This is a genomic window from Streptomyces sp. NPDC050842 (assembly GCF_044456565.1).
GTDB lineage: Bacteria > Actinomycetota > Actinomycetes > Streptomycetales > Streptomycetaceae > Streptomyces.
The window spans coordinates 504,322-561,413 of the sequence record NZ_JBITGA010000001.1 but is presented as its reverse complement, the minus strand read 5'-3'; the positions used below and the strand labels follow the sequence as shown (position 1 = coordinate 561,413).

General features: G+C 72.2%; 50 protein-coding genes (2 of these 50 only partly in view). 25 read left to right on the top strand and 25 right to left on the bottom strand.

Translation table 11 applies throughout. The features are described 5' to 3' along the window. The 3 genes from ACIBG6_RS02575 to ACIBG6_RS02565 form a co-directional block, all read right to left on the bottom strand. Positions 1–1,806, bottom strand: the beginning of a protein-coding gene (locus ACIBG6_RS02575; RefSeq protein ID WP_399220634.1) for an amino acid adenylation domain-containing protein. It extends 12,567 nt beyond the left edge of the window; 1,806 of the gene's 14,373 nt are visible here — the first part of the coding sequence; its start codon is at positions 1,804–1,806; its stop codon lies off the left edge, out of view. A gap of 180 nt (positions 1,807–1,986) precedes the next feature. Beyond that, complete coding sequence (locus ACIBG6_RS02570; RefSeq protein ID WP_399220633.1) at positions 1,987–3,048, bottom strand: iron-siderophore ABC transporter substrate-binding protein; 1,062 nt, start codon at positions 3,046–3,048, stop codon at positions 1,987–1,989. 134 nt (positions 3,049–3,182) lie between these two features. Beyond that, positions 3,183–4,577, bottom strand: coding sequence for a lysine N(6)-hydroxylase/L-ornithine N(5)-oxygenase family protein (locus ACIBG6_RS02565; protein WP_399220631.1), 1,395 nt, complete (start codon positions 4,575–4,577; stop codon positions 3,183–3,185). A 248-nt stretch (positions 4,578–4,825) separates the two neighbouring features. On the opposite strand from ACIBG6_RS02565, the gene ACIBG6_RS02560 reads away from it, so the two are divergent. From ACIBG6_RS02560 to ACIBG6_RS02550, 3 genes are all read left to right on the top strand, one after another. Further along, positions 4,826–5,773: a methionyl-tRNA formyltransferase gene (locus ACIBG6_RS02560; protein ID WP_399220630.1), complete on the top strand. Its 948-nt coding sequence runs from the start codon at positions 4,826–4,828 to the stop codon at positions 5,771–5,773. Then, complete coding sequence (gene ddaH / locus ACIBG6_RS02555) at positions 5,770–6,606, top strand: dimethylargininase (RefSeq protein ID WP_399221164.1); 837 nt, start codon at positions 5,770–5,772, stop codon at positions 6,604–6,606. Before ACIBG6_RS02560 ends, ddaH begins: the two co-directional genes overlap by 4 nt. A 75-nt stretch (positions 6,607–6,681) precedes the next feature. Then, the gene (locus ACIBG6_RS02550) at positions 6,682–7,782 is read left to right on the top strand and encodes a winged helix DNA-binding protein (RefSeq protein WP_399220628.1); all 1,101 of its coding nucleotides are present in this window, start codon (positions 6,682–6,684) and stop codon (positions 7,780–7,782) included. Here ACIBG6_RS02550 and ACIBG6_RS02545 read toward each other — a convergent pair. After that, on the bottom strand, positions 7,748–8,632 hold the full coding sequence (locus ACIBG6_RS02545; protein ID WP_399220627.1) for an NAD(P)-dependent oxidoreductase: 885 nt from the start codon (positions 8,630–8,632) through the stop codon (positions 7,748–7,750). The two genes, ACIBG6_RS02550 and ACIBG6_RS02545, sit on opposite strands and share 35 nt — an antisense overlap. A gap of 69 nt (positions 8,633–8,701) precedes the next feature. Between ACIBG6_RS02545 and ACIBG6_RS02540 the strand changes: the two genes are divergently transcribed. Together ACIBG6_RS02540 and ACIBG6_RS02535 are read left to right on the top strand one after the other, a co-directional pair. Further along, the gene (locus ACIBG6_RS02540) at positions 8,702–9,052 is read left to right on the top strand and encodes a winged helix-turn-helix transcriptional regulator (RefSeq protein WP_399220626.1); all 351 of its coding nucleotides are present in this window, start codon (positions 8,702–8,704) and stop codon (positions 9,050–9,052) included. A 252-nt stretch (positions 9,053–9,304) separates the two neighbouring features. Further along, positions 9,305–10,252 (top strand): RICIN domain-containing protein, encoded by a 948-nt coding sequence (locus ACIBG6_RS02535; RefSeq protein WP_399220625.1) that lies wholly within the window; start codon positions 9,305–9,307, stop codon positions 10,250–10,252. Between the two features lie 24 nt (positions 10,253–10,276). Here the strand turns inward: ACIBG6_RS02535 and ACIBG6_RS02530 are convergent, their stop codons facing one another. Further along, entirely contained in the window at positions 10,277–11,713 is a 1,437-nt protein-coding gene (locus ACIBG6_RS02530) for a family 43 glycosylhydrolase (protein WP_399220624.1), read from the bottom strand. A gap of 455 nt (positions 11,714–12,168) precedes the next feature. Here ACIBG6_RS02530 and ACIBG6_RS02525 point away from each other — a divergent pair, with 455 nt between their 5' ends. Both ACIBG6_RS02525 and ACIBG6_RS02520 read left to right on the top strand, forming a co-directional pair. Further along, positions 12,169–13,104 (top strand): hypothetical protein, encoded by a 936-nt coding sequence (locus ACIBG6_RS02525; RefSeq protein ID WP_399220623.1) that lies wholly within the window; start codon positions 12,169–12,171, stop codon positions 13,102–13,104. A gap of 105 nt (positions 13,105–13,209) precedes the next feature. Beyond that, positions 13,210–13,680 (top strand): hypothetical protein, encoded by a 471-nt coding sequence (locus ACIBG6_RS02520; protein ID WP_399220622.1) that lies wholly within the window; start codon positions 13,210–13,212, stop codon positions 13,678–13,680. Positions 13,681–13,732: 52 nt separating this feature from the next. Here the strand turns inward: ACIBG6_RS02520 and mtnC are convergent, their stop codons facing one another. The 3 genes from mtnC to ACIBG6_RS02505 form a co-directional block, all read right to left on the bottom strand. After that, positions 13,733–14,446, bottom strand: a complete 714-nt coding sequence (mtnC, locus tag ACIBG6_RS02515) for an acireductone synthase (protein ID WP_399220621.1) — start codon at positions 14,444–14,446, stop codon at positions 13,733–13,735. A 63-nt stretch (positions 14,447–14,509) separates the two neighbouring features. Then, complete coding sequence (locus tag ACIBG6_RS02510) at positions 14,510–14,818, bottom strand: AzlD domain-containing protein (protein WP_399220620.1); 309 nt, start codon at positions 14,816–14,818, stop codon at positions 14,510–14,512. Then, positions 14,815–15,579 carry an AzlC family ABC transporter permease gene (locus ACIBG6_RS02505; RefSeq protein WP_399220619.1) on the bottom strand — a complete coding sequence of 255 codons (765 nt, stop codon included), beginning with the start codon at positions 15,577–15,579 and terminating at the stop codon, positions 14,815–14,817. Before ACIBG6_RS02505 ends, ACIBG6_RS02510 begins: the two co-directional genes overlap by 4 nt. Positions 15,580–15,635: 56 nt before the next feature. Between ACIBG6_RS02505 and ACIBG6_RS02500 the strand changes: the two genes are divergently transcribed. The 9 genes from ACIBG6_RS02500 (at position 15,636) to ACIBG6_RS02460 (ending at position 24,392) form a co-directional block, all read left to right on the top strand. After that, positions 15,636–16,295: a CGNR zinc finger domain-containing protein gene (locus ACIBG6_RS02500; protein ID WP_399220618.1), complete on the top strand. Its 660-nt coding sequence runs from the start codon at positions 15,636–15,638 to the stop codon at positions 16,293–16,295. Positions 16,296–16,358: 63 nt separating this feature from the next. Next, positions 16,359–17,060 carry a DNA alkylation repair protein gene (locus ACIBG6_RS02495; protein WP_399220617.1) on the top strand — a complete coding sequence of 234 codons (702 nt, stop codon included), beginning with the start codon at positions 16,359–16,361 and terminating at the stop codon, positions 17,058–17,060. Positions 17,061–17,209: 149 nt separating this feature from the next. Then, a complete protein-coding gene (locus tag ACIBG6_RS02490) occupies positions 17,210–17,746 on the top strand; it encodes a hypothetical protein (protein WP_399220616.1) in 537 nt (178 codons plus the stop codon). Between the two features lie 68 nt (positions 17,747–17,814). Next, positions 17,815–18,651 carry a DUF4097 family beta strand repeat-containing protein gene (locus ACIBG6_RS02485; RefSeq protein ID WP_399220615.1) on the top strand — a complete coding sequence of 279 codons (837 nt, stop codon included), beginning with the start codon at positions 17,815–17,817 and terminating at the stop codon, positions 18,649–18,651. Positions 18,652–18,765: 114 nt separating this feature from the next. Further along, a complete protein-coding gene (locus ACIBG6_RS02480; protein ID WP_399220614.1) occupies positions 18,766–19,743 on the top strand; it encodes an ATP-binding cassette domain-containing protein in 978 nt (325 codons plus the stop codon). After that, a complete protein-coding gene (locus ACIBG6_RS02475; RefSeq protein WP_399220613.1) occupies positions 19,740–20,531 on the top strand; it encodes an ABC transporter permease in 792 nt (263 codons plus the stop codon). Before ACIBG6_RS02480 ends, ACIBG6_RS02475 begins: the two co-directional genes overlap by 4 nt. 39 nt (positions 20,532–20,570) lie before the next feature. Next, positions 20,571–21,815 carry a cytochrome P450 gene (locus ACIBG6_RS02470; protein WP_399220612.1) on the top strand — a complete coding sequence of 415 codons (1,245 nt, stop codon included), beginning with the start codon at positions 20,571–20,573 and terminating at the stop codon, positions 21,813–21,815. Between the two features lie 4 nt (positions 21,816–21,819). Beyond that, positions 21,820–22,035, top strand: a complete 216-nt coding sequence (locus ACIBG6_RS02465) for a ferredoxin (RefSeq protein WP_399220611.1) — start codon at positions 21,820–21,822, stop codon at positions 22,033–22,035. A 116-nt stretch (positions 22,036–22,151) separates the two neighbouring features. Continuing rightward, complete coding sequence (locus ACIBG6_RS02460) at positions 22,152–24,392, top strand: MMPL family transporter (protein WP_399220610.1); 2,241 nt, start codon at positions 22,152–22,154, stop codon at positions 24,390–24,392. A gap of 88 nt (positions 24,393–24,480) precedes the next feature. On the opposite strand, the gene ACIBG6_RS02455 is transcribed toward ACIBG6_RS02460, so the two are convergent. The 4 genes from ACIBG6_RS02455 to ACIBG6_RS02440 form a co-directional block, all read right to left on the bottom strand. Further along, positions 24,481–25,893, bottom strand: a complete 1,413-nt coding sequence (locus ACIBG6_RS02455; protein WP_399220609.1) for a GH1 family beta-glucosidase — start codon at positions 25,891–25,893, stop codon at positions 24,481–24,483. 93 nt (positions 25,894–25,986) lie between these two features. Then, on the bottom strand, positions 25,987–27,078 hold the full coding sequence (locus ACIBG6_RS02450; RefSeq protein ID WP_399220607.1) for a DUF1996 domain-containing protein: 1,092 nt from the start codon (positions 27,076–27,078) through the stop codon (positions 25,987–25,989). A gap of 142 nt (positions 27,079–27,220) precedes the next feature. After that, complete coding sequence (locus ACIBG6_RS02445) at positions 27,221–29,347, bottom strand: discoidin domain-containing protein (RefSeq protein WP_399220606.1); 2,127 nt, start codon at positions 29,345–29,347, stop codon at positions 27,221–27,223. Between the two features lie 247 nt (positions 29,348–29,594). Then, on the bottom strand, positions 29,595–31,790 hold the full coding sequence (locus ACIBG6_RS02440) for a discoidin domain-containing protein (RefSeq protein WP_399220605.1): 2,196 nt from the start codon (positions 31,788–31,790) through the stop codon (positions 29,595–29,597). 213 nt (positions 31,791–32,003) lie between these two features. On the opposite strand from ACIBG6_RS02440, the gene ACIBG6_RS02435 reads away from it, so the two are divergent. After that, positions 32,004–33,044 (top strand): LacI family DNA-binding transcriptional regulator, encoded by a 1,041-nt coding sequence (locus ACIBG6_RS02435; RefSeq protein ID WP_399221163.1) that lies wholly within the window; start codon positions 32,004–32,006, stop codon positions 33,042–33,044. An 18-nt stretch (positions 33,045–33,062) separates the two neighbouring features. On the opposite strand, the gene ACIBG6_RS02430 is transcribed toward ACIBG6_RS02435, so the two are convergent. The 5 genes from ACIBG6_RS02430 to ACIBG6_RS02410 all read right to left on the bottom strand — a co-directional run bounded on the left by ACIBG6_RS02430 (position 33,063) and on the right by ACIBG6_RS02410 (position 38,943). Then, positions 33,063–34,109, bottom strand: coding sequence for a phosphotransferase (locus ACIBG6_RS02430; RefSeq protein ID WP_399220604.1), 1,047 nt, complete (start codon positions 34,107–34,109; stop codon positions 33,063–33,065). Between the two features lie 149 nt (positions 34,110–34,258). Beyond that, complete coding sequence (locus ACIBG6_RS02425; RefSeq protein ID WP_399221162.1) at positions 34,259–35,650, bottom strand: GH1 family beta-glucosidase; 1,392 nt, start codon at positions 35,648–35,650, stop codon at positions 34,259–34,261. 89 nt (positions 35,651–35,739) lie between these two features. Then, the gene (locus ACIBG6_RS02420; RefSeq protein WP_399221161.1) at positions 35,740–36,579 is read right to left on the bottom strand and encodes a carbohydrate ABC transporter permease; all 840 of its coding nucleotides are present in this window, start codon (positions 36,577–36,579) and stop codon (positions 35,740–35,742) included. 55 nt (positions 36,580–36,634) lie between these two features. Then, positions 36,635–37,627 (bottom strand): carbohydrate ABC transporter permease, encoded by a 993-nt coding sequence (locus ACIBG6_RS02415; RefSeq protein ID WP_376319723.1) that lies wholly within the window; start codon positions 37,625–37,627, stop codon positions 36,635–36,637. A gap of 11 nt (positions 37,628–37,638) precedes the next feature. Beyond that, a complete protein-coding gene (locus ACIBG6_RS02410; RefSeq protein WP_399220603.1) occupies positions 37,639–38,943 on the bottom strand; it encodes an ABC transporter substrate-binding protein in 1,305 nt (434 codons plus the stop codon). A 173-nt stretch (positions 38,944–39,116) separates the two neighbouring features. Between ACIBG6_RS02410 and ACIBG6_RS02405 the strand changes: the two genes are divergently transcribed. The 7 genes from ACIBG6_RS02405 (at position 39,117) to ACIBG6_RS02375 (ending at position 47,131) form a co-directional block, all read left to right on the top strand. Further along, entirely contained in the window at positions 39,117–40,421 is a 1,305-nt protein-coding gene (locus ACIBG6_RS02405; protein WP_399220602.1) for an ROK family protein, read from the top strand. Positions 40,422–40,502: 81 nt separating this feature from the next. Beyond that, positions 40,503–41,171, top strand: coding sequence for a HEAT repeat domain-containing protein (locus tag ACIBG6_RS02400; RefSeq protein WP_399220601.1), 669 nt, complete (start codon positions 40,503–40,505; stop codon positions 41,169–41,171). Positions 41,172–41,201: 30 nt separating this feature from the next. Then, positions 41,202–42,209, top strand: coding sequence for a HEAT repeat domain-containing protein (locus tag ACIBG6_RS02395; RefSeq protein ID WP_399220600.1), 1,008 nt, complete (start codon positions 41,202–41,204; stop codon positions 42,207–42,209). A 141-nt stretch (positions 42,210–42,350) separates the two neighbouring features. After that, a complete protein-coding gene (locus ACIBG6_RS02390) occupies positions 42,351–43,016 on the top strand; it encodes an SDR family NAD(P)-dependent oxidoreductase (RefSeq protein WP_399220599.1) in 666 nt (221 codons plus the stop codon). Positions 43,017–43,460: 444 nt separating this feature from the next. After that, complete coding sequence (locus tag ACIBG6_RS02385) at positions 43,461–44,453, top strand: helix-turn-helix domain-containing protein (RefSeq protein ID WP_399220598.1); 993 nt, start codon at positions 43,461–43,463, stop codon at positions 44,451–44,453. A 235-nt stretch (positions 44,454–44,688) separates the two neighbouring features. Next, entirely contained in the window at positions 44,689–46,224 is a 1,536-nt protein-coding gene (locus ACIBG6_RS02380; RefSeq protein ID WP_399220597.1) for an FAD/NAD(P)-binding protein, read from the top strand. 94 nt (positions 46,225–46,318) lie between these two features. Further along, a complete protein-coding gene (locus tag ACIBG6_RS02375) occupies positions 46,319–47,131 on the top strand; it encodes a class II aldolase/adducin family protein (RefSeq protein ID WP_399220596.1) in 813 nt (270 codons plus the stop codon). Between the two features lie 167 nt (positions 47,132–47,298). Here the strand turns inward: ACIBG6_RS02375 and ACIBG6_RS02370 are convergent, their stop codons facing one another. Next, positions 47,299–48,900, bottom strand: a complete 1,602-nt coding sequence (locus ACIBG6_RS02370) for an MFS transporter (RefSeq protein WP_399220595.1) — start codon at positions 48,898–48,900, stop codon at positions 47,299–47,301. Between the two features lie 154 nt (positions 48,901–49,054). Between ACIBG6_RS02370 and ACIBG6_RS02365 the strand changes: the two genes are divergently transcribed. Continuing rightward, positions 49,055–49,672 (top strand): TetR/AcrR family transcriptional regulator, encoded by a 618-nt coding sequence (locus ACIBG6_RS02365; RefSeq protein ID WP_399220594.1) that lies wholly within the window; start codon positions 49,055–49,057, stop codon positions 49,670–49,672. Positions 49,673–49,729: 57 nt separating this feature from the next. Here ACIBG6_RS02365 and ACIBG6_RS02360 read toward each other — a convergent pair whose 3' ends face one another. The 7 genes from ACIBG6_RS02360 to ACIBG6_RS02330 all read right to left on the bottom strand — a co-directional run. Continuing rightward, positions 49,730–50,953: a styrene monooxygenase/indole monooxygenase family protein gene (locus tag ACIBG6_RS02360; RefSeq protein ID WP_399220593.1), complete on the bottom strand. Its 1,224-nt coding sequence runs from the start codon at positions 50,951–50,953 to the stop codon at positions 49,730–49,732. A 57-nt stretch (positions 50,954–51,010) separates the two neighbouring features. Continuing rightward, entirely contained in the window at positions 51,011–51,994 is a 984-nt protein-coding gene (locus ACIBG6_RS02355; RefSeq protein ID WP_329625013.1) for an LLM class flavin-dependent oxidoreductase, read from the bottom strand. 63 nt (positions 51,995–52,057) lie between these two features. Then, positions 52,058–52,549, bottom strand: coding sequence for a flavin reductase family protein (locus ACIBG6_RS02350; RefSeq protein ID WP_399220592.1), 492 nt, complete (start codon positions 52,547–52,549; stop codon positions 52,058–52,060). A gap of 31 nt (positions 52,550–52,580) precedes the next feature. After that, positions 52,581–54,284, bottom strand: a complete 1,704-nt coding sequence (locus tag ACIBG6_RS02345) for an AMP-binding protein (RefSeq protein WP_399220591.1) — start codon at positions 54,282–54,284, stop codon at positions 52,581–52,583. Further along, on the bottom strand, positions 54,281–55,492 hold the full coding sequence (locus ACIBG6_RS02340) for an acyl-CoA dehydrogenase family protein (protein WP_399220590.1): 1,212 nt from the start codon (positions 55,490–55,492) through the stop codon (positions 54,281–54,283). Before ACIBG6_RS02340 ends, ACIBG6_RS02345 begins: the two co-directional genes overlap by 4 nt. Before the next feature lie 44 nt (positions 55,493–55,536). Beyond that, the gene (locus ACIBG6_RS02335; protein WP_399220589.1) at positions 55,537–57,027 is read right to left on the bottom strand and encodes an FAD-binding oxidoreductase; all 1,491 of its coding nucleotides are present in this window, start codon (positions 57,025–57,027) and stop codon (positions 55,537–55,539) included. A gap of 60 nt (positions 57,028–57,087) precedes the next feature. Continuing rightward, positions 57,088–57,092, bottom strand: the 3' portion of a protein-coding gene (locus ACIBG6_RS02330) for a flavin reductase family protein (RefSeq protein WP_399220588.1). Its footprint extends 502 nt past the window's final position; the window shows 5 of its 507 coding nt (coding positions 503–507); its start codon lies off the right edge, out of view — the gene reads right to left on this strand; the stop codon is at positions 57,088–57,090.

Sequence of the window (57,092 nt, the reverse complement as noted above, 5' to 3'; positions counted from 1 at the left end):
GGCGTCCGCGGTCGCCGGGGCGTCGAGCAGGAGGTGCGTGACGCCCTCCGACACGGGGAGTGCACCGGCGAGGTCGCGCACGGTGAGGACGGTCCGCGCCCCGGCGTCGGACAGCATGTAGGCGATGCGGTCGCCGGGGTGGTCCGCGTCCAGCGGCAGGTAGGCGGCGCCCGCCTTCATCACGGCGAGCAGGGCGACGACGAGCTCCGGCGAGCGGGGCAGGGCCACGCCGACGACGTCCTCGGCGCCCACGCCGCGGGCGGCGAGGAGGCGGGCGAGGCGGTTGGCGGAGGCGTTGAGCTCGGCGTAGGTCAGCTCGCGGTCCTCGCAGACGAGGGCGACGGCGTCGGGCCTCCGGCGGACCTGCCGCTCGAAGGCGGCGGGCCAGGAGAGTTCCGGCGACTCGCACGGCGCCACGCCGAACTCGTCGAGCACCAGGGTGAGTTCGGCGGCCGATGTGAGGTCGAGGTGGCCGATGGGGCGGTCGAGGTCCGCTGTGAAGGCGTGCAGCAGGGCGAGGAAGCGGCGCTCGTGGTCGGCGAGTGCGGCCTCGTCGCAGACGTCCGCGTCGGCGTCGAGGTGGACGGTGAGGCCCTGGCCGTGCCGGGTCTCGGCGAAGTTGACGGCGAGGTCGCTGACGGGCCCGAGCCACTCCGGGCGCAGTTCGGCGGCGTGCTCGGTTCCGCCGTCCGCGAAGCGCAGGCCCTCGGGGCGCGGCAGGACGTTGACGGTGGGGCCGACGAGCTCCGGTACGCCGTCGACGAGGCCGAGGTCCCTGGCCAGGTCCTCGGCGCGGTAGCGGCCGTGGGCGACCGCGTCGGCGACCGCGTCCCGCACGTGGGCCACGAGCGCGGCGCCGGTGACGGCGGGCCCGACGGCGAGGCGCAGCGGGACGATGTTGGACACCATGCCGGGGACGGTCGCGGAGGTCTCGTCCCGGCGGGCGGCGATCGGCAGTCCGAGGACGAGGTCCTGCTCGCCGCTGACGCGGTGGAGGTAGGCGGCGACGGCGGCGAGGAGGACGCGGGACGGGCGGACGCCCGCGGTCCGGGCGGCGGCGTGCAGCCGGTCGACGTCCCGCGGGTCGAGTTCCGTCGTACGCCGCAGGCGGCGGGTCATCGGGGAGGCGCCGCGCTCGACGAGGCGTACGGGCTCGGTGCGGCCGGCCATGCGGTCGGCCCACCAGGCGCGGTCCTCGCCGTGCTGTTCCGACGTGCGGTACGCGTGGTCGGCGGCGACCAGGCGGGCGAGGGAGCGGTCGCCGGGCGCCGGGGCCCGCTCCCCCGCCGACGCCGCCGTGTAGAGCTCGCCGGCGCGCCGGGTGACGAGGGCGACGCCCATGCCGTCGATGACGATGTGGTGGTAGCGCTGGACCCACAGGACGTGGTCGTCGGCGAGCCGCAGCAGCCCGTGGCCGGTGAGCGGTCCGTGGGCGAGGTCGACGGGCCGGTCCCGGTCCGCGGCGGTCCACGCGGCGGCGGCCTCCTCGGGGTCGGCGGCGGCGCGCAGGTCCACGACGGTGACGTCGGCCGTGTCCGCCGGGTCTGCGGGGAGGTCCCTGAGCGTCTGGCGTGGTCCGTCGCTCCCGGGGACGACGTTCACCCGCAGGCACTCGGTCTCTTCGACGGCCCGGCGGACGGCCGTGGTGAGCCGGTCGAGGTCGAGGTCGCCGCGGAGGTCGAGCGCGAACACGATGTTGTAGGCAGAGCTGTCCGGCTCCAGTTGCTGGGCCAGCCAGATGCCGGATTGCCCGCCGGTGAGGGGGATCCCGGAAGCGGACGTCCGGTCCGACTCGACGTCAAACATCGTACGAAGTGGCCTTTCCCTGGAGGTGCGTCGGTGTGGGGTGGTCCCGGGCGCGGCTCGGCACCCCTCCGTGCGCGGGGTGCGCCTCGAACGCCGACGGCGTGGCGGGGCCGCCACGCCGTCGGTTCGACCGACGCCCCCTGACGCCGCGTCAGCGGCGGGTGGGTCAGCGGAGCGTCGTCACTTGACGGCCGCGAGCAGCGGCGTGATCTCGTCGATGGCGTACGGGATCGACAGGACGGTGTTGAAGGAGAACGCGGCGCCGATGTCGGGGTCCTGGTAGGGCACGAACAGGTCGCGCTTCTCCTGGTTGACCTTCAGCTTCTTGTAGAGCGGCTCCGCCTTGATGCGGTCGTTGGCCTCGGTGCTGGAGGTGACCCAGACCAGCCGGTCGACGTCGAGGATGTTCAGCTTCTCGGCGCTGAGTTCGGCCACGTTCCAGCCCGGCTTGGCCAGGCCGTCGATCTCCGGCTTCAGCTTGAAGCCGAGCTCGGAGAAGAAGATCGCCTTGGGGTCGGTCTTGGTGAACGCCGAGTACTTGCCGGCCTCGAAGGAGTCGGCGACGGCCAGCGTCTTCGTCGCGAACTCGGGGTTCTTCTCACGGACGGCCTTGAAGCGGGTGTCGATGTCCGCGATCAGCTTCTCGGTCTCGGCGTCCTTGCCGAGCGCCTTGCCGATCTGGCGGGTCATGACCTGCCACGGAGCGCCGTAGTCGGGGTGCTCCTTGGGCTGGGCGACGACCTTGGTGAACTTGGAGAGCGTGTCGTACTGCTCCTTCTTCATCCCCGAGTACTGGGCGATGACCAGGTCCGGCTTCAGCGCGGCGATCTTCTCGATGTTGTACTCGTCGCGCTCGCCGACGATCTCGGGCTTCGTGGAGCCCCACTTGTCCTTCGTCCAGGGCCACTTGCCGTACGGCTGCTCCTTGAACCAGTCGACCGAGCCGACCGGCTTGACGCCGAGCGCGAGCACCGCGTCCTGGTCGGAGAGGCCGAGCGTGACGATCGTCTTCGGCTCCTTGTCGATCGTCGTGCTGCCGTACTTGTGCGCGACGGTGACGGGGAACGCGGCGGGCTTGGCCGCTCCGTCCGCCGACGCCGAGCCGGAGGGCGAGGAGGTCGAGCCGGACTTCTCCGCCCCGCCCCCACAGGCGGCGAGTGCGAGCGCCGCCACCGCGAGGACGGCCACACGGGGAGCGGATCTGGCGAACCGCGCGAGGGCGGGACGTGCACCAGTGGACACAGACGTTCCTTTCAGGGGGATCTTCCATGCGTGCCACGCCCGCCGGACACGGGAACGCTGCCCGGCGGGGAGTGTGGCGGATCGTACGTGGGGGGTCGCGGAGTGGTTCGCGGCGGAGGGTGGGAGGGCCCGCGTCAGCGGGCCGTACCCACACCGTCGACGACCGGCCGGCCCTCGCCGGAGGCGGAGGCGGGCGCGGGGACGGGGACGGTGGCCGGGGAACGGGTGGTGGCCGGGCGGTGGCCGACGACCGAGTCGAGGATCTCCCCGACCCGGATCGCGGTGTTGGAGAGCAGCGACGACGTGATGCCGTGGGTGTGCTCCGTACCGCCCTGGAGGTAGATGCCGCAGCGCAGTTCGGGGTCGGTGGCGACGCGGTAGTCGCGTTCGACGCGGATGCGGCCCTGCTCGTCGCGGTGGCAGCGCTGGGCGACGTCGCCCAGGACGCCGAGCGGGTCGGCGGGGCTGTAGCCGGTGGCGAGCACGACCACGTCGGCGTCGAGCGTGGTCTCCTCGCCGCTGACCAGGGACTTGACGACGGCGCGGGCCCCGTCGGGACCGTCCTCGACGCCGACGAGCCGGGAGACGTTCAGGAAGCGCAGCCGCTCGGTGCCGAGGACCTTCTCCTGGTACGACTGCCGGTACAGGTCGTCGATGAGGTCGATGTCCACCACGGAGTAGTTGGTGTTGCCGTGGTACTCCATCAGCTTGCGCTTGATGTCGTCGGGCGCGGTGAAGTACTCGTCGACCGCTTCGGGGTCGAAGATGCGGTTGGCGAAGGCGCTGTCGTCGGCGGGGCTGTAGCCGTAGCGGGAGAAGACGGCGCAGATCTCGGCGTCGGGGAACCGGCGGTGCAGGTAGGCCACGTTCTCGGCGGCGCTCTGCCCGGCGCCCACGACGACGAACCGCTCGGGGGCGGTGCCCTCCAGGCTGTCCACCTTCGCCAGCAAGTCGGAGTTGTGCCAGACCCGTTCGCTCCGCTCGATGCCCTCCGGCATGCGGGGGCGCAGTCCGGTGCCGAGGACGAGGTTGCGGGCGCGGTGGACGACGAGCTCCGTGCCGGCGCGGGCGGTGACCTCCAGGTACTCCACGACGCCGTCCTGGACGACGGGTTCGACGGCGATGATCTCGTGGCCGTACGAGACCATGTCGTCGACCTTCGCCGCGGCCCACTCGAGGTAGTCGTGGAACTCCACGCGCAGCGGGAAGAGGTTCTTGTGGTTGACGAAGTCGATCAGCCGGCCCTTGCTCTGCAGGTAGCAGAGGAAGCTGTACTCGCTGGACGGGTTCCGCAGCGTCACGAGGTCCTTGAGGAAGGACACCTGCATGGTCGCGTCGTCGATCAGCATGCCGCGGTGCCAGCCGAAACACGGCTGCCGCTCGAAGAAGTGCGCGGTCACCGCCTCCTCCCGGCCGACGCGGGCATTGTGCTCGCTGAGCGCCAACGCCATGGCCACGTTGGACGGCCCGAAGCCGATTCCAATGAGGTCGTGGACCAGAGGTGTGTCACCAGGAAGAACCTGAGACATGTCACTCCCATCGTGCGTGCCGCCTGTGGGGGGCGTGGCTTGGAACAGGGCGTCGGGGCACACCGGAGAGGGCGACCCGAGCTGAACTTAGGTAAAGCTAACCTGATCTGACACCGCCTGTCGACGTCCTGTGACGATCCACGACGAAACAATGGCTTCGAACAACCTTGAAACGCGGCCCAGTTGTCATGTTAGGTAAGCCTTGCTTTACTTGGCGTCGATCAATCGCTCTTCCTGGGAGGAAGCCCATGCGGGTCGTCATGTTCGGTTATCAGACCTGGGGCCATCGCACCCTCCAAGCGCTCCTGGACTCCGAGCACGACGTGGTGTTGGTCGTGACACACCCCAAGAGCGAGCACGCCTACGAGAAGATCTGGAGCGACTCGGTCGCCGATCTGGCCGCGGAGCACGGCGTCCCCGTCGTCATCCGCAACCGGCCCGACGACGAGGAGCTGTTCGAGCGGCTGAAAGAAGCCGATCCGGACATCATCGTGGCCAACAACTGGCGTACGTGGATCCCGCCGCGCATCTACACGCTGCCGCGCCACGGCACGCTGAACATCCACGATTCGCTGCTGCCCAAGTACGCCGGCTTCTCGCCCCTCATCTGGGCGCTGATCAACGGCGAGCCGGAAGTGGGCGTCACCGCCCACATGATGGACGAGGTGCTCGACGCCGGCGACATCGTCCGGCAGGACGCGGTCACCGTGGAGCCGACCGACACGGCGACGGACCTCTTCCACAAGACGGTGGACCTCATCGCCCCGGTCACGATCGGCGCCCTCGGTCTGATCGCCGCCGGGCAGACCGAGTTCACGAAGCAGGACCGGTCGCAGGCCAGCTTCTTCCACAAGCGGGCCGAAGAGGACATCCGGATCGACTGGAGCTGGCCCGCCGAGGTCCTCGAACGCCTGGTCCGCGCCCAGTCCGACCCCTATCCGGCCGCCTTCGCGTTCCACCGGGGCAGGCGGCTGGAAATCCTCTCCGCCGTGGTCTCCACGGGCCGTTACGGCGGCACTCCCGGCCGGATCTTCTACCGCGAGGGCGACGGCGTCGTCATCGTCGCCGGCGCCGACGCGCGCACCGGCCGCAACCACGGCCTCGCCATCACGCGCGTACGGACGGACGACGGCCGCGAGCTCTCCGCGGCCGAGTACTTCACTTCCATGGGCGGCTACCTCACCAGCCGTCCCTGACCACGAGGACCCTCACCATGCGTACCGCACGGCCTCGGCACTACCTCATGTGCCGGCCCACCCATTTCGACGTGGTCTACTCCATCAACCCGTGGATGGACCCGGCGAAGCCCGTCGACACCCAACTGGCCATCACCCAGTGGGAGAAGCTGCGCGAGGTCTACCTGAGCCTCGGGCACGCCGTCGACACGATCGACCCCGTCCCCGGCCTCCCCGACATGGTCTTCGCCGCCAACGGCGCGACCGTGATCGACGGCCGGGCGCTCGTGGCGAGGTTCCGCGACGCCGAGCGCATCGCGGAGGGCCCCGCCTACCACGACTGGCTGCGCGACAACGGATTCCCCGACCTGCGCACCGCCAACGTCGTCAACGAGGGCGAGGGCGACTACCTGTTGACCGGTGAGTGGCTGCTCGCCGGTACGGGCTTCCGCAGCGACCCGCGCTCGCACGACGAGGCGCAGGAGTTCTTCGGCCGCCCCGTCATCGGGCTGACGCTCGTGGACCCGGAGTACTACCACCTCGACACCGCGCTGACGGTGCTCGACGAGCGGACGATCGCGTACTACCCGGCGGCCTTCTCGCCGGGCAGCCTCGCCGTGCTGCGGCGTCTGTTCCCCGACGCCCTCATCGCCACCGCAGAGGACGCGGCGGTCTTCGGACTCAACGCGACGTCGGACGGCCTCAACGTGGTGCTGCCGCACAACGCCACCGGTCTGACCGAGCAGTTGCGCGCCCGGGGCTTCAACCCCATCGGCGTGGACCTCTCGGAACTCCTCAAGGCCGGCGGCAGCGTCAAGTGCTGCACGCTGGAACTGCGGACGGCCACCGCATAGCCCTGACGTGCCCCGGACGGTCCCGGGGCACGCCAGTGGACGCATATTAGGTTCGCCTCACCTAGGGAAGAGTTGATGGAGCAGCCGGTCGTCTCGGGAACGGAACACGACCCGGAGGGCGAGCGGTTCGCCTTCGTCGGCATCTCGAACGTGCCGACCGACTGGGGGCGGGTCCTCGCGGCGCTCACCGACGCCGGCCTGACGCTCGTCGCCCTCCCGGGCGAGGCCCCGGCCGCACCGGCCACACGGGCCGCCGACCCTCCGCCCACCCCGGCGGCGCCGACGCGCATGACGCCACCGAGCGTCCTCGACCTCCACGCGTACCTCCTGACCGCGATCGGCAAGGCCGCGCGCCGCCGGCTCACCGACAGGCTGACCGCACGGGGGCTCCGCCTGTGGCACCTCACCGTGATGGCTCTTCTCGGCGACCTCGGCCCGCAGATGAAGACGGCCCTGGCCGCGCGACTCGACATGAACGCCAGCGACCTCGTGAAGATCGTCAACGATCTGGAGAGGGCCGGGCACGTCGACTGTGTCCGGGACACCGCCGACCGGCGCCGCGTCGTCGTCGCGCTGACCGCCGAGGGCAGGACCGCGCTGGCCGAGCTCAGCGCGGACATCGCGTCGGCGGACGACGACATCCTCGCCCCGCTCACCCCGGCGGAACGCGACCAACTGGGCTCTCTGTTACGCCGCGTGCACCGCCATCTCGAACCGGCACCGGCGGGGGTGGTCCACGAAGCCCCGAGCGGCACCCACCACCGGGGGCAGAGCACCGGCGCCCCCGTCCGGACCCACTCCGCCGAGGACGGCCGGATCGACTGGTCGCTGCCGGCGGAGTCCCTCGCGCGGTTCGTCGACGCCCGGCGGGGCGCCTACCCCGCCGCGTACACCCACCACCACGGCCGGCGTCTGGAGATCCTCACGGCGGCGGTCACCCGCCACACCTACGCGGGGACGCCCGGCCTGGTCCTCCACACCGAGGACGAGGGCGTCGTCATCGTCACGGGAGCCGCCGCCCACACGGGCCGCAACCACGCCCTCGCCCTGACCCGCGTCCGTACCGAGGAGGGCCGGGAGATCGCCCCCGAGGAGTGCTTCGGGGCGGCGGACCAGGACCCTTCCGACGAACGTCGAACTCTCAGCGACGGGCGAGGACTTCGGCGATCCGGGTGAAGCCCTCGGCGCCGTGCCCCAGGCCCACCGTGCGGCGCGCGAGCCCCTCGGCCGCCCGCATCACGCCCGCGTCGATGCCGTGGGCCTCGGAGGCCTGGACGATGTGCGCCATGGACGACACCACGGACGTCAGCGGATTGCCCTCGCCCGAGTAGGAGCCGCTCTCCAGGTCCTCGGCCAGGGCCTGGAACAGCGGCGGCAGGATCGTGCCGATGCCCTGGGCGAACGGGGCCAGCTCGCCCGGCGAGACGCCCTCCGCCCCCGCCAGGGCGACGGCGTGGACGTACCCCGCCATCGACGTCCAGAAGATGTCGAGCAGCGCGATGTCGTACGCCGCGGCCCGGGCGATGTCCTCGCCGAGGTGCGTGTGGGTGCCGCCCAGGACGTCGAGCACCGGCCGGTGTTCGGCGTAGAGCTCCGCCGGGCCGCTGTGCAGGAACACGGCCTGCGGCGTCCCGATGGTCGGGGTGGGCGTCATGATGGCGCCATCGAGATACCGGATGCCGTGGTCGCCGGCCCAACGGCCGGTGTCCCGGGCCCGGTCCGGCGTGTCGGCCGTGAGGTTCACCAGGGTGCGGCCCTTCAGCGCGGCCGTGACGTCGACGTGACGGAGTACGGCGTCCGTCGCGTCGTAATTGACCAGGCAGACGACGCTGAGCGGGCTCGCGGCGACCGCCTCCTCGACCGACGCCGCCCCGATCGCACCCCGCGCGACCAGCTCACCGTCCCGGCCCGGGGTGCGGTTCCACACGGTGGTACGGACCCCGGCGGCCACGAACGCACCGGCCAGCGCACGGCCCATGGGCCCGAGTCCGACGACCGTGACGGACGGCACCTGGGAAGAAGACATGAGGGAACTCCCTTGTATGTGAGGTAAGAAGAAAGGCATGACCGGGGTACGAAGGCGGGGGCGAGCACGATGACGCGTGGCCGGGCCGAGGACACGGGGGTCTGCGGCGTGACCGCGGCCGTCGCCGTGATCGACGGCAAGTGGAAGACCCTGCTGCTCTGGATGCTCGAATCCGGCCCCCACCGGCCCGGCGAGATGCGCCGGCGGATCCCGGCGATCAGCGAGAAGGTACTGACCCAGGCCCTGCGGGAGATGGAGTCGGACGGCCTCGTGCATCGCGAGGTGCACGACGTGGTGCCGCCGAAGACCGTCTACTCCCTGACCGTCTTCGGCCGCGAGCTCTCCGACGCCCTGGCACCCCTCTCCGACTGGGGCCACCGCAGGCTGGACCGGCTCGCCGAGGAGCGCGCCGCGTCCTGACCGTTCGGCCGTCTCCTTTCCCGCTCCGTTCCCTCGGCCACCACCAGGTTCTCCCCGCGCCCTTCCCCCCGGCAAGTACCCACAAAAAGGTGGGTGTGCCGGCGGCACTCAGGCAGCCATCGGCCGGCGCCACGTCAACCGGCGGCCTCGGGGTCCTTCGGGAGAGTGCTCCTGTTTGCCACCAAGATCTGCCGCCCCCTAGGGTTCTGACCTGCTGGAACACGATTTGTCCCTGCGGCGAAGGGCGCCATCATGGCTGCCGACCGGCCTGACGACCAGGAGCCGGCCCGCGCGCTGGGCAGGGCGCTGCGCGACCTCCAACGCCGCTCCGGACGCACGCTGCGGGACCTCGAGACGAGCGTGCGCATCAGCGACTCGTCGCTGTCCCGGTACTTCCTCGGCATCACCGTTCCCCCGTGGGGGACGGTGCGCGACCTGTGCGAGGCCCTCGACGGCGACCCCTCCGAGTACCGGCACCTGTGGGAGGCCGCCGACCGGAGCCAGCGCAAACCGGTCCGGCGGCAGCAGGTCCAGGACGACCTGCCCATGAGCGAACCGCCCCAGGGCGAACCGGTCCGGGACACCAGTACGGATACGGAAGGGGCGTCCGCGCCCGAGGAGAGCGGCGCAACGGCGGCGTCCACACCGCCCGTGCCCGCGCGGCGGCGGCTCTCGGTGCGGAGCCGGCACACGGTATGGGCCCTCGCCGGGGCCGTGATCGGTCTGCTGATCGGAGCCACGAGCACCGCTCTCGTCCAGCCGCGGCCCCCGGCGTCCGGCGACGACACCCCGACGGCCCCGCGCAGTGCGCAGGGTGCGCAGGGCGCGTCCGCCGTGTCGGACGACCCCAGGATCTTCGTGAGCCGCGCGACGGGCGCCTGCCTCGACGACAGTCTCGACAAGGGCACCCGGTCCTTCGCGTGCAACGGCATGTCGTACCAGCGCTGGACGGTCCGCAGGACGCCGGACGGGGGCACCCAGCTCAGGAACCACGCGACGGGAGAGTGCCTGGACCATCTCCCCGGCGGTCTTTCCACCACGCCCTGCGGCGCGTCCGCCTCCCAGCGGTGGACCGTCAGCGCGGGGGACGACGCGGCCGTCGAGATCAGGAGCACGACGGCCCGGCGCTGCCTGGCCGACAGCGCGGGCGGTCTGCGGATGTCGCCGTGCGACGCGACGACGCGTCAGAAGTGGGCCTGACGCGGCGAGTCGGGAACGCGGCGGCTACGCCACGTCCACGGCGTCCAGCTCGGTGTAGCGGTCCCCCTTCGTGAGGCGGAGGGTGTTCCACCCCGCGCGCAGGTCCACAGGGACCTCGGTCGACGCCCACTCGTCCCAGCCGGTGAACGGGTAGTCGACGGCGCCCGCGCCCGTGCCGTTGACCGTCAGGGCGTGCGACGCGGCTGCGGGGGCGCCCGAGGCGTCCAGTGAGCCGTTGCCGTAGCGCACGGCCAGGGTGTGGCGCCCCGGAGAGGCGGCGAAGACCCGGAACTCCACGAAGCTGTCGGGTTCGTCGATGTGCCCGACGGCCCGGTCGCCCCAGGCCTTCCGCGCATCACGGACGGCAGCCTTGTACATCCGGGCGAGCTCCGCCTCGTACACCGTCCTGCTGCCGCGCACGACCGGACGGCCGTCGGCGAAGCCGAGGTCGGCGGCGTACAGCACCCGTCGTACGCCGTCGGCGCCGCGGCCGTGGAAGAGGATGCGGTCCTGGCCGCCGGGGCCGGTCACGACGTCCTGACCGCCCGGTCCGCCGATCCCGTCCGCGAAGGACTCCGTGGTCATGAACGGCCCGTTCCCCTTCACGTACGGCCCGGTGAGGGTGTCGGCGGTCGCCCAGCCCCCCGCGTACGCGTTGGTGCGGTAGTCGCCGCCCGAGTACAGGAGGACGTAGCGGCCGTCCCGCTTGACGAGGGTGGGCGCTTCGACGAGGCCCTGCTCCCAGGTGTGGGGGTCGTCCTGCTTGAGGAGCCGGACCGGGTCCCCGGTGACGCGGGTGCCGTCCCACGAGACGGGCTGGAGATGGAGCCAGGTGTCGAGCCGGCAGCAGTTCCCGTCGCTCTTCCAGAGCAGGTGGCGGGTGCCGTTCTCGGTGTAGCTCGACGCGTCGATCGCGCCGCCGAGCTCGGTCGGACAGACCAGCGGGCGGTCGCCGACCGGCCGGAACGGGCCGTCGGGCGAGGACGCGAGCGCGACGCCGATGCACTGACGGCCGCCGGCCCGGTCACGAGCCGTGTAGTGGAGCGTGAATCCGTCGCCGTTGTCGAAGACCTCCGGCGCCCAGACGTGGCCCGGGGGATCGAGCGTGACCCACGCACCGACCTCGGGCAGCACGTCCGTCCCGTCGACCGTCCAGTGGACCAGGTCGGTGGACGTGGCGTGCTGGATGTTCCTGCCGTGGGCGTTGGTGGCGTAGGCGTGGAAGACCCGGCCCACCCGTACGACGTCCGGGTCGGCGAAGTCCTGGTCGAGGACGGGCGTGACCGGCGCGGGTGCCTGGACCACGGCCGGGGCGAGTGCGGAAGGTACGGCTCCGGGGGCGGGAGCCAGTGCGGCGAGGCAGGCGGCCGCGCCCAGCGCCAGGACCGCGACGAACCCCCGGCGAGAAGCGGCCCGTGTCCGGCGGGGAAGTCCGCCCCTTCGATCGTTCGGGTGGTCCACTGATCCGCTCCCTCGGTTCCTCCCGCGCCTCGGTGCGCGGGGCACACCACGAGAACGACACGGCCGCCGTCGCGTTGCGCCGGTCCAGCGCCCCGGTCCCGACCCGCGTCCCGGGGTCCTCCCTGTCCCGGGACAGGAGAGTCTCCGCAGGTCAGCGGGGTGGGGATCCCGACTTCACCGAATCGGGCGGGACACGCTTGCGGGCCGCTTCCCGCCCGGCACAGACTTCGGTTGTCCGACCGCGGCACCGCTCACCGGCGGCGCCCCGACCGGGCGGCCCGCCCCGGTGCGCACCCCGCGCCGTGCGGCGGAGCCCGTGGCCGCCTCGCTCGGCCGCAGCCACACCGACGCCTTCCGACGCCACCCACTGGCCCTCACCGGAGACCTCCCCCGGGTCGGTCCCAGGTCCCGGTCTCGTCGCCCCGCTCGTCCTCGACCACCGCAGGAGATTCCCCATGCCCCGGCGCAGCTCTGCCCACCGCTCCCCCCTCGCCATGACCGCGGCGGTCACCGGCGCCACGATCGCCCTCGCCGCGACCCTGCTCGCCGGCCTCGGTGGACCGGCCTCCGACGAACGGCCACCTCCCGTGCGAGCCGGCTCCCCGGGACCGGTCACCGAGGAGGACCGGCTCCTCCACGACGCCGAGCAGCGGCTGCTGCGCGACTGCATGCGCCGGCACGGATTCACGTACCGGGTCTTCCCGCTCGACGAGGACACCGAGGCCACGGCCTTCGTGTACGTCCTCGACGACGCGGACCGGGCCCGGCGCCACGGCTACGGCTCCGAGCTGCGACGGCAGCGGAAGGCCCGCACCGCGAGCGACCCGAACCGCGCCTACTTCGCCGCGCTCCCGGCGGATCGGAAGGCCGAGGCGCTGGCCGCGGCCAACGGCACCTCGCCCGACGGTCTTACCGTCACCCTCCCGGGCGGCGGAACCGTACAGCGCAGCGATCACGGCTGCGTCGCGGAGGCCCAGCGCGGGCTGTTCGGAGACCTCGGCGCCTGGTTCCGTGCGTCGACCCGCGTCGACGCCCTGATCCAGATCCGCCGGAGCCGTGTCACGGCCGACGCGGGCTACCGGGAACGGCTCGGTGTGTGGCGGGACTGCATGCGGCGCGCCGGGTACGCGTTCGCGACGCCGGCCGACGCCCGGGCCGCCGCGCTCTCCCCCGTACAACCCCTGGGCAAGGACCGCGAGGTCGCGTTGGCCCTGGCGGAGGTCCGGTGCGCCGGGGACTCGGGGCTCGCCCGCACGGCCCGGGACATCGACGCGCACCACGGCCGGGTCCTGGACCGCGAGTACCGCGCGGACGTCGAGGCGCGGGAGCGGCTGAGGTCGGCCGCGCTGCCCCGTGCCCGCCGGATCCTCGGCGGCGGCCCCCGGGACTGACCGCCCCGCCCCCATGACTCCGCCGCGTGCGACGTGCACACGGCGGCCCCGACGGCCGCGCCGCGAACGGCGGTACGGCCATCACCCCTGAGAAGGAGACATACCATGCGCATCAAGCGTGCCCTCGCGACCGCGCTCACCGTCGGAGCCCTCACCCTGCTGACCACCCCGGTGGCCGACGCCAGGGTCGCGGTCCCCGAGGCCGCCGCACCCCCGTCCGTGACGGCCCCCGCGGCCGTCGTCCCGGCCGGGCTTCCGGCCGCGGACGGCCACCTCTACGCCTGGGAGCACCCCCACGCGGGCGGATTCCACTGCAAGTGGAACGCGAACAACGCCAACTGGGCCGGTTGCCGCAACAAGGTCTCGGACGTCTGGAACAACGGGTACCCGGGACGCAGCGAGGACGTGCGGCTCTTCTACGGCCTGAACTGGACCGGCTCCTGGGTCTGCCTCCACCAGTCCCACTCCCTCCCCGACCTCGGCGCCTCCGGTCTGAGGTTCTTCAGTGCCGGTGCGGGCCAGGGCCAGCTCGTCAACGACAACGTGTCGTCGCACGACTGGGTCGACGCCTGCTGACGTCACCCCGCTCGACGCCGGCCCGGCGGGACATCCCCGCCGGGCCGGCGTCTCACTCTTCCGCCCCGGAGAGGAGCGGGGTGAGGGAGGTGACGGCCGGGTGTCCCGGGACGGCGGCGCGTGCGTCGTCGCTGCGGCGTACGGCGGCGGTCCGCCAGCCGGCCGCGGCCGCGGCGTCGAGTTCGGCTCCGACGTCGCTGACGAACAGCAGGCCGGCCGGCGCGTGCCCGAGCGACCTCGCGATCGCGTCGTAGGAGTCGGGGCACGTCTTCGGGCCGGTGGTCGTCAGGTCGAAGTAGCCGTCGAGCAGGGGGCGCAGATCGCCGTACGCGGTGTGGCCGAACCAGTCCCGCTGGGCGGCGACGGAACCGGACGAGTAGACGAACCGGCCCACGCCCCGCGCCTTCCAGTGCTCCAGCGCGGGCGGTACGTCCGCGTACACGTGCCCGTGCAGTCGGCCCTCCGCGTAGCCGTCGGCCCAGATCAGCCCCTGGAGCGTCTTCAGCGGTGCCGCCTTCACGTCGGTGTCGGACCACCGCTCCAGCAGTGCGAGGGCCCCGGCCTCGTCCTGGACCGCCCCGGCCTGGACGGCGACGGCGTCCAGGATCCGCTGCCCCTGCTCGGTGCCGCGGTGCGCGGCGAGCCAGGAGGCGAGCCGTTCCCGCGCGTAGGGGAACAGGACGTCCTGCACATGGGTGAGCGACCCGGTCGTCCCCTCGACGTCGAGCACGACGGCCCGAAGCCCTGGGTCGCGTACGAACTGCATGAGGGAGTCCTTCTGTTCGGTTGCGACCACTTCACCATGGCGTACGGCGGATGCGCGGCCGTGTCACGAGGTCCAGAGCCGGAGGAGTGCGGTGACGGCCACCGCTCCCAGGAGCGCCGCGGGCATCGGCGCCCGGTAGTGGCGCAGGACGACCACGGTCGCGAGGCCGGCGAGCAGGGTGGGGTCGAGGGCGCTCCAGGCCGGCCCGGCGACGGCCGTCACGATGAAGCCGGCGAGCAGGGCCGGGGCCACGAGGGCGATCACGGACCGTGCGTGTGCGGGCAGTTCGCGGTCGGCCAGGACGGCCGGCCCGAGGGCTTTGAAGGCGAAGCTGACCAGGGCGACGGCGCCGATGGCGATCCAGAGGGTCATCGGGCCACCTCGGTCGCGGAGTTGGCGTGACCGTCGGCGGGAGCGCGTCGGGTGGGTGTCCCCGCGGCAGGTCTGACGAGGGCGATCAGGGCGGCGGCGGCCGCACCGACGAGGGCCGGTCCGGTGGGGAGGAAGAGGACCAGTCCTGCCGCGATGGCCGCGCCGAGCAGGGCGGGCAGCCGGTTGGCCCGCTCCTTGCGGAGCTCGTCGATGAGGAACGTCACGAACAGGGCGGGGGTGAGGACGTCCAGCCCGAGCGTGTGCAGGAGTCCCGGGTCGGGAGCGATGACGACGCCCAGCGCGGTCCCGGCGACCCAGGCCGGCCACTGGATCAGGGTCGCTCCGAAGAGCACGTACCGGTCGAACCGTCCGCCGCCGAGGTGGGCCGCCGCCCACGATCCGTCCACCACCGCCTGGCCTTCCAGGGCGCGGCGCAGTCTGCCGCCGCGCAGGTCGCGCGCCACGGCCATGCCCATCGGCAGGAACCGGCTGTTGATCAGCGCCGCGGCGGTGACGGCGGAGGCCACGCCGCCACCGGTGCCCAGGGCCGCCACCAGGGCGAACTGGGCCGAGCCAGAGAAGACGACCACGGAGCACAGGATCGGCGCGAGGGTGCCCCAGCCCTGTGCCTGCGTCAGCGCGCCGAAGCTGGTCGCGAGCAGGAACGAGGCCGCTGCGAGCCCTGATCCGATGTGAAGACCGGAGCGGAAGCGTTCACGGGGTATGGCGGCGCCTCGCGCCGCTGGAAGGGAGCTTTCCATGACCACAACCTAACAGGCATAACGCGGTAAGCCCGTTAGATGGCTAGACTGGCAGGGTGGTAGTGGAGAAGAACGGATCCGACGTCCCGTCCGCAGGCGTGGCCGCGGGCGCGCCTGCGGGCGTGTCACTCATGGGCGGGCACCCCGTGCTCGACTTCGTCAACACCGTCGCCTGGCGGACGGACCCCGCCCGCCGCGCCGAGCGGGTCACGGGCGCCACAGCGTGGGCGAGGTGGGCGGTCACCGCCGGACTGCTCACGTCACCGCAGTCCGCCGCTCTCCAAGAGACGCTGGCGGCTGCCGGGACCGAGGAGACGCAGCGCCAACTGGCCGCGCTGCACCACCTCCGCGCCCTGCTCTGGCCCGTCCTGGACGCGCTCACCGACGGCGAGCCCCCGCCGCCGGACGAGTGGAACGATCTCCGGCGGGCGATCCTGCTGGCCCGCGAGAGCGCGGAGCTCCCGCCGGCGTTCCCCCTGCGCTGGCAGCCCGGCACGGACCGGCTCACCGACCTCGGGCACACACTCGCCCTCCAGGCCGAAGGACTCCTCGCCGGCCCCGGCCTCGATCGGATCCGGCGCTGCGGAGGGCCCGGCTGCGGATGGTTCTTCCTCGACCGCAGCCGCAGCGGCACCCGGCGATGGTGCAGCTCAGGCGACTGCGGCAACCGCGACCGCGCCCGCCGCCACTACGCCCGCACCAAGCAGACGTCGTGACGGACGAGGAGGCCGGTCCGCGTCATAGGCTGGCATCCGAGCGAGCGGGACGGGAGGTCCGAGGTGAGCGAGACGAAGGCGGCCCGGGTGAGGGTGCCCGAGGCGACGGTGTCCGAGGTGTTGGCCGAGCTGGCCGGACTCGAGGACCCGAAGGCGCGCGCGGTGAACGAGAGGCACGGTGACGATCACGGTGTGAACCTCGGCAAGCTGCGCACGGTCGCGAAGCGGCTGAAGACCCAGCAGGACCTCGCGTACCGGCTGTGGGAGACGGACGACACGGCGGCGAAACTGCTCGCGCTCCTGATCTGCCGCCCGAAGGCGTTCCGGCGGGACGAGCTGGACGCCATGCTGCGCGAGGCGCGCACCCCCAAGGTGCACGACTGGCTCGTGAACTACGTGGTGAAGAAGAACCCGCACGCCGAAGAGCTGCGACCGGCCTGGACCGCCGACCCGGATCCCGTGGTCGCGAGCGCCGGCTGGGCGCTGACCACGGAACGCGTGGCGAGGAAGCCCGAGGACCTCGACCTCGCGGGCCTGCTCGACGTCATCGAGGCGCAGATGAAGGACGCGCCGGACCGGCTGCAGTGGGCGATGAACCACTGCCTGGCCCAGATCGGGATCGAGCACCCCGAGCTCCGCACCCGCGCGATCGACATCGGCGAGCGGCTGCAGGTACTGAAGGACTACCCGACTCCCCCGGGGTGCACGTCGCCGTTCGCGCCGGACTGGATCGCGGAGATGGTGCGTCGGCAGGACGCCGAGTAGCACCTGGCGCGGCACCACAAGGCGCGCGGAGGCGCCACAGGGCGCCACTTGGCACCACAGGGCACCACTTGGCGCCGCATGGCACCAGGCGGCGCCATCTGGCGCCACACGGACTTGCAATGGCGCCAAAGTGGTGCCACTATCTCCTCATGGACTTGACCCCCTACGTCGACCACCTCCGCAGCGAGCTCGCGGTCGCCGCCAACGCCGGCGGTGACGAAGCACGCGCCCTGGCCGAGCGGCTGACCGCCCCCCTGGAATCGGCCGCCCGTCTGACGCTCCTCAACGCCCTGTCCGCCGCCTCCGAGGAGATCACCCGCGAGCTGGCGCCGGGCTCGGTGGACGTGCGACTGCGGGGAACGGACCCCGAGTTCGTGGTGACGTCACCGCTCGCCACCGAGGCGCCGAACGACGGCCGCGCCACCATGGCGGCACCGATGGCGCCACGCACGGCGCCGGTGGCACCGCCCGTCGGGGACGGCGACGAAGGGGGCACCGCGCGCATCAACTTCCGGCTCCCGGCACACCTCAAGTCCCGCGTGGAGGACGCCGCCGGCCAGGAGAGCCTGTCGGTCAACGCCTGGCTCGTCCGAGCGGTCGCCATCGCCCTGGAACCGGGCGGCGCGGTCCAGGCCGCCCCGCCGCCGAGCCCGGTGGGCCAGAGCTACCGGGGCTGGGTCCGCTAACCGAGCCGCCCCTCATCACCCGCACCACCTGCGCAAACACACACCAGAGCCAAGAGGACGGGACAGCCATGCCTTCTTTCGAAACGCCCGAGCCCATCACCGCGATCCTGGACTTCGAGGTCGGCAACGTGCGCCTCACGGCGAGCGAGCGTACGGACACGGTAGTCGAGGTGCTGCCGAGCAACGGAGCCGAGGACGTCGACGTACGGGTCGCCCAGCAGACCAAGGTCACGTACGCCAACGGCACCCTGACCGTCAAGGGGCCCCGGAAGCGCTCGCCGTTCGGCAAGCACGGGTCGATCGACATCACCGTCGGACTCCCGGCGGGCTCGCGCCTCGACGGCACCACCGCCATGGGCGACATCACCAGCGAGGGGACGCTCGGCGAGTGCCGGGTGAAGGCCTCGCTCGGCGACATCCGGCTCGACGAGACGGGCGGCACCCACCTGCGGACCGGCCACGGCGACATCCGCGTCCACCGCGCGACCGGCCATGCCGAGATCCACGGCCAGGGCCGGATCGAGATCGACGAGATCGCGGGCACGGCCGTCATCAAGAACGGCAACGGCGAGATCACGGTCGGCGAGATCACCGGCGACCTCAAGGCCACCTCCTCCAACGGCCGCATCTCGGTCGGCCTCGCCCACGCCTCCGTGGACGCCAGGTCCGCCAACGGCGCCATCCGCATCGACGAGGTGGTCCGGGGCGCCATCCGGCTCCAGGCCGCCGCGCACGACGTGGAGATCGGCGTACGGGAGTCCACCGCGGCGTGGCTGGACGTCAATACCCGGGTCGGGACCGTGCGCAACGCACTCGGCGCCGCCCAGGGTCCCGAGACGTCCGAGGAGACCGTCGAGATCCACGCCCGTACCGGAGTCGGCGACATCGTGATCCGTCGCGCCTGACCTGCCCGGGCCGCTGTCGCCATCCTCGCGGCGGCGACCCGCGGACAGGCAAACCATTTCACACATGCAATTTCACACGTGCCATGTCACATCACATGACTTGGAGGCGGCTCCATGACCGCGACATCCCTCACCACCGCCGCCCCGGCGATCTCCGCCCTCGGGCTGCGCAAGTCCTACGGCGACAAGGTCGTCCTGGACGGCATCGACCTCACCATCCCCGAGGGCACGATCTTCGCCCTCCTCGGCCCCAACGGCGCCGGCAAGACCACGACCGTCCAGATCCTCTCCACGCTCATCGCCCCCGACGGCGGCCACGCGCAGGTCGCCGGCCACGACCTCGCCGCGCGGCCCGAGGGCGTCCGGGACGCCATCGGGGTGACCGGCCAGTTCGCCGCCGTCGACAACCTCCTCACCGCCGAGGAGAACCTGCTCCTCATGGCCGACCTCCGGCACCTGCCCCGCCCCGAGGGCCGGCGGCGAGCCGCCGAGCTCCTGCGGCGGTTCGACCTGACCGAGGCCGCCCGCAAGCCCGTCAGCACCCTCTCCGGCGGCATGCGCCGCAAGCTCGACCTCGCGATGACCCTGGTCGGCGACCCGCAGATCATCTTCCTCGACGAACCGACCACCGGGCTCGACCCCCGCAGCCGCCGCACCATGTGGGAGATCATCCGCGAGCTGGTCGCCGACAAGGGCGTGACGATCTTCCTCACCACGCAGTACCTGGAGGAGGCCGACCAGCTCGCCGACCGCATCGCCGTCCTCGACCAGGGCCGGCTCGTCGCCGAGGGCACCTCCGACGAGCTCAAGCGCCTCATCCCCGGCGGGCACATCCGCCTCCGGTTCGCCACGCCAGGCGAACTCGACGCCGCGGCACGCCATTTCACTACGGCCGCACGCGACCTCGAAGAGCTCACGCTGCGCATCCCCGGCGACGGCGGGATCCCCGCCCTGCAGGCCGTGCTCGACGTCCTCGGCGCCACGGGCGTCCGGGCCGAGTCGCTGACCGTGCACACGCCGGACCTCGACGACGTCTTCCTCACCCTCACCGGTCACGGCACCCCCGACACCCCTACGGAGATGGCCCGATGAGCTCCCTCTCGTATGCCGCCCGCGACTCGATCACCATGCTGCGGCGCAACCTCAAGCACGCCATGCGCTACCCGTCGATGACCCTGTCGACCGTCATCATGCCCGTGATGATGCTGCTGCTGTTCAACTACGCCTTCGGCGGCGCACTCGGCAGCGGCATCGCCGGCGCGCCCACCGGCGGCGGCGCCTACATCGACTACGTCGCGCCCGGCATCATCCTGATGGCCGCGACGGCCGGCGCGGTGGCGACGGCGGTCGGCGTCTGTGTCGACATGACCGAGGGCATCGTCAACCGGTTCCGTACGATGTCGATCTCGCGTGCCGCGTTCCTCACCGGGCACGTCGTCGGCAGCGTCATCCAGACCATGATCGCCATCGCCCTGGTGATCGGCATCGCGCTCGCCATCGGCTTCCGCCCCGACGCCTCCGCCGTCGAATGGGTCGCCGCCCTCGGCCTCCTCGGCCTCCTCACACTGGCGCTGACCTGGCTGTCGGCCGGCATGGGCCTGGTGGCCAGGACCCCCGAGTCGGCGAGCAACGCGCCCCTGCCGCTGACCTTCCTGCCCTTCCTCGGCAGCGCGATCGTTCCGACCGACTCCATGCCGACCGGGCTGCGCTGGTTCGCCGAGTACCAGCCCTTCACCCCGGTCATCGAGACCCTGCGCGGCCTGCTCATGGGAACCGAGATCGGCAACAGCGGCTACCTCGCCCTCGCCTGGTGCGTCGGCCTCACCTTGGCCGGCTACCTCTGGGCCCGATCCGCCTTCGGCCGCACGGCCACGCTCTGACCCCCACCACCACACGGCACTCTCACCACGGAGGACACGATGCAGCACGAACCGCCGACCGGTCCCGAACCCACGGAGAACCCCAGGACCACCGAGCCCGTCACCCTCCCCACGCAACGCACCCCCGGCTGCCCCTTCGACCCGCCCGCCGCGCTGGCGGAGCTGCGCGAGGAGAGCCCGCTCGCCCGGATGACGTACCCCGACGGGCACGTCGGCTGGCTGGCCACCGGCTACTCCACGGTCCGCGCGATCATGGCGGACAGCCGCTTCAGCTCGCGGTACGAGCTGCTGCACTACCCCTTCCCCGGAGGGCCCGAGGGCCCGCTGCCGCCCGCCCCGGTCGGCGACATGACCGGGATGGACGCCCCCGAGCACACCCGCTTACGGCGCATCCTGACGGGCAAGTTCACCGTCCGCCGCATGCGGCAGCTGTCCGACCGGGTCGCGGAGATCACCACCGAGCACCTGGACGCGATGGAACGCGGCGGCCCCGGCACCGACCTGGTCGAGGCGTTCGCCCGCCCCCTCCCCGCACTGATGATCTGCGAGCTGCTCGGCGTGCCCTACGCCGACCGCGACCGCTTCCAGGGCCACGCCCACACGATCATGTCCATCGACGTGACGCCCGAGGACCGGTACGCCGCCTACACCGGACTCCAGGAGTACATGGCCGAGCTGGTCGCCGCCAAGCGCGCCGCACCCGCCGACGACCTCCTCGGGGACCTGGCCCGGGACTCCGACCTCACCGACGAGGAACTCGTGGGCGTCGGGGGCTTCCTGCTCGCCGCCGGGCTCGACACCACCGCCAACATGATCGCCCACGGGACGTTCGCGCTCCTCCTCGATCCCGCCCAGGCCGACGCCCTGCGGACGGACCCGGAGCTCGCCCCCCAGGCCGTCGAAGAGCTCATGCGCTACCTGACCATCGCCCACACCGGCGTGAAGTCCGCGCTGGAGGACGTCGAGCTGGAAGGCCGGATCATCAGGGCGGGCGAGAGCGTCACCCTCTCGATGGAGGCCGCCAACCGGGACCCGCTCCGGTTCCCCGACCCCGACGTCCTCGACCTGCACCGCAAGGCCACCGGCCACCTGGGCTTCGGACACGGCATCCACCAGTGCCTGGGCCAGCAACTGGCCCGCGTCGAACTGACGGTGGCCCTGCCGGCCCTGCTGAGGCGGTTCCCCGGCCTGCGGCTCGACGTACCCGCCGATGAGGTGCCCCTGCGGACGGACATGAGCATCTACGGCGTGCACCGGCTGCCGGTCACCTGGGACGAGAACTGAACCCGTGGACGTCCGTGTCGACCGCGACCGCTGCCTCGGCGCCGGCATGTGCGCCCTGACCGCTCCTCAGGTCTTCGACCAGGACGACGACGAGGGCCTGGTCGTCCTGCTGGACGCCCGGCCGCCGCAGGACCGGCACGCCGCGGTCCGCGTGGCCGCCGGCGTCTGCCCGGCCTCCGCCATCACCCTCACGCGGCCCGGCTCCTCCCCCGCCGCGTAACCACACCCACCGCACGACCCCGGTCCGCCGCCGACGGCGCCTTCGGCATGCCCTCGGCGGCGGACCGGCCCCACCGACCGCTCACCTCACCTCACCTCACCGACAGGATTCCTCCCGTGGCCACCTTCCTCTCCAGACTCGGCCGCTTCGCCTTCCGACGGCGGGGCCTGGTCGTCCTCCTGTGGCTCCTCGCCCTCGTCGGCGCCGGCGTCGCGGCCTCCACCGCGGCCGCCCCGCCCGCGGACACCTTCTCGATGCCCGGTACGGAGTCCCAGAAGGCGTTCGACCTCCTCCAGGAGAAGTTCCCGGACGCCCGCGCGGACGGCGCCGCCGCCCGTGTCGTCATCCGCGCCCCCGGAGCCGAGAAGATCACCTCCCCCGCCCGCAGGGCGCAGGTCGATCAGCTCGTCAGGGATCTGTCCGGCGCCCCCCAAGTAGCACGCGTGGCCGGCCCGTTCGAGGCGAACGCGGTGAGCGGTGACGGGACGACCGCGTACGCGTACGTCACGTACAAGGCACGTGCGACCGAGCTGACCGAGGCGGCGCACGACGGTCTCGCCGACGCTCTGGACGAGGCCCGGGAGGCGGGCCTCGCCGTCGAGGCGGGCGGCGACGCCGTCAGGATCGAGCAGGCCATGAGCGGTACGGGCGAGAAGATCGGCATCCTCGTCTCCGCCGTCGTCCTGCTCCTCACCTTCGGCTCCCTCGTCGCCGCCGGAATGCCCCTGCTGACGGCCGTGATCGGCGTCGGCATCGGCGTCAGCGGCATCGCCGCGCTGGGCAGCACGCTCGGGCTGTCGTCCACGACCTCGATGCTCGCGATGATGATCGGCCTCGCCGTCGGCATCGACTACGCCCTGTTCATCGTCTCCCGCTACCGCTCGGAGATCACCGAGGGGCGTGAGCGCGCGGAGGCCGCCTCCCGTGCCGTGGGCACCGCCGGTTCGGCGGTCGTCTTCGCGGGCCTCACCGTGATCATCGCCCTGGCGGGGCTCGCCGTGGTGAACGTCCCGATGCTCACCAAGATGGGCCTCACCGCGGCCGGCACGGTCGCCATCGCCGTACTCGTCGCGATCACCCTCGTGCCCGCGCTCCTCGCCTTCGCTCCCGTCCGGGTGCTGGCCCGCAGGGACCGCAAGCAGTACACCGGCAAGCCGCTGTCGAAGCGTCAGCAGCGCAAGGCCGCCAAGCGCGCGGACCGCCGCACGCCCAACCTCGGCGCCCGCTGGGCCGCCTTCGTGCTGCGGCACCCCGTCGCCGTACTGCTCCTCGGCGTCATGAGCCTGGGCGCCGTCGCCGTACCCGCCGCGAGCCTCGAACTGGGCCTGCCGGGCGAGGGCTCGATGGCCCCGCACACCACGCAGCGCAAGGCGTACGACATGCTGTCCGACGCGTTCGGTCCCGGGTTCAACGGGCCGCTGACGGTCACCGTCGAGGCCAGGGACGCGAAGACCGCGGCGGAGAAGGTCCGCACGGCCCTGGAAGGGGTCCGCGGTGTCGACGCCGTGACCCCCGCGACCGTCAACGCGTCGGGCGACACCGCCCTCGTCACCGTCGTCCCGGCCACCGGCCCCACCGACAGCCGGACCGAGGACCTGGTGCGCTCACTCCGCGGCATGACGGGCGGTCTGGAGTCCCGGTCGGGCGCCTCGGAGATCCTGGTCGCCGGGCAGACCGCGATGTTCATCGACTTCTCGCAGACGCTGGACGACGCCCTGCTCCCCTATCTCGCGCTGGTGGTCGGTCTCGCCTTCCTCCTGCTCATGCTCGTCTTCCGCTCCGTGCTCATCCCGCTCAAGGCGGCGCTCGGCTTCCTCCTGTCGGTGTCGGCGGCGCTCGGGGCCGTCGTGGCCGTCTTCCAGTGGGGCTGGCTCGCCGACCTCTTCGGTGTGGACCAGCCGGGCCCGGTCATGAGCACCCTGCCGATCTTCATGATCGGCGTGGTCTTCGGTCTCGCCATGGACTACGAGGTCTTCCTGGTGTCCCGGATGCGTGAGGCGTACGTCCACGGCGCCCGTCCCGCCGAGGCGGTCGTCACCGGGTTCCGGTACGGCGGCCGGGTCGTCAGCGCGGCGGCGATCATCATGACCAGCGTCTTCTCCGGCTTCATCGTCGAGGACAACGACTTCGTCAAGATGATCGGCTTCGGCCTCGCGGCCGCCGTCCTCTTCGACGCCTTCGTCGTCCGCATGGCCCTCGTGCCCGCGCTCTTCGCCCTGCTCGGCACGTCCGCCTGGTGGCTCCCGAAGTGGCTCGACCGGCTCCTCCCGAACATCGACGTCGAGGGCGAGAAGCTGAACCGGCGGCCCGAGATCCCTACGGAGTACCCCGCACGGGGGAACCACTTGGTGGGCTGACCTCGGGCCGGCCTTCCGTACCGGACGCGGTGAAGGCCCCGGGCGAGTTCTCCTCGCCCGGGGCCGTCGCACGTGTGCCGTGGCCGTGTCATCCCGCGCGACGGATCCGCCGGGCCGTGTCGCGGAGCCACAGGGCGCTGCGCTTGGGGGTGCGCGTCTGGGTGGGGTAGTCGACGCGGACGAGGCCGAAGCGCTTGTCGTAGCCGTAGGCCCATTCGAAGTTGTCCAGGAGCGACCAGGCGAAGTAGCCGCGGACGTCCGCTCCCCCGGTGCGGGCCCGGGCGACCGCGGCCAGGTGGGCGGCGAGGTAGGCGGTGCGGTCGGTGTCGTCGACGAAGCCCTGGGCGTCGGGGTGGTCCTCGTACGCGGCGCCGTTCTCGGTGACGACCATCGGGGTGCCGGGGTAGTCGCGGGAGATCCGCAGGAGCAGTTCGGTGAGGTCGTGGGGCATGACCTCCCAGCCGAGGCCGGTGACCGGGAGGCCGCCGTGCGGAAGGTTGCGGGTGACCGGCAGGCCCCGGGCGTCGGTGGTGGCGCCGTGCTCGTCGGCTCCGGACGTACGCATGGAGCGGTAGTAGTTGACGCCGAGCGTGTCGATGGGGGCGGCGATGATCGGCAGGTCACCGTCCTGGACGGGGATCTCGATGCCGTGCGCGGCGAGGTCGTCGATCAGGTCCTGCGGGTACCGGCCGCGCAGGATCGGGTCGAGGTAGAAGCGGAAGCCGAGCGCGTCGGCCCGGCGGGCGGCCTCGCGGTCGGCGGGGCTGTCGGTGGCGGGCCGGCTGGTGCCCAGGAGGTGGGTGACGGCCAGGTCGAGGGGGCGGCGGGCGGCGGCCCGCAGGCGCTGGACCGCGAGGCCGTGGGCCAGGTGCAGGTGGTGGACGGCCCGTACGCCGTCGGCGAGGGAGCGGCCGCCCGGTGCGTGGATCCCCTCGACGTGGCCGAGGACGGCCGAGCAGAAGGGCTCGTTGAGCGTGGTCCAGTGGGTGACGCGGTCGCCGAGGCGCTCGTGGACGAGTTCCGCGTAGTCGGCGAAGCGGTACGCGGTGTCCCGGGCCGGCCAGCCGCCGGCGTCCTGGAGCTCCTGGGGCAGGTCCCAGTGGTAGAGGGTCAGCCAGGGGGTGATCCCGTACTCGAGGAGTTCGTCGACCAGCCGGTCGTAGAAGCCGAGGCCGGCGGGGTTGGCCGGTCCTCGGCCGCCGGGCTGGACCCGGGGCCAGGAGACGGAGAAGCGGTACGTGTCGAGGCCGAGCGAGGCGAGCAGGGCGACGTCCTCGGGCATGCGGTGGTAGTGGTCGCACGCCGTGTCCCCGGTGTCGCCGTTGTCCACGGCGCCGGGGACTCGGCAGAAGGTGTCCCAGATGGACGGTGTCCGGCCGTCCTCGTCGGCGGCGCCCTCGATCTGGAAGGCGGAGGTGGCGGCGCCGAAGCGGAAGTGCGGGGGCAGGAGATCGATGAGCTCGTCGTGCTGGGCGGTGACGGACGGGGCGGTGGAGGTCACGGGAGGCTCCTGGGGTGAGAGGAGGGAGGTCGCGCGGGCGTGAGGACGGCCCGGACGCCGTCGCGGGCGTCCGGGCCGTGCGGGGGTGAGGGGTCAGGGCAGACGGTGGTCCGCGTTCAGCACGGTCCCGCGTTCGGGGCGGTACAGGTCGAAGCCCCGGGTGTCGCACTGCAGGCCGCCGACGATGCAGTGGTCGACCAGGGCCTTGAGGGTGCGCTCCTCCCACGCGTTGAAGAAGTCGTAGTGGAAGGAGTAGCCGCGGCCGCTGGCCAGGCGGACCTGGGACATGTCGCCGTTGACCGGCCATGCCATCTTGAACTCGATCATCGGCAGGGCGACCGGGTGGGAGGCCGGGCACATGTTGTCGTTGGTGCCGGGCTTGACCACCGGGTAGGCCATGTGGCTCTTGTGGTCGGGGGTGTCGAGGTACAGGCCGTTCCAGCAACTGGGGGCCTGCATGCGCAGGTTGAGCTGGACGTCGGGCCGGCTCGGACAGCTCGCCGGGATGTCGGTGTTGAAGAAGCTGTCACCGCATTCCCAGCCCTCGACGAAGCCCTTGTGGGCCCGGAACTCCTCGGCGCTCTGCATCGGGTTGCCGACGACGAACCGCAGACCCTTGGGGAAGGGCCGCACGCTCCGGTAGTCCGTGACGCCCGCCTTGTAGTAGATGACCTGCGGGCCGGCGGGCAGGATCTTCTGGTCACCCTTGTACAGCGAGGGCATCCAGTACGCGGAGGCGTCCGCGGGCGCCTTGCAGGTGGTGTTGCCTCCGTAGAGCGAGCCGGTGGTGCTGGCGGCGTCGGTGGAGGTGTTGCCCATGAACGTGTGGTCGTGGGACTTGCCGAACTGGCCCGGGTAGACGATCGGGTCGTCCGGCGCGGTGTGGGTGACGGCGCAGCCGGCCTGGAACTCGTGATGGTAGGCCGGGGGCGGGGTGGCTGCGGACGGTGTCACACCGGTGACCTGGGGTACGGCCGGGATGTAGCCGTCTCCGTCGGCGTCGTCGCCCGACGCCTGGGTGGAGGCGGCCATGACGTGTCCGCTGTGGGCGTTGGCCGCGACGGCGGCGGTCGGGGTGCTGTTGTCCGTGTCCGCGGCGGAGGCGATGGTGCCGATGCCGAGGACGCCGGCGACGAGGGCCGTGCCGAGGAGGAGTGCGGGGAGCCGCTTCGGACTCGATCTCATGGGGATCTCCTGCCCATGGGGGCGGTTTCGCGTGGACGCGAGGACGCCACGCGACTGGTGTGATGGGTTCCCGTGCGGCGGTGCAGGGGTGGCGGGGTCCCGCTGCGGGCCCCGCCACGCCCGTTCATGGAGTCGGGCGTCGTCAGCTGTAGACGCCGAACTCGTGGAGGGAGTAGCCCCATCCGGTGCCGCGCGCGGTGAGCTGGAGCTTGACGTACCGGGCGGTGGTGGCCGTCTCGACGGTGTCGATGTCCCCGTTACCCGTGGTGGTGGTGTGGACGGTCCGCCAGGTGTTCCCGTCGTCTGAGACCTGCACGTCGTAGGACTTGGCGTAGGCCGGGTCCCAGACGAGCTGCAGGGTGCGGACGGGCTTGACCGAGCCGAGGTCGACCTGGATCCACTGCGGGTCGCTCCAGTCGCTGGCCCAGCGGGTGGAGGTGTTGCCGTCGGTGGCGTTGGAGGCGGGGCAGGGGCAGTCGCCGTAGGAGGCCTGGGCGGAGGAGGCGGTGGTGGGCCTGTTCAGGGCGATGTTGGTGCCGGTGACGGGCGGGGCGACGACCTTGACGGACTTCGTCTCGATGCCGGCGTTACCGCGACCGTCCTCGGCCTGGATGTAGACCTTCCACACACCGAGCTTCTCGGGCGCGGTGACGGCGAAGGTGCCGTTGCCCAGGGAGCGGTACTGCGCGTCGACGAGACGCTTGTCGCCGTTGGCGTAGTTTCCGCTGAGGTAGATCTTGGGTGTGATCGGGTCGCCGTCGGGGTCGCGGATGTCGGCGCGGACCGTGAACTCACGTCCCGCCGGGGCCGCGGAGGCCGGGCTGACGGTCATGCCGGTGATGACGGGCGGGGTGTTGTCGCCCGCGGTGGAGCCGGTGTACGCCTTCTTCACGGCGTAGTACGACAGTCGCTTCAGCCCGTCGGGCAGCAGGTTGAACCAGACGCCGCCGAAGTCGTGCTCCAGGCCGTAGTGGAAGAGGGTGGCGCCGAGGGCGACGCCCTGGTGGCCGGTGACGCAGTTCCAGCCCGTGGTGTAGCCGTCGGCCTTCTGGACGTCGGTGGGCTCGTCGGGGATGCCGTTGACGTCGTCGGGCACCTCCCACTCACCGGCCGGGCCGCCCTCGGTGATGATGTACGGCTTGTCGTAGCCGCCGTCGATCCAGTCCTGGCGCACCTTGCAGAGGTTGCCGTAGGAGTTCATCGAGTACAGGTCGAGGTCCGGGGCGTTGCGCTTGTAGTAGGGCCAGGCGCCGGTCCACGCGTCCGTGGAGGTCACGGGGTGGTCGGGGTCGATGGAGTGGATCTTCTTGGCGACGTCGTTCACGAAGGTCGTGTACGCGTTGCGCTGGGCCTCCAGTTCGGTGCCGCCGTAACAGTTCTGCAGGCCGAGGACGGACTCGTTGCCGACGTTCCACATCAGTGTCGCCGGGTGGGACTTGTAGGTGTCGACCCACTTGGCGAACTCGGTGAGCATGGTGTTCTTGTACGTCGCATCGGTGACGTAGTCGACACACCCTCCGGCGCCGGGGCCGCCGCCGGGCTGGAGCCAGAAGCCGTTGACGACCTTCAGCCCCTGGGCGGCCGCGGCGTCGAGCAGGGGCTTGCTGGAGGCGTCCGTCCCCCAGGTCCGGACGGTGTTGACGCCCATGGACTTCAGGTCCGGCATGTAGCGGGGGGCGTCGGCCATCGCCGGGCCCCAGGTGAGGCCCTTGACCGTGTACGGCTGCCCGCCGACGGTCAGCTGCCAGTTGCCCTGCGAGCCGGTCACCTTGACCGCGCCCGTCGGCGGAGGGTTGGTCCCGCCGTCGGTGCCGTAGACCTGGAACTCCCACAGGGAGTAGCCGTAGCCGCCGGAGCGAGCGAGGCCCTGCATGCGGACATAGCGGCCCGAGCCGGAGACGGCGAGATCGTCCGTGCCGCCGTCGCCGCCCGACACGGTCTTCAGGGTCCGCCAGTCGGTGCCGTTGTCGGACGCCTGGATCTCGTACGCCTTGCCGTAGGCGCCCTCCCAGTTGAGGACGACGCGGCTCAGGTTCCTGCTCGCGCCGAGATCGACCTGGATCCATTCGCCGTCTCGCCACTGGCTGGCCCACCGGGTACCGGTCAGGTTGCCGTCGACGGCGGCGCCGGCGGTGAACGCCTCACCTTCCTGGGAGGAGGCGGTGGCCGCCTTGCCCTGGGAGAGAAGCGTCTCCGCGGCCTGTGCCTGCGGGGCCAGACTCAGGGTGAGCGAGGACACCAGAAGGGCGCCGAGCGTCACGAGGGACATTCCGTTGCGCCCTCGGGGACGAGTGGGCGCGGAGGGGGGACTGGACACGTGTGTGCTCCTGGCTGATTCATGACGCCGGGCACGTGGGGCCGGACCGTCGGGCCGGCTCGCGTGCGGCGCCGCTTGTGGAGGGGGATGCACGGTCTTGTCGTGCGGGCCCTTCCGGGCCGGGTCGCGGGGACATGAGCACCCGGCCCGGAAGGGAGTCGAAGTCCTCACCGCCTTACGGCGGTGAGGCGAGGTCGTCTCAGGGGAAGGAGACGACGGTGGACGGCACGGTCGAGGTGCCGGCGGGGATGGTGGACGCCCCGGTGTCGTTGATGACGTGGTTGTAGTGGCCCATACCGCCGAGGGACACCACCAGGAGGCTGTGGAACTTCACGTTCGGCTTGACGGGTGCCTTGAAGCCGTGGTCCTGGACGATGGTCGGGTCCACGTTGTAGTTGCAGTAGCTGCCCAGGCCCCACGCCTCGTGGGTGTTCACCGAGTCGTCGACGCGGTAGGCGGCGTAGCCCTTCGTCGTGCCGTTCTGGATGGCGGCCTGGTTGGGGGCGTCGTACGCCTTCTCGTTCTGGTAGAAGATCGTGCGGCCGCGCTCGCCGTACCACTCGACGTCGTACTTGTTGAAGTGCTCGACGAACAGGCCGGTGGCGAGCACGTCGTCGCCGTTGACGCGGACGCCGTAGTCGGCGCGGTTGGTCTCCCAGCCCCAGCCCTCGCCGTGGTCAGCGCGCCACACCCAGGTGTGGTCGATGATGGCGTCGTCACTGTTCACGACCACGCTGGTGGTGGCCTTGCCCGCGCCGGCGCCGCCGATGCGGATGTACACGTCCTGCACGGTGGTGGGGTTGGCGGCGTGGTCCGCGCCGGAGTTCTGCGGTCCGAGCTCCAGCAGCGTCGGGGAGTTGACCGGGCCCGCGTCGATCAGGAAGCCGGCGAGCCGGACGCCGTCGACGTCGGCCACCTTCATCGCGGTGACGCCGTTGTCCGGGATGATCGTGGCGAGGCCGAGGCCGAGCACGATGGTGTTCGCCCGGTTCACGTTGATCGTCTGGTCGACGTGGTAGACGCCCGGGGTGAAGAGCAGGTGCAGACCCTGTGCGAGGGCCTGGTTGATGGTGGCGGCGGTGGCGCCGGGCTTGACCACGTAGAACTGGCTCAGCGGGACGGACTCGCCCTGCGGGGTGCCGTTCGCCCAGCTGGTGCCACGGGCGTTCACGCGCTTGGCGGGCGCGAACACCTTGTACTCGTTGCCGTCCAGGTAGAGGTAGGGCTTCTCGCGGGAGATCGGCGTCGTGTCGAGCGTGGTGTAGCGGGGCTCGGGGAAGGAGGTGGCCGGAGCGCCCTCGACACCCGAGAAGGTCTGGTTCCACACGCTGTTGGACCAGCCGCCGATGGAGCTGTCCCGGGTGTACCACTGCTGCTGCGAGTAGTTGCCGACCTGGCCGTCGATCTTCGAGTCGGCTATGTAGCCGCCGCTGGCCCAGCCGTAGCCGTTGGGGGCGAGGTTGAGGCCGCCCTTGACGTGCATGCGGCGGAAGGAGGAGGCCTGGGAGACCGCCCACCGGTTGGTGCCGTTGACCGGGTTGAGGGTCAGTCCCTCGGCGCCGCGCCAGAAGTTCTGGGTGGCGTTGCCGTTGAACCAGCCCGCGTCGACGGTCACGTCACCGTTGATGGTGGTGTCCCCGGGGCGCAGGCCGAGACCGGCTATCTGGGTGTAGAAGCCGATCTGCGCGTTCAGGTTGTTGTACGTGCCGGGCTTGAGGAGGAAGGCGTGGCGGCCGGTGCCGAACTGGGCCGACTCCTGCGCCTGGAAGACCTGGTCCAGCTTGGCCTGGATGTTCGGCGTGGACGGGTCGAGGACGTGCACGTTGGGGCCGAGGTCGCCGCCGCCCGGCAGGGTCGGACCGCCGCCGTCGGTGGAGCCGTACACCTGGAACTCCCAGAGGGAGTAGCCGTAGCCGGTGCCTCGGGTGAGGCCGTTCATCCGGACGTAGCGGCCGGTGCCGGAGAGGGTGACGTCATCGGTGCCGCCGTCGCCGCCGGTGACGGTCGTGACGGTCCGCCAGTCGGTGCCGTTGTCGGAGGCCTGGATCTCGTAGCTCTTGCCGTAGGCCCCCTCCCAGGTCAGGAGGGCGCGGCTGAGGGTGGCGCTCTGGCCGAGGTCCACCTGGACCCACTGGGCGTCGGTCCACTGGCTGGCCCAGCGGGTTCCGGTGAGATTGCCGTCGACGGCCGCGGACGCGGCGAAGGCGGCCCCTTCCGTGGATGAGGCGGTGGCCGTCTTGCCCTGCGAGAGCAGGGTGGGGGCGGCCTGCGCCGTCGCGGCGGGCAGGACGGCGAGCAGGCCGCCGGCGAGCGAGGCGACGAGTGCGCCGACGGTGGCCCGTCGGAGGGATGAAGCGGGGCGCCGGAAGGCCGGCGGGGACCCGACGGAAGACATGGGGCTCCTCGGTGTACATGGCGGAAACATGGGAGAGCGCTCTCCGAAACCTTGCCCGGCGGTCACGATGACGGTCAAGCCATGCGGCACAGCTTTTCTTTCGGCTTTCATTAAGTGGCAGCGCCATCTGGTCCGGGACGGCCGGAGCCCGTACCGCCACCGGACACGGAGCCCCGATATGGTGCACACGTGGGGAATCGACAGCGCGCGCGGGTGGGAAATCGAGGACCGACTCTGGAGGACGTCGCACGTGAGGCGGGGGTGTCGCGGGCGACGGTGTCCCGTGTCGTCAACGGCGTGCGCAACGTGGCCCCCGGTATCCAGCAGGCCGTACGCGACGCGGTCGCCCGCACCGGCTACACGCCGAATCAGGCCGCCCGGTCCCTGGTGACGCGCCGCACCGGGACCGTCGCCCTGGTGCTCTCCGCGACGGGAGAGGCCTTCGCGGCCCGGGTGTTCTCCGACCCGTTCTTCGGGCGGGTCGTGGACGGAGTGCTCCCGGTCCTGCGCGAGCGGGCGATCCAGCCGGTCATGCTGGTCGCGGAGTCGGAGCAGGCCAGGGCCCAGCTGGTGGAGTACCTGCGGCGGGGCGGCGCCGACGGAGCACTGGTGGTCCCGCTCGACGCGGACGACCCGCTGCCGTCGATGCTGGTGGCGGCCGGTGTCCCCACGGTGCTGTTCGGCCGCCCCCACGACTCCACGCGGTGCGGCTTCGTCGACCTCGACAACACGGCGGGCGCCCGGCTGGCCGCCGAGCATCTGTGGGCCACCGGCCGGCGGCGCCCGGCCACCATCGCCGCACCGGTCAGCGCCCCCACCGCACGGGAGCGCCTCGACGGCTTCCGGGAGGCGTTCGCGGCCCGCGGGGTGGCATCGGTGCCCGTCGTACGGGGACGGTTCTCGGTGGACAGCGGCCGGCGCGCGATGGCGCGGCTGCTGAAGGAACACCCGGGGATCGACGGAGTGTTCGCCGCGAACGACCTGATGGCGCAGGGCGCCTGCCAGTACCTGCGCGAGGAGGGGATCGCCGTCCCCGGGTCGGTGTCCGTGGTGGGCTTCGACGACTCCGTGGCCGCGCGGAGGGCACGGCCGCAGCTGACCACCGTGCGTCAGCCGGTGGAGGGCATGGCTGCCGCGATGGCCGGGATTCTGGTCGAGGAGCTCACCGGCGCCCGGCAGGAGCCGGCCCCACAGCCGTACGAGCCGGCCTCGAAGGTGTTCGAGCCGGTGCTCGTCGTCCGCGAGTCCACCTGACCCGGCCGCACCGGCGCGTCACGCCTCCAGGGCGTCCAGTGCGGCGAGCTGTTCCGTGACGCGGTCGACCGACCAGGTGTCGAGCCAGGCCGCGAACTCCCCGCCGTAGGCGCGGGGGACGGATTCCACGCGCATGACGAGGGCGAGGTAGACGCGGTAGAGGGCAAGGCGTACGCGGGCGCCGGTGTCGATGGTCCGGTCGGGTGCGACGGAGTGGTAGCCGGCCATGAGGTCGGGATCGTCCTCGGCGGAACCGAGCGGGTCGAGTCCGACGAGGTCGGCCAAGGGGTCGCCGAAGAAGGCGCGTTCGCCGTCGATGAGGCCGCTCAGGCGCCACGGGCCGGTCCCGGTCCGGGCGAGGACGACGTTGCCCTCCCAGGCGTCGAAGTGGACGAGCGCGGGGCGGCGGACCTCGGCGAGCCGGTGGCCGAAGCGTGCGGGCAGGTCGGCGAGGAGCCCGGGCGGGGCGGGCAGGGCGACCTCGAACCGGATCGCGTCGGCGAGGACGGCGTGCAGCATGGCGGTGAACGCGGAGGGCCAGTCGGGGCCGGAGAGGCCGACGGACGGCCGCGGGTAGCCGTAGGCGGCTCCGGTGACGGTGGCGATCCGGGCCAGGCACTCCCCGAGCCGGTGGCGCAACGCGGCACGATCGGCCGGTGCGATCCGGTCGCGGGCGGCGTCCCAGGTGGTGCCCTCGACGTGGGTGAGGAGCAGCCACTCGGCGGGGGTGTCAGGTCCGACCGGCTCGTGGTGGAGGACGGTGGATACGGGAGCGCCGGCCCGGGCGGCGAGGCGGTGGAAGAGTGCCTCGGTGCCGAGGAGGCCCTGTTCGTGGGTGAGGGCGGGGGTGCATGCCCGGGGTGCCGTCTTGAGCACCAGCCGCCGCCCGTCGGCGAGTTCGAGCAGGCGGGCCGCGTTGTAGAGGCCGCCGCTGAGGGCGGTGCTCCGGACGACCGTCGCCGGGCCGAGGGCGCGCCGAAGCCGCTCGGAGGCGAGCGCGGCCGCCGCCTCGTCGGCGTCGTGGCCGGGATCCGGCGGAGGGGACGGATCGGCGGTGGCGGCCATGGGACGCTCCTGTGCGGGGATGACTCGGGGGATGCTTCGGGGATGTCTCGGGGGATGCTTCGCGGGATCGTAGGGCGGTGGTGTCGCACCGCGGAAGGCCGCCCCTGCGATGCCGGGCGGCCTTCCTGGCGGGTACGACGGCTGCCCGGTCAGCCGGTGGTCGTCGCCCGGTGGGCGCGGATGATGTCCGCGTACCGTCGGCCGCTCGTCTTCACGGTCCGCTTCTGGGTCGCGTAGTCGACGTGGACGAGGCCGAAGCGCTTGTCGAAGCCGTAGGCCCATTCGAAGTTGTCGAGCAGGGACCAGGCGTAGTAGCCGGCGAGCGGCGCGCCCTTGCGCAGGGCTCGGGCGCAGGCGGCCAGGTGCTGTTCCAGGTAGCGGGTGCGCTCGGGGTCGTGGACCGCGCCGTCGGGGCCGATGGTGTCGGGGAAGGCCGAGCCGTTCTCGGTGACGTACAGCTCGCGTACGCCGTAGTCGTCGGTGAGGCGGAGCAGGAAGGCCTCCAGGCCGCCGGCGTCGATCTGCCAGTCCATGCCCGTGCGGGGGACGTCGGGGAGGCGGACCTCGCGGGCGTGCGGGACAGGTCCTGCCGGGTCGTCGGCGACGGTCACCGGGAAGTAGTAGTTGAGGCCGTGCCAGTCGAGCGGGGCCGCGATGGTCTCCATGTCACCGGCCTGTTCGGGCAGTTCGACGTCGTACAGCTCGCGCATGTCGGCGGGGAAGCCGCGGCCGTACACCGGGTCGAGCCACCAGCGGTTGGTGTGGCCGTCCATGCGGGCGGCGGCCGCGATGTCCTCGGGCCGGGTGGAGGCGGGGGCGACGGTGGAGTGGTTGGTGACGAGGCCGACGCGCGCGCCGGGGGCGGCGGCGCGGATGGCCTGGGTGGCGAGTCCGTGGCCGAGGAGCAGGTGGTACGAGGCGCGGACGGCGGCCGTCAGGTCGGTGTATCCGGGGGCCATGCGGCCTTCCAGGTGGCCGATCCAGCCCGAGCAGAGGGGTTCGTTGAGGGTGGTCCACTGGGTGACGCGGTCGCCGAGGCGCTCGGCGACGACGGAGGCGTACGCGGCGAGGTGTTCGGCGGTGGCCCGCTCGGTCCAGCCGCCGCGGCTGTCCTGGACCCGGTCCTGAAGGGCCTGCGGCAGGTCCCAGTGGTAGAGGGTGACGGACGGGGCTATGCCCGCGTCGAGGAGGGCGTCGACGAGCCGGTCGTAGAAGTCGAGTCCGGCGGCGTTGACCGGTCCGTCGCCGCCGGGGACGACGCGCGGCCAGGCGATGGAGAGGCGGTACGCGTCGGTGCCGAGGCCCTTCATCAGCGCGAGGTCCTCGGGCCAGCGGTGGTAGTGGTCGCAGGCGGTGTCGCCGTTGTCGCCGTTGTCGATCGCACCGGGGGTACGGGTGAAGGTGTCCCAGATGGAGGGGGCGCGGCCGTCCTCGGCGACGGCGCCCTCGATCTGGTAGGCGGATGTCGCCGTTCCCCAGGCGAAGGACGGAGGGAAGGCCTCCAGGTCGAGCGCGGGGCGGGAGTCGGGGGATGCGGACACGGAGAACCTCTTCGTGATGGGAGGAGAGAAGGCCGAGGGGGCGGAGACGGCGGAGGAGCCGGAGAGCGCCGAGAGGGCGGGGAGCGACGTCACTTGACCGCACCCGCGGTGAGGCCGGCGACGAGATAGCGCTGGAGGAGGAGGAAGCCGACGACGACGGGGAGGCTCACGACGAGGGAGGCGGCCATCACCTGGTTCCAGTACACGTCGTTCTGGGTGGCGTAGCCCTGGAGTCCGACGGCGAGGGTGCGGGTGGTGTCGTTGGTCATGACGGAGGCGAAGAGGACCTCGCCCCAGGCGGTCATGAAGGCGTAGACGGCGACGGCGATGATGCCGGGGGACGCGGCCGGGACGATCACCCGGAACAGCGCCTTGATCGGCCCGCAGCCGTCGACCTTGGCGGCTTCGTCGAGTTCGCGCGGGATCGAGTCGAAGTAGCCGGTCAGCATCCAGATCGAGAACGGCAGCGAGAACGTCAGATAGGTGAGGACCAGGCCTTCGCGCGAGCCGAAGAGCGCGATGCCGGTGGCGTTGCCGATGTTGACGTAGATGAGGAAGAGCGGCAGCAGGAAGAGGATGCCGGGGAACATCTGCGTCGACAGCACCGTCACGGTGAAGACCCGCTTGCCGCGGAAGTCGTAGCGGCTCACCCCGTAGGCGGCGAAGATCGCGACGACCACCGAGAAGACGGTGGCCGCGCCCGCCACGACGATCGAGTTCACGAAGTAGTCCGCGAGCGGGACGGTCTCCCAGATGTCGACGTACGGGCGGAACGTGATCCCCGACGGGATCCACTGGAACTTCCCCGAGACGTCCTCCAGCGGCTTCAGCGAGCTGGAGACCATCACGAACACCGGCAGCAGCACGAAGGTCGTGAGCAGGGTGAGGAAGATCCGCCGGGTCCACAGGAACGAGCGGGGCGCGGCCATCGGGGAGCGCGGAGCGGTGCGCCCGCGGGCGCCCGTCGTGCGCCGGAGGGCGTGCTCAGACATCGGAGGTCTTCCTTCCGCGGGTGGTGAGCAGGAGGTAGACACCCGTGACGACGAGGAGGAAGAGCAGCAGCAGGACGGACATGGCCGAGCCGGTGCCGAAGTTCCACGTCTGGAAGGACGACTGGTAGATGTGCAGCGAGATCAGGTCCGCCGCTTCGGGTGCCGCCTCGCCGAACAGGACGAACGGCGTGTTGAAGTCGTTGAACGTCCAGAGGAACAGGACCAGGACCAGGATCTGGTTGACGGGCCGCAGCGACGGCAGGGTGATGTGCCGGATCTGCTTGAGGACGCCCGCGCCGTCGAGGGAGGCCGCCTCGTACATGTCCCGGGGGATGTTCTGCAGTCCCGCCATGACGGTGAGGAAGGCGAACGGCCAGCCCTTCCACACGGAGACGACGAGCAGGGCCCAGAAGCTGTTGTCGCCGATGAGCCAGAAGGCGGGGCTGTCGCCGATGCCCAGCTGGTCGTGGAGGACGTGGTTGATCAGGCCGTTGTCCCGCTGGAACATGAACGCCCACGTGATGACGGCGGTGTAGACCGGCAGGGCGTACGGGACGAGGAAGAGGGTCCGGAGGATGCCGCGGCCCCGGAACTCCTCCTGGAGGAAGATCGCGGCGGCCGTCCCGAGGAACCAGCACAGGGCCACGGACAGGACGGTGAACAGACAGGTCGTCAGGAAGGACCTGAGGAGCGCCTGGCCGACCGGGGCGTCGAAGTCGATCGAGACGGCGAAGTTGTCGAGGCCGGCCCACGGGGCTGCGGACCAGTCGCGGATGTAGAACTGGGTGAGCTCCTTGAAGCTCATGCCGATGCCCATGAGCATCGGGATGAGGTGGACGAGGAGTTCGAGGAGCAGGGCGGGCAGGAGCAGCAGGTACGGCAGTGCGATGCGGCGGCGCCCGGAGCGGCGTGGTGCGGGTGCCCCTCCGGGTGCGGCCTTGCGCACCGCCGGCTCCCGCTGGGGAGCGACGGCGGTTCTGGTCATGGAGGGGCTGCCTACTTCTTGGGCATCTGCTGCTGGGCCTTTTCGAGCTTGGCCCGCACGGACTCGGTGGTGACGGGCCGGCCCGCGGCGGCGTCCGCGAACAGTTCCTTGACGGCCGTGCCGACCACGGTCTCGAACTGGGACTCCTCGGGGACCTGCGGGAGTGCGGCGGCGCTGCCGGCGAGGGTGTCGCGGATGACGGTGAGGGACGGGTCGGAGAACGCCGGGTCCTTCTGGGCGCCCTTGACCGGCGGGACCGATCCGTAGGCCTTGTTGAGGAGGATCTGCTCCTCGTCGCTGGTCATGAACTTCACGAACTTGAGGGCGCCGTCGAGGTTCTTGGTGTTCTTGAAGACGGCCATGTTGATGCCGGCGACCATCGAATTGGTCTGCTTGTCCTGGCCGGGCTTGCCCGCGGGGACCGGGGCGGGGACGACGCCCCACTCCTCGGGGGCCATGCCCTGGGAGGCGAAGGTCTGCGAGGGGGTCTGCCACAGGACCATGCCGGTCTTGTCCTTGGCGAAGTCGCTCAGGGACTGGTTCTGCGCGTACTCGGCGTTGCCGGGGGCGACGATCTTCTGCGTGGCCATCAGGTCGATGTACTGCTTGACCGCCGCGACGGCCCCGTCGGAGGTGAAGTCGGCCTTGCCGTCGGCGGTGAAGAAGTCGGCTCCGTGCTGCTTGGCGAGGACGAAGACCTGGTGGATGTTGTTGGACAGGTTGGAGCCCTCGACTCCGATGCCCCACTTCCCGTCCTTGCTCAGCTTCTTGCCGGCGGCGGTCACCTCGTCCCAGGTGGTCGGCGGCTTGGCTATGCCGGCGTCCTTGAACATCTGCTTGTTGTAGTAGAGGGCGTAGGCCATGGAGTAGAGCGGGACGGCGGCCGGGTCCTTGCCCGTGACGCCGGTGGAGCCGAGCGCGGAGTCGACGAAGCGGTCCTTGCCGCCGATGGCCTCGAAGTTCTTGGCGTCGAAGGGCAGCAGCGCGCCGGTGGACTGGAGGGAGGCGCTCCAGGTGTTGCCGATGTTGAGGACGTCGGGGCCCTGGCCGGAGGTGGTCGCGGTGAGGATCCGGTTGAGCAGGTCGGACCAGGGGATCACTTCCAGCTTGACCTTGATGCCGGTCTCCTGCTCGAACTGGTCGAGCTCGGGCTGGAGGACCTTCTTGTCGACCTCCAGGCTGGATCCCTGGTTGGTGGCCCAGTAGGTGAGGGTCTTCGGCGTCGCCTGGCCGCTCTCCCCGCCGCCGCAGGCGGTGGCGGTGAAGGCGAGGGAGAGGGTGACGGCACCGGTGACTGCGGCTCTGATTCTGCGCATGGCTCCTGGGCCCTTTCGGGGGGATGACGAGGATGCCGAACGAGGAGAGCGCCTGGACCGCTCTCCGTGGCATCGGCTTAATTTAGGATGTGAGTTAAACCCCACGGGAAGGTCGCGTCAAGGCCTGTACTGCGGGTATGTTGCAACGAACGACTTCAGAGACGGGGACCCAAGTGCACGCGAGAAGTGGCCGCACGGTGCGTGACCTGCGGCGTGAGAACCGCACCGCCGTTCTGCGCAGGCTGTACTTCGACGGGCCGAAGAGCCGCCTCATGCTCGGCCCCGCGACGGGCCTGAGTTCCGGCTCCGTCAGCAACGTCGTCGCCGAGCTCCTCGCCGAGGGCCTGGTCGAGGAGGCCGGCAGCGTCGACTCGGCCGGCGGACGCCCCCGTACCCTCCTGCGCATCACCCCGGACAGCGGGTTCATGATCGGCGTCGACATCGGCGAGACCCGGATCAGGATCGAGCTCTTCGACCTCACCCTCACCGAACTCGCCCGCGCGGAGAGGGCCCTGGCCAGCTCCGGGCCCCGCACCGAGCGCTACGACGTCGACCTCGTCGTCGGCCATCTGCGCGACGGCATCACCGAGGTGCTGCGGGCGGCGGACGTCCCCGTCGAGCGCCTCCTCGGCGTCGGCGTCGGGGTCCCCGGCATCGTCGACCGCTGCAACGACGACGCCGGCGCCGTCGTCCACGGCCAGACCATCGGCTGGGACACGGTCCCCCTGGAACGCCTCCTGCGCCGGGCCGTCGACCTGCCCGAGACCGTCCCGTACTGGATCGACAACGGCGCCAAGACCCTTGGCCAGGCCGAGATGTGGTTCGGCGCCGGGCGCGGCGCCCGCAGCGCCGTCGTCGTCCTCTTCGGCTCCGGCGTCGGCGCCTGCTCCGTCGCCGACCCGATGGAACCCGGCCGCGCGCTCGAATGGGGACACCTGACCGTACGGGTCCGGGGGCGGCGCTGCCGCTGCGGCTCGCACGGCTGCCTGGAGGCGTACGCCGGCGCCGAGGCCCTCCTGGCACGGTGGCGCGAAGCCGGCGGGCTGCCCCCGGCCGGAGCGGACGAGGAGACCGCGCTCACCGCGATGCTCGCCGCCGCCTACCCCGCCGACCCCGGAACGGAGCCCGACATCACGGCACTCGCCGTCCTGGAGGAGACCGCCGAGTACCTCGGCGCGGGCTTCGCCGACCTCATCAACCTCTTCCAGCCGGAGCGCATCCTCGTCGGCGGCTGGGCCGGCCTCCAGCTCGGCACCCGCTTCCTCCACACCGTGAACCGGTACGCCGGCGAGTACGCGCTCCGCTACCCCGCGAGCCGTACGAGCATCGGCCTGGGCACCCTCGGCCCCCAGGCGGTCACCGTCGGCGCCGCCCTCCTGCCGCTGGCCGACTTCTTCGCCCGGGGCGGCCGCAGCCCCGAGCCCCGGCCCAGCACGCCCGCCCCCGCCTGGCAGGCCGCCCTCCAGGACCGCGTCTGACCCGACACGAGCTCACCGCGCGGCGCCGCTTGACCTTGACACCGTGACAAGGCTTTCAGTGGGGCCGAGGAGGTGGTCCCTATGACCGAGCGGAATGACGCCGCGAACACGACACGAGCCGTCCGAGGGCTGGAGCACAGCAGCTCGTCGGTACGGCTGCGGGCGGCACTGGCGGTGGGTACGAGCCCGGACCCGTGGTGCGTCGACACACTCATCGGACGCTGCGCGATCGAGCCCGACTTCTCCGTCCGCGAGATGCTCACGTGGGCGCTCACCCGTCACCCGGCAGCGGTCACGGTCCCCGGACTCGTCGGCGAACTCCGCTCGGAGCACGGTCAGGCACGGAGCCAGGCGCTGCACACGCTGTCGAAGATCGGGGACCGTGGGGCGTGGCCGGCGATCACCCGGGCGCTGCTGACGGACGCCGACGACGAGGTGGCGAAGAGCGCCTGGCGGGCGGCGGTCGCGCTCGTGCCCGAGGAGCAGGAGGCCGAGCTGGCCGGGGTGCTGGCGACGCAGCTCGGACGCGGCGGACGCGAGACGCGGTTGAGCCTCAGCCGGGCGCTGATCGCGCTCGGGGCGGCGGCCCTGCCGGCGCTGCGCGAGGCGAGGGAGGACCCGGACCCCCACCGGCGCCGGCACGCGATCGCCACCGAGCGGCTGTCGCGCGACCCGGATGCCGGATTCGATTTCGCGATCGAGGAGGCGAAGCGCATCGTTGCCCTCGGCACGACCGGCCAGGAGGACTGACAAGAGGACCGACAAGGGGAGTGACGGGCCATGCTGATCGGTGAGGTGGCACGGCGGTCCGGGGTCAGCGCCCGCATGCTCAGGCATTACGACTCGCTCGGCCTGGTGCGGCCGACGGGGCGTACCGACGGCGGCTATCGCGAGTACTCCGGCGAGGACATCCGGCGGATCTTCCACATCGAGAGCCTGCGCTCGCTGGGCCTTTCGCTGCGCGAGGTGGGGCGTGCACTCGACGATCCCGGCTTCGCGCCCTCGGAGCTCGTCGCCGACCTCATCCGCCAGACGCGGGACCGCATCGCCGCCGAGACGGAGCTGCTCACGCGGCTCCGCCGGATCGACGCCGCCGAACCCGCCGGCTGGGAGGACGTCCTCCGGAGCGTCACCCTCCTCCAGGCCCTGGGGTCGAAGAGCGCCGGGACGCGGCAGCGCGCGGCCCTTTCCTCCGTCGAGGGTGCTTCGGTCCCCGTGGAGGCGCTGGTCGAGGCCGCCTTGAGCGAGACGGATCCGAACGTCGCCGGAGCCCTGCGCTGGGCGCTGGCCCAGGGGGTGGAGGCGGGCGGGCCCGCGCTCCTGGCGGAGGGCCTCGGCTCACCGGTCGCCGCGGTGCGGGAGCGTGCCGTCCGGGCCCTCGCCGAGTTCCCGGACGACGAGGCGACCGCCCTGCTGCGGGACGCGCTCGCGCACCCTGACGCCGTGGTCCGCAGATACGCGGCGCTGGCTCTCGGGGCGCGTGGTCTGCCCGACGCGGTCCCGACGCTCATCGACATGATCGTCGAGGAGGCGAACGACGTCGACGCGGCCGACGCGCTGGGCGCGCTGGCGAGCCGTCCCGAGGCGGCGGACGAGATCGCCGCCGGGCTCGTCGACCGCCTCGCCCACGGCACCGCCCGGGCCTCCGCGCGCCGGCGGCTGGCGCAGGCCCTCGCGGACATCCCCGGAGAGACGGCGTCACGCGCCCTCGCGGAGCTGTCGCACGACGAGGACCGGTCCGTCGCGCTGACCGCGGCGTACGTCGTCCAGCTGCGAAAGGCGCGGTAGCGGGCACCTCAACGGGCCGCCGTCACGCTCCGTGTCCGCCGTTCGCTCGCACGGGTGGATCCCGCCCGAGGAGGGCGGCGACCGGGTCGAAGATCGTCGTACGCTCCGCCGGTAACCGTTCGCTGGAACAAGGGAGTTGTGGTGTCCACAGCAGTGGTGGTCGGTGCCGGACCGGGGATCGGGAAGGCCGTGGCCGCGCGGTTCGCGCGCGAGGGGTACTCCGTCGCCGTGATCGCGCGGACGAAGGAGACCGTGGCGCGGGTCGCCGGGGAGATCGGGCGGGACGGCGGCAGGGTGCTGCCCCTGACCGCCGACAGCACGGACGAGGAAGGCCTGCGGGCCGCCCTGGACACGGTCGGGGAAGAGCTCGGTCCGGTCGACGCGGCCGTCTACAACGCCGCTCTCATCCGGCGCGACGGGCCGGGGGAGCTCGACGCGCGGGGGCAGCTGGACGCCTGGGCCGTGAACGTGGTGGGCGCGCTCACCACGGCGAGCCACGTGGCCCCGGGCATGGCCGAGCGGGGGCGCGGAACGATCCTGGTCACGGGCGGAATGCCCCGGATCAACCCGGGCTGGGTGAGCCTGGGCCTCGGAAAATTCGGCGTCCGGACCCTGGTCGACCTGCTCGACGCGCAGTACGGTCCGGCCGGGGTCCACGTGGCCTCGGTGACCGTCCCCGGGGCCGTGGCGCCCGGTACGGCGTACGACCCGGACGACATCGCCGAGCACTACTGGCGCCTGCACGGCCAGCCCCGGGACGACTGGGAGCGCGAGGTCGTGCACGGCGGCGTACCGGTGGCGCGATAGGGCCTGTCCGGACGGCCGTACGCGCCGCGCGACCCCCGCCGTCAAGGCGTCCTTTCCGGCCTCCGCGCCTCGGGACCGCCCGGGAACACGCCCTGAACACGTCCCGCGCATGCCCGAACCCGCCAGGACAGGAAAGCAAGAGCCCCCTCGGTCACGCACCGACGGGGCTTCAGCCATGTCCGGAGCGACCCGGCATTCATGAATGTTCCATGAACTACGCAGTGCGACAGAGGTCGCACCCCCTTCTCGTGGATATACACGATGCAGGAATCCTTGTTCGATCGGCGCTGACGCAAATCCAACTGCCGGGCGTCCGAGCTCATGGAGCAGGATGAGGATCATCTGTGCAGAGAACCGGCAACGGTCCTCAGGAAAGGAGAACTTCATGCCCCGCCAGCCTCAGGGCAACTGCATATCTCTTTCGGCGGCACCGGGACGATTCACATGAGCGCTGTCCTCCTCGACCCGCCCGGTCCCGTGCGCACCCTGCGCACCGGAGAATCCGACCTGCACCGGGGATTCCACGCCTGGGGCGATCTCGTCACGGACACCTGCGGCCCGCTGCGCGTCTACCGCACCGAGCCCGGTCATTTCGAAGGGGCCATCGCCACGGGCACGTTCGGCACCGTGCAGATCGCCGAGGTCCAGGCCGGCCCGCACGCCGTCGAGCGCACCGCGCTGCTCGCCACCCGGGCGGCGACGGCTCCGCTCTACCTCGCCTGCGTCCTGGACGGCGAGGTCCGCGTCCGGCAGGGTGACATCACGGCCGTCGCCCGGGCGGGCAACCTCTTCTGCTACGACAGCTCCCTCCCCTTCACCCTCTGGATGCGACAGCCCATCCACATGGTCACCGTGAAGTTCGACCACCACCTGGTCGACCTCAGGGCCGGGGCCGAACACCCGCTGCGGGCGGCCACCTGGTCCGGCTCCGAAGGGGCCAGCGTGCTCCTCGCCGACCTGCTCCGCAGCGCCGCGCGGAACATGTCCCGGCTCGACGCGGCGATCGCGGACCACCTGGGCAGCAGCGTCGCCAGCCTGGTCGGCGCCGTCTGCTCCGAGAAGCTCGGCGAGGCGGTGAGCGACCCCGTCCTGGCCCGCCGCGCCCTGCTGCACCGGATCAAGACCTTCGCCCGCGCCCGCCTCGGCTGCGCCGAGCTGAGCCCCCGGCTGCTCGCCAGAACGCACAAGATCTCGCTGCGCTACCTCCAGCTGCTGTTCCAGGACGAGGACAGCAGTCCCGCCCTGTGGATCCGCAACGAGCGGCTCCGCCGCTGCCGGGACGACCTCTCCGACCCGCGCACGGCCCATCTGACGGTGGCCAACATCGCGGAACGCTGGGGCCTGGACAGTGCCTCGCACTTCAGCAAGCTGTTCCGCGAGCGCTACGGGGTGGCGCCCCGCGAGTGGCGCCGCCAGTCGGCGCGCGGCCTCCCCTAGCCGTTCGGCGCGCATGCCGAACCGGTGTGCGCAAACCCGTTATGCCGCATGCGTGTTCGCGCCAGCGGCGACGACGGGAAACCAGGAGACTGGAGCCCGATTTCACAGGTTTTGCGGTTCGGTTCCCCCATGTTCCGGTCCACACCTTCCGCATTTCTTCTCACGCCTGTTCCGATCGGTTTTCCCTCTGTAAAAGAACGGACATCATCCGCGCCATTGAACGGGGTTCGCTCGAATGTTGTTTCCTGCGAGAATCGGCATCATCGGAGGCGGCGCCTCCGCCGTATGCCTCCTCGATACTCTGAGCCAGCGCGACGAAATTCCCGAGTCGGTCACGGTGTTCGACCCCTCCCCGCACCTGTGGCGGGGCCGTGCCTACCAACCCGACGCGGCGACCCTGCGGGTGAACGCCCCACCCGAGGACATGACCGTGCGGGCCGGCGACCCGGAACACTTCACCCGGTGGCTGGAAGCGCGGGCCGTGGTCCTGGGCACGCGCACCGACCACGTCGACGCCCGGTCGGGCATCACCTTCCCTCCCCGCGCCCTGTACGGCGACTACCTGGAGCAGTGCGCCCGCAGCGCGCTGAACCGGCTCGCGGCCCGCGGCTGCGTCATCCGGCTGGTCCGGGCCGCCGTGGTCGACGTGGCGCGCGAGGACGGCGCCCTCGTCGCGTACACCGCCGACCGCACCCCGTACGCCCTCGACCACGCCGTGCTCTGCGTGGGCACCGGGGAGCCGGCCGATCCGCACGGGCTGACGGGGACTCCGGGGTTCGTCGCGGATCCCTACCCGGTGGTCCGGCGGCTCGCCGGCATCGGCGAGCGGGACCGGGTCGTCGTGGTCGGCAGCGGGCTGACCGCCGTGGACGTGGTGCTGCACCTGACCGCGGCCGGGCACACCGGCGAGATCCTCATGGCCTCCCGGCGCGGGGTGCTGCCGAGCGTCCGTCAGCGCCCGGTGGAACGCGAGCCGCGGTACTTCACCGCCGCACACTTCCGCGCCGTCGCCGCGCGGGGCGAGCGGCTCTCCGTCGACGACGTGGTCACCCTGATGGGAGCCGAGCTCGCGGACGCCGGATCGGGGCTCGACTCCGTCGCGGAGGAGATCGCCACGTGCGGCACCGAGGACCCCGTCGCCCGGCTGCGGCGCCAGTACGACCTCGTGGACGGCGCCGACCCGGGCCTGCGACTCCTCCAGCGCGCCGTCCCGGACACGGGACCCGACGTCTGGCCGCTGCTGCCCGAGCACGAGCGGACCCGGCTGCTGCGGGACCACTACCGGACCGTGATGAGCCTGTGCTGCCCCATGCCGCCGGCCAGCGCGGCGACGCTGCTCGACCGGGCCGACCGGGGCCGGCTGCGGATCGTCCGCGGCGTCGAGCGGATCACCGCCCGACCCACCGGGGGCTTCCGCCTGGTCGGCGACGCCGGCGTGCAGGACGCCGACGTCGTCGTCAACGCCGTCAGTCCCGCCGCGCACCGCGTCCCGCACGGGGCGTCGGCGCTCGTCGACGCCCTCTCCCGCAGGGGGCTCGCCGTCCGGCATCCGCGCGGCGGCGTCCACGTCGCCCGGTCGACCAGCGGGCTGCTCGCCGCCGGCGAGACCGACCGGCGGATCCACGTCCTCGGCGACCTCGCCTCCGGGTCGCTCTTCTTCACCTTCGGCGTGCCCTCCCTCGTAGACCGGGCCGTCGACATCGCCGACGCCGTCCACGCGGAGGCCGCCCGCACCCCCGTCGGGTCGGCGGACCCGGTCCGCGCCCTGTGACCCGCTCCGGCACGCACGCCGCCCCACGCCCCCACCCCTTACCCCTCTCCCCCGGCCGGACTCCGGCTGCCCCACACGACCGAGGAGCCCCCGCATGACCGAGAGCGCGACGCAGGAACGGGCCGACTACCTGGCCGACACCCACACCGGTCTGCCCCTGCCGACCGAACCCGTCTTCGACTCCGTGCAGGACGACCGCAGGCACCGCAAGCAGCGGCTGACCGCCGCCCTGCGCCTGTTCGGCAAGTACGGGTACGGGGAGGGCGTGTCGGGGCACATATCGGTGCGGGATCCCGAGGGCGACGACCTGTTCTGGGTCAACCCCTTCGGCGTCCCCTTCAGCCGGGTGAAGGTCCGCGACCTGATCCTCGTGAACTCCGAGGGCCGTGTGGTCGAGGGCCGGCACCGGCTCAACCCCAGCGCCTTCGTGATCCACTCCGCCATCCACCGCGCCCAGCCGGGCGCCGTCGCCGCCGCGCACGGACACACCCCGCACTCGCGGGCGCTCGGCGCGCTCGGCAGGCTGCTCGAACCGCTCGACCAGGAGTCGGCCGCCTTCTACGGCGACCAGGTCCTCTACGGCGACTACGAGGGGCCGTCCATCAGCCTCGCGCAGGGCGAGGACATCGCCGCCCGGCTCGGCGACAAGCGGGCGATCCTGCTGCGCCACCACGGTCTGATCACCGTCGGCGGCTCGGTCGACGAGGCCGTGCACTGGTTCTTCACGTACGAGGCCGCCGCGCAGGTGCAGTTGCTCGCGGCGGCCGCCGGACAGGTGAAGCCGATGAGCCACGAGCAGGCCCTGGCGGCCCGCGACGGCTTCGGGGACCGTCATCTCGGCTGGTTCAGCTTCCAGTTGCTCTGGGACGAGATCGTGCACGAGCAGCCGGACCTGCTCGACGAGTGACCGGAGCCGGGCCGGCCGGGCCGTGCACCCGGCCGCCCCGGCCCCACGAACGACACGAGAGGCCGCTCCCCCGACCGGGGAGCGGCCTCTCGCGCACAGGCACCTGACCGCCGGAGCCCACTCCGGACCGGTTCACGGATCCGGACCGGTCACGGATCCGGACCGGGTCAGCGCGCCGGCCGGCCGGCGGACTCGGCCGTACGGCCGGCCGCCTTCTCGGTACCGCTCCCCTCGGGGGAGCCACTCGCCGGGGAGCCACTCTCCGGGGAACCGCTCTCCTGGGAGCCGCCGTCCGTGACGCGCGCGGCCGGGGCGGCGCGGCCGGCCCGCCGCCGGGCGGCGACCGCGGCGATCGGCACCGAGAAGGCCGAGACGGCGGCGATCAGGACGATCACCCAGGTGCCCTGGTGGTATCCGGTGAGCGCCTCGGCGTGCGAGGGGCTCTCCTCACCGCCCATGCGCACGGTCACCACGGCGAGCACGACCGCGGCACCCACCTGGTAGCCGGTCTGCAGGATGCCCGCGGCGAGGCCCTGTTCGGACTCGTCGACGCCCGACGTGGCCGCCACGTTGGCCGCGGTGAACGCGAACGGGAAGCCGACGCCGATCAGCACCATGCTGGGCAGGATGACCCACCAATAGGAGGAGGCCTCGCCGACCCGCAGGAAGAGCAGGAAGGCGACGGTGTAGGCGAACATGCCGCCGAAGACCGGCCAGCGCAGTCCGGTGCGGCCCAGCCACTTCCCCGCACGGGGCGCGAAGGTGAGGATCATGAGGCCGATCGGCAGGAACGCGAAGGCCATCTCCAGCGGGGACCAGCCCCGATAGGACTGGAGGTAGAGGCTGCCGATGAACTGGTAGCTCATGTAGGTGCCGAGGATCGCCGCGGCGATGAGGCTGGCGCCCACCAGGGACTTGTTGCGCAGCAGGCCGAGCCGGAGCAGCGGCTGCGGGCTGCGCGACTCGATCGCCACGAAGGCGGCGAGCAGCAGGGCCGCGGCGGCGAGGACGCCGAGCGTGACGCCGGAGAACCAGCCCGTGGACGGGGCCTGCACGATCCCGTAGACGAGGAGCAGCATGGCGGCGGTGACCGTGACCGCGCCGGCGGCGTCGAAGTGCCGCTTGGTGCCGTCGTGCGCCGGGTCCTTGGGGACCAGGATCAGGGCGCCGACGAGGGCCGCGAGGGCCACCGGCACGCCGAGGACGAAGGTCCAGCGCCAGCTGGCCTGGGTGAGGGCGCCGCCGACCACCACGCCGATCGAGTATCCGATGGCGCCGCAGGCCGTGTAGATGCCGAGGGCCCTGTTCCGCTGCGGTCCCTCGGGGAAGTTGCCGACGACGATCGAGAGGGCGGAGGGGGCGGTCAGTGCGGCGCCGATGCCCATCACGAGCCGGCCGACGATGACCAGGAGGCCGCTGTTCGCCAGTCCGCCGAGGAGTGAGCCGGCCGCGAGGACGGTGAGGCCCACCAGGAACACCCGGCGCCGGCCGAGCAGGTCGGACATCCGGCCGCCGAGGAGCAGGAAGCCGCCGAAGCCGAGGACGTACGCGCTCACCACCCACTGGGCGGCGGACGTGCTCATGCCGAACTCGTCCTTGATCTGGGGGGTGGCGATGCCCACCATGATGTTGTCGAGCGCGTCGAGGGAGAACGCTCCGCACACCACCACGAGCATCAGCCATTCCCGCAGGCCCCACCGCACACGGGCCTCGGGACCGCTCGGGCCGGGTAACGCGCCGTCCGTCGTGGCGTCGTCCGCGATAGTCATGAACTGGATCTCCTTATCGGACCGACCGTAGAGTCGAGGGCAGGACGGAGTGACCGCGGCTTTCCCCGTACGGGGGGCAGCGGACAACACCACTTCTGTACTAACCTCTACAGAAGAGGCTAACGACCGGCTGATCGGCCGTCAAGGAGGACATGTGGCCCGCACCGGACGCCCCCGCAGCTTCGACCGGGACGCCGCACTGCACACGGCGATGCTCGTCTTCTGGGAACGCGGGTACGCCACCACGTCGACGACCGACCTCAGCGCCGCGATGGGCATCAACCCACCGAGCCTGTACGCGGCCTTCACGAACAAGGAGCAGCTGTTCCGGGAGGCCATCGAGCTCTACGAGCGCACCGAGTCGGAGGCCTCGCGCCGGGCCATGGACGAGGCCCCGACGGTGCGCGAGGCCGTCGCCGTGCTCCTGCACGAGAGCGTCGACCGGTTCACGACCGCCGACAAGCCGCGCGGCTGCATGATCGTGCACGCCGCGAGCAGCTGCACCACCGACCACGAATCCGTACGGGACTTCGCGCTGCGCTGCCGGGCCCGGACGAAGTCCACGCTGAAGTCCCGGCTGGACGCCGCCGTGGCGGGCGGGGAGCTCGCCGGGGACACGGACACGGACCGGATCGCCGCCTTCTACACCACGTTCCTCAACGGCCTCTCGTTGCAGGCGCGCGACGGAGCCGAGCGCGACCAGCTGCACGAGCTGGTGGACATGGCGATGTCCGTCTGGAGCCCCCGGACCGGTCCGCTGGTCGCCGCGTGACGCGGAAGCGCGCACGGCCCCGGCCGTGCGCGCTTCGCTACCGTCGACGGCCCTCCGTCACCCGACCTCCGTGATCTTGTCCAGCCAGGCCCGCGTGGCGTCCGGCGACTTGACGGCCTCCCACATGTCGGCCGGGTGGTTGAAGTTGGCGACGAACGCGTCGGCGACGCGCTGATCGGCCGTGGCGGTCACGAAGATCCCGCCCACGTGCTCGACCGGCGGCGCGACGTTGAGGTTCGACCAGGCGACGACCGGTTCGGCGATCCGCCACAGCCGCTCGGCCACCCGCTCGGCGAACGCCTCGTCGAACGGACCGCCGGCGACGATGAGCTCGGCGATCTCGAAGGCGCTGCGCGAGCCGAGGTTGGCGCCCTGCCCGGCCAGCGGGTCGTTGACGATCCAGGCGTCCCCGAGGGCCAGGGCGATCCGGCCGGAGTCGAGCGCGGCCCAGCTTCGGCGCACCACCGGGGTGAGGCCGCCCTGGATCACGTCGCCGGGGCGGCGGATCCCGAACTCCCGGTCGGAGATGCGTTCGCGCAGGTCCGGCGCGTACTCGGCGACGAGCGACAGCAGCGTCTTCTCGAAGCCCGCCGGGTCCTCCAGGTGGTCGTAGGAGGCGAGTTGCTCCAGCGCGCCGCCCGGCAGGCCTTCGATGACCATGCCGTGCACGGGTCCGTCGGCGGTGAGGATCCGGGTGGAGAAGATCTCGCCCGCCTCGGAGACCTGGAAGTGGATGTGGCCCGGGTCCACGGGTGCGATGCCGTGGAAGAGGCCGGCGGTCAGGGCGCGCTGGGGGGCCGTGTACGGCGAGCGCTCCGGGTCGCGCGGGAACAGACCCGTGGTGGCGGCCCGTCCGGTGGCGACGACGACCAGGTCGTGGTCGCGGGAGATCCGGTCGATCTCGGCCGCGTCGGGCCGGAGGACGACCACGCGGCCGCCGCGCTCCAGGTAGTCGGCGGTGAGCGTGGGCAGGTAGAGGCGGAGGTCGACGCCGCTCGCGGGGGCGTCGAGGCGGCCGAGGAACTCGATCCCCGGCTCCCCGCGGGCCACGAGGCGGACGCCGAGGGTGTCGTCGTCGCCTCCCTCCCAGTGCGAGACGCCCAGCTCGCGCTCCCGGTCCCGGGTCTTCCCGAACCGGACGGGGAGGCTCAGCGGGCGCCCCGCCGCGAGCTCCTCGGTGCTGCGCTCGGCGTAGACCGTCGTGGTCACCCCGGCCTGCTGGAGCCGCAGGGCGAGGTGCAGGCCGGAGATGCCTGCGCCGACGATGGCGATGTCTGACATGGTGCTCCTTGCTCCTTCATGGGTCGGACGAGCGGGCGAGGCCGTCGGCCGGCGCGCTCAGGCGAACTGCGGGAGGACGTGCTCGGCGAACAGTTCGAGGGAGCGGCGGGCCCGGTCGGCGGGCAGCCCCGGCGCCCGGCCGAAGAAGATGATCCGTTCGACGTCTCCCAGCGGCTTGATCCGGTCGCGCAGCCCCTCGGCGACGACGTCCGGCGGCCCCACCAGGAACAGTTCGCGCGGCAGGTCGTCCACGGACGGCAGGCCGGGGTTGCCGAACCACTCCTGGAACTTGTTCAGCAGGTACCAGTAGTGCTCCCTGATCTCCTGCCAGCCCTCCTCGGCGTCCTCGCAGACGTAGACGCCCGGGGTGACGATGGCCGTCAGGCCGAACTCGGCCGGATCGTGCCCGTGCTCGGCGAGGGTGCGGCGGTACAGGTCGAGGATCTCCGGCGGGGTGCCGAGGTCGGGCAGGAAGCGCAGCCCGTGGCGGCCCGCCCGCCGCGCCGCGGCCTCGCTCCCGCCGCCGATCCACACGGGCGGCGGGCTCTGCGGGACCGGGGTGACGACGACGTCGTCGAGGGCGAAGTGCTTCCCGGCGTACGAGAACGGCTCCCCGGTCCAGGCACGGCGGAGGATCTCCACGGTCTCCTCGGTACGGGCGCCCCGCTTGGCCCGGTCGAAGCCGAGGGCCTCGAACTCCTTCTCCCGGTAGCCGGGGGCCAGTCCGAGCTCCAGCCGGCCGCCGGAGAGCAGATCGGTGACGGCCGCGTCCTCGGCGAGCCGCAGCGGATGGGTGAGGCCGGCGAGGACCATCGCGGTGCCGAGCCGGACCCGGCTGGTGCGGGCGGCGATGGCGGCGAGCGCCGGGAAGAGGGAGGGCAGGTAGCCGTCGTCGGTGAGGTGGTGCTCGGACAGCCAGACGGACTCGAACCCGAGGGTCTCGGCGTCCGTGGCGAGCGACAGCGTCTCCTCGTAGACGTCGGTCCAGGGCCGCCGCCACCCGGCCGGGTTGCGGAAGTCGAGCCAGATGCCGAATTTCACTGTTTCTCCTCGGAGTTCGAAGTGGTTGCGGTCAGGTCTGCCGGGTGCGGCGCGGTGCCCGGGTCAGGATTCGGAGAGCGCGCGCGGGCCGCCGTTGACGAACACGAGCGGGGGCCGCCGGTGCCGGCCGCCGGTGGCCAGCACCTCCCCGATCAGGACCGTGTGGTCGCCGGTGTCGTGGCGGTCGTACAGGGTGCACTCGAGCCAGCCGGGCGCGTCGAGGACCAGCGCCCCGGTGCGCTCCCCGGGCGAGGCCGTGCAGGTGAGCAGGGCTCTGGCCCGGGTCTCCCGGTCGCCGTCCAGGGCCTCGGCCATGTCGATGCCGGCGACGTCGAGGATCGACACGGCCCAGACCTTGGTGGTGAGCAGCGTCGCGAGGACCTCGGAGTCGCGGGGGACGGCGAGGGAGACGAGCGGCGGGTCCAGGGAGACGGAGGTGAAGGAGCGGACGGCCACCGCGTCGTGGCGCCGTCGGTCCCCCTCCTCCTCGTACGTGGTGACGACGCAGATTCCGGTGGCGAAGGTGCGCATGGTCGCGGTCAGGTCCGGGGACATGTCAGGCCTCTCGGTGGGGGAAGGGACGTGGTCAGTCCGGGGTGCCGGGACGGCGGGCGGCGAGGGCCGAGCGGCGGAGCTTTCCGGTGGCGGTCCTGGGCGCTTCGCGCTCGGTGAGAGCCTCGGTGAGGGCCTCGGCGCGCACCCGGCCGGCCCCGAAGCGGTGCCGTACCCGCTCGCGTACCCGCTCCGCCGCCTCGTCCGGCGAGACGCCCGGCCGGGGGCGGAAGAACACCGTGAGCCAGGCGGAGCCCGTACCGTCCGTGGCGTCCGTTCCGTCTGCGGCGAGGCGGCGGGCGACCGTGAAGGACGGGAGCACGCACGGGAGTTCCTCGACGGCATCCTCGATCTCGTGGCCGTGCCACCGGGTGCCGCCGGCCTCGATGAGGCCGTCGGCCCGGCCGGTGACGGTGAGTTCGCCGTCCGCCACGAAGGCCAGGTCGTCGGTGACGAGCCAGCCGTCGTCCGAGAGCGGTGCCGGGCGTGGCACCCCGCCCACGAGGTACGTGTCGGCGACCGGCGCCCCGGTGACCTGGAGCCGTCCGACGACCCCCGCCGGCACCACCTGCCCCGCCTCGTCCACGACCCGGACGGAGACGCCGGGCTGCGGTCTCCCCACCGGCACATGGCGCCGGGGAGGACCCGCGGCGGAGCGGAAGACGCTGTCGACGACGCCGGAGGCCGTCTCCGGCATGCCCCACCCGGGGTGCACGGCGGTGGCGGGCAGTCCATGGGGGGCGAGCGCCTCGACGAAGCGCCGGACGACGCGGTCCTTGACCGCCTCGCCGCCGTTCATCACATAGCGGAGCCGGCTCAGGTCCCAGGACCGTAACGGTTCCTCGGCGAGCCGGTCGACGAGGACCGCGAGGACGCGGTTGGGCGCCCAGGTGGTGTCGATCCGCTCGGCCTCGGCGACGTCGAGCCAGCGCAGGGGGTCGGCGCGGACCCATCCGGCGTCCGCGTGCACCTGGTGACAGCCCAGGTAGACGTCCCGCACGTGGAACATGACGATCCCGCTGACGTGGTCGAGCGGCATCCGGTTGAGGCTGCGGGTGTCCGGGCCGAGACCCCGCGCGAGGGCGGTTCCGTGGGCCCGGGCAAGTATCTGACGGTGGGTCAGCGGCACGGCCTTGGGACGGCCGCCACTGCCGGAGGTGAGGGTGAGCACCGCCGGGTCGTCGGGCCGCCGCTCCCCGACCGCCTCGCGGACGCCGGTGGTCGTGCGGTCCCCCGCGTCCACCCGCCCGAGCGGGCGCAGCCCCGGAGGGTGCGGGCCGGTCGGCTCGTCGCCGAGCAGCCACGCCTCCCCGACGGCGTCGACCGCCTCGGCGAGTCCGTCGGCGCCGGAGCCGTACGCCACGGGCAGCGGGACGAGCCCGCCGAGCACGCACGCCCAGAAGGCGGTGAGCAGGTCGGTGGTGCGGTCCGTCCGGAGGATCACCCGCGCGCCGGGCCGCGCACCCGCGGCGGCGAGCCCCGCCGCCGCCCGGGCCGCGTCCTCGTACAGCTCGGCGTACGACCTGCGGACGGCCGTGCCCGTGCCGTCGATGACGACGACGCCGTGCGGGGTGCGCGCGGCGCGCCGCAGCGCCTCGCCGAGCGTGCCGACCGCGGGTGCCGGCAGCGGCCCGCCGCTCAACTCGGACCGGTCCGCCCCCTGCTCCCCCTCCGCCCGGTCCGCCGTGGCCGTGGCGGCGGATGGTCCGCCGGTCTCCGCGCACGGGTGTCCGCTCATGCCACGATGCCCAGACTGAAGGGGTTGGACGGGGTGCCGCCGAGCAGGTGCGCGCCCGCCGACTGGAGGACCTGGTCCTGGGCGATGACGTGCTGGCGCATCGTCGTCAGGTCGCGCAGCCAGCGGTCGAGCGGGGAAGGCCGGTAGACGGCCGTCGTCGCCACGAGGTCGTAGAGGCGGGCGACGATGGCGCGGGCCACCCGGAAGGCGTTGACGCGCGCGAGGACGGTGTCCACACGGTCGTCGCGGCCGATCTCGCCGCCCTTCTCCAGGATCTCCGCCTGCCTGCGCAGGCTGCCGTAGACGGCGTGCCGGGCGGCGCCGAGCTCCATCTCGGACTCGGCGATGGCCATCTGTACGCGGTACGTGTCGGCCCACGGCGTGGCGGCGGCGCGATCGGTGCGGCCGGCGGCCAGCTCCCGTACGTGGTCGAGCGCGGCCCGGGCCACGCCGAGCGGCACGCCGGGCATGTTGCGCAGGATCGCCTCCGCCGTGGAGTGCGGCCCCTCGACGCGCGGGGCGCCCAGGCTGAAGGAGTGCTCCTCGGGGACGAAGAGGTCCTTCGCCTGGTAGTCGTTGCTGCCGCTACCGGCGAGGCCGGTGGTGTGCCAGGTGTCGAGGACCTCGAACGCGTCGCGGCGGGCGAGCATGATGCGCCAGTGCCGGGGCGAGCCGTCGGGTCCGGCCTCGGGCCGCCCGTCCTGGTGGACGAAGCAGCCGGCCACGACCCAGTCGGCGTGGGTGATGCCGCTGCCGAACCCCCAGCGTCCGGTGACCCGGTAGCCGCCGGGCACCCGCTCGGCGCGGCCGAGCGGCAGGATCAGTCCGGCCGTGATGGCGTCCGGGTCGCTCAGCTCCTCCCGCGCGACGGACTCGGGCAGGAACTGCGCGTAGAGCGGGGTGTCCATGCCGATCATGGCGCACCAGGCGGCGGAGGCGTCGCCGCGGGCGAGGGTCTCCACCACCTCCGTCTGCTGGACGGAGTCGAGGCCCGGGCCGCCCTGTTCGGTGGGCACGCCCATGCGGAAGACGCCCGCGTCACGCAGCTTCTCCACGACCGTGTCGGGCAGCCTGCGGGCCCGTTCGATGTCGTCGGAGAGGCCCCGCAGCACCGGGACGAGGTCCTCGGCACGCCTGAGCAGCTCCTCCGGAGTGGTCGGCCGGGTGGGTTCGGGACGCCGGGCGGCGACCTCCTGTGAAGTGACCATGTGCTGTAGTCCCCTGTCTCACTGGTGTCCGGTGGTCTCCGCGGTCAGCGGTAACGTCCCGGCGCTATGGCGTTGTTGGGGTCGAGTACGGCTTTGAGCCGACGGGTCAGGGCGAGGGCTCCGGGATCGACGGCGAGGGCGTCGCGCCGGTGGGCGTGGTCGACGTCCAGCCGGTACGGCGCGAAGCCGGCGTCGGCGAACGAGGTGTGGAGCAGGTCGAGGGCACGGTGGGCACGCTCGGGCGCGTCCCCCTCGCGGGAGAACTTCATCGCCACCACGCAGTCGATGAGGTCGGGTCCGAGGAGGTGCAGCGTCGCCGAGAGGCGGGTCCCGGTCGCGGCGGCCGCCTCCCGCAGCAGCCCGTCCGCGCGGGAGACGTCGGCGCCGGTGAACGCCAGCAGCGGGAGGAAGAAGACGAACCCGGCCTCCGTGTCGACACGGTCCGCGGGCACGCCCATCTTGGCCCGGAAGAGGACGTCGGCGATGTCGGGGTCGCCGGCGTATCCGCGCTCCACCAGCCGGGCGACCTCGTGGTTCGGGTGGGCGGGGTCGATCGCCTCCGTGGCCGTCACCTGGGTGAACAGGCCCGTACGGCGGGCCTCGGCGGTCAGGATGCCCGTGAGGGCCTCGACGGCCTCGGCCGTGCCGTCGACGGGGAGGTGCACCAGGAACTCGCCCTCGGTGCCGCCGTACGAGCGGGCGGCCGCCGGGTCGTAGATCCGCGGGACGCCGCGGGTGAGGCCCTGGGCGACCCAGCGGCGTACGGCGTCGGTCGCGGCGCTCAGCGCGGACTGCGGGAAGTCGAGCCGGACCACGCGCAGCGCCTCGGGCCGGGCCGGCAGCCGGATCACCGCGGCGGTGACCACGCCGAGGGAGGACTGGACGAAGAGCGGCAGCGGCGACGGGCCCAGACCGTGCGGGTAGACCGGTGCGGTGCGGTCCGCCGTGGGCCACCAGCCGACCCGTACGGTCTCGCCCTCCGGCAGCACGACCTCCAGGCCGGCGAGGTCGTCGGTGCGCTGGCCGCGCAGGCCGACGCCGCGGTCCAGGGCGTTGCCGAGGACGCTCGTGGCGGCGGCGGAGACCGTGACGTTGACGAGGCGCGGGGTGTGGGCGAGGAGCCGGGAGAGATGGCCCTGGGTGACACCGGGCTCGACGACCGCCCAGCCGGCCTCCAGGTCCAGCTCACGGACCCGGTCGAGGCCGCCGAGGTCGAGGACGACCACGTCGTCGTCGGCCGGTTCGCGGGAGCCCAGGCCCCAGTTGCGGCCGGTGCTGACGACATGGAGGCTGCCCGATTCGGTCTCCCTGGAGAAGAGCTCGACGAGCTCGGGGACCTGTCCGGCGCCGGTGGGCCGCAGGACGGCGGCGATCCGGCGGGCGCGGAAGAGGCTCGCGTTGGGGCCGAGGAGCCGGGTCGCCCGCTCGTCGTCCTCGGGGCGCAGCACCCGGTCCTCGCCGAGGATCCGGGCGGCCGCGTCCAGCGCCTTGCGCAGCGCGGGGCTCGCGGACGCGTTCCTGGGCGGTTCGGTCATGGTGCTCTCCCTGGCGAGATGGCGATACGAGGACGGGGTCGAGGTCGGGGGCGGTCGGGGTCACG

Bases quoted from the DNA above. Each gene is read 5' to 3' on its own strand.
- ACIBG6_RS02540 (WP_399220626.1), top strand. From the start codon at position 8,702: ATGACGCGTGGCCGGGCCGAGGACACGGGGGTCTGCGGCGTGACCGCG.
- ACIBG6_RS02475 (WP_399220613.1), top strand. From the start codon at position 19,740: ATGAGCTCCCTCTCGTATGCCGCCCGCGACTCGATCACCATGCTGCGG.
- ACIBG6_RS02505 (WP_399220619.1), bottom strand. From the start codon at position 15,579: ATGGAAAGCTCCCTTCCAGCGGCGCGAGGCGCCGCCATACCCCGTGAA.
- ACIBG6_RS02470 (WP_399220612.1), top strand. From the start codon at position 20,571: ATGCAGCACGAACCGCCGACCGGTCCCGAACCCACGGAGAACCCCAGG.
- ACIBG6_RS02420 (WP_399221161.1), bottom strand. From the start codon at position 36,579: ATGGCCGCGCCCCGCTCGTTCCTGTGGACCCGGCGGATCTTCCTCACC.
- ACIBG6_RS02370 (WP_399220595.1), bottom strand. From the start codon at position 48,900: ATGACTATCGCGGACGACGCCACGACGGACGGCGCGTTACCCGGCCCG.
- ACIBG6_RS02360 (WP_399220593.1), bottom strand. From the start codon at position 50,953: ATGTCAGACATCGCCATCGTCGGCGCAGGCATCTCCGGCCTGCACCTC.
- ACIBG6_RS02445 (WP_399220606.1), bottom strand. From the start codon at position 29,347: ATGTCCCTCGTGACGCTCGGCGCCCTTCTGGTGTCCTCGCTCACCCTG.
- ACIBG6_RS02415 (WP_376319723.1), bottom strand. From the start codon at position 37,627: ATGACCAGAACCGCCGTCGCTCCCCAGCGGGAGCCGGCGGTGCGCAAG.
- ACIBG6_RS02450 (WP_399220607.1), bottom strand. From the start codon at position 27,078: ATGAGATCGAGTCCGAAGCGGCTCCCCGCACTCCTCCTCGGCACGGCC.
- ACIBG6_RS02565 (WP_399220631.1), bottom strand. From the start codon at position 4,577: ATGTCTCAGGTTCTTCCTGGTGACACACCTCTGGTCCACGACCTCATT.
- ACIBG6_RS02350 (WP_399220592.1), bottom strand. From the start codon at position 52,549: ATGTCCCCGGACCTGACCGCGACCATGCGCACCTTCGCCACCGGAATC.
- ACIBG6_RS02440 (WP_399220605.1), bottom strand. From the start codon at position 31,790: ATGTCTTCCGTCGGGTCCCCGCCGGCCTTCCGGCGCCCCGCTTCATCC.
- ACIBG6_RS02520 (WP_399220622.1), top strand. From the start codon at position 13,210: ATGCGCATCAAGCGTGCCCTCGCGACCGCGCTCACCGTCGGAGCCCTC.
- ACIBG6_RS02395 (WP_399220600.1), top strand. From the start codon at position 41,202: ATGCTGATCGGTGAGGTGGCACGGCGGTCCGGGGTCAGCGCCCGCATG.
- ACIBG6_RS02525 (WP_399220623.1), top strand. From the start codon at position 12,169: ATGCCCCGGCGCAGCTCTGCCCACCGCTCCCCCCTCGCCATGACCGCG.
- ACIBG6_RS02385 (WP_399220598.1), top strand. From the start codon at position 43,461: ATGAGCGCTGTCCTCCTCGACCCGCCCGGTCCCGTGCGCACCCTGCGC.
- ACIBG6_RS02545 (WP_399220627.1), bottom strand. From the start codon at position 8,632: ATGTCTTCTTCCCAGGTGCCGTCCGTCACGGTCGTCGGACTCGGGCCC.
- ACIBG6_RS02550 (WP_399220628.1), top strand. From the start codon at position 6,682: ATGGAGCAGCCGGTCGTCTCGGGAACGGAACACGACCCGGAGGGCGAG.
- mtnC (WP_399220621.1), bottom strand. From the start codon at position 14,446: ATGCAGTTCGTACGCGACCCAGGGCTTCGGGCCGTCGTGCTCGACGTC.
- ACIBG6_RS02400 (WP_399220601.1), top strand. From the start codon at position 40,503: ATGACCGAGCGGAATGACGCCGCGAACACGACACGAGCCGTCCGAGGG.
- ACIBG6_RS02490 (WP_399220616.1), top strand. From the start codon at position 17,210: ATGGACTTGACCCCCTACGTCGACCACCTCCGCAGCGAGCTCGCGGTC.
- ACIBG6_RS02560 (WP_399220630.1), top strand. From the start codon at position 4,826: ATGCGGGTCGTCATGTTCGGTTATCAGACCTGGGGCCATCGCACCCTC.
- ACIBG6_RS02410 (WP_399220603.1), bottom strand. From the start codon at position 38,943: ATGCGCAGAATCAGAGCCGCAGTCACCGGTGCCGTCACCCTCTCCCTC.
- ACIBG6_RS02380 (WP_399220597.1), top strand. From the start codon at position 44,689: ATGTTGTTTCCTGCGAGAATCGGCATCATCGGAGGCGGCGCCTCCGCC.
- ACIBG6_RS02535 (WP_399220625.1), top strand. From the start codon at position 9,305: ATGGCTGCCGACCGGCCTGACGACCAGGAGCCGGCCCGCGCGCTGGGC.
- ACIBG6_RS02430 (WP_399220604.1), bottom strand. From the start codon at position 34,109: ATGGCCGCCACCGCCGATCCGTCCCCTCCGCCGGATCCCGGCCACGAC.
- ACIBG6_RS02340 (WP_399220590.1), bottom strand. From the start codon at position 55,492: ATGGTCACTTCACAGGAGGTCGCCGCCCGGCGTCCCGAACCCACCCGG.
- ACIBG6_RS02345 (WP_399220591.1), bottom strand. From the start codon at position 54,284: ATGAGCGGACACCCGTGCGCGGAGACCGGCGGACCATCCGCCGCCACG.
- ACIBG6_RS02485 (WP_399220615.1), top strand. From the start codon at position 17,815: ATGCCTTCTTTCGAAACGCCCGAGCCCATCACCGCGATCCTGGACTTC.
- ACIBG6_RS02335 (WP_399220589.1), bottom strand. From the start codon at position 57,027: ATGACCGAACCGCCCAGGAACGCGTCCGCGAGCCCCGCGCTGCGCAAG.
- ACIBG6_RS02375 (WP_399220596.1), top strand. From the start codon at position 46,319: ATGACCGAGAGCGCGACGCAGGAACGGGCCGACTACCTGGCCGACACC.
- ACIBG6_RS02480 (WP_399220614.1), top strand. From the start codon at position 18,766: ATGACCGCGACATCCCTCACCACCGCCGCCCCGGCGATCTCCGCCCTC.
- ACIBG6_RS02510 (WP_399220620.1), bottom strand. From the start codon at position 14,818: ATGACCCTCTGGATCGCCATCGGCGCCGTCGCCCTGGTCAGCTTCGCC.